Origin of the sequence: Mycetohabitans sp. B46 (genome assembly GCF_037389205.1) — a bacterium.
Taxonomy (GTDB): domain Bacteria; phylum Pseudomonadota; class Gammaproteobacteria; order Burkholderiales; family Burkholderiaceae; genus Mycetohabitans.
In genome coordinates this window covers 1-57671 of sequence record NZ_JADBGL010000012.1, presented here as the reverse complement: position 1 = coordinate 57671, position 57671 = coordinate 1, and the positions used below count along the sequence as shown (strand labels likewise).

Here is a 57671-nt window from a genome sequence, read left to right as displayed (position 1 = left end):
AGCTGGTTGCCGCAGCTCACACGGTAGATCAACTGCTGCGCTGGATCAGAAAACATCGCATGGGTGAGCGGTGGCACGGTCCGCGGCGCGTCCGGTCCGGATAGCTCGACCTGCCGTCCAATTGCGCTGGCCAGGTCGACCATCGAGCGGTCAACGACCCGCTCGGTGTATTCCCACGCGAGCCAGTACGCGATGAGTCCGCTCATCAACGCCAGCATTGACAATGGCGCCGCCAGCTTGCGCAGCAGCGAGCGACGCAGACTCTTGGCGGTGGTCACGAGTTTTGGCGGATTTCCTGAAGCAGGTAGCCGAAGCCGCGCACGGTCACAATTTCAACGCGGCAATGCTCGAGCTTCTTGCGTACGCGATGCACATAGACCTCGATCGCTGTGTCGCCGAGGTCACCGCCGAAGTGCGTCAGATGATCCTGCAACTGCGCCTTGCTGACCACGCGCCCGTGGCGCAACAGCAGCATCTCGAGTACCGCGAACTCGCGCGGCGACAACTCGAGCGGTTTGTCGTCGTTGAAGATGCGCCGATCGACGCCGGATAGCCGCAGTCCACCGAGGCTTACCTCCGGGCGCGGCATGTCGCCATGCGATCCGCTGCGGCGCATGATCGCACGGATCCGGGCTTCGAGTTCGGCCGGCTCGAACGGTTTGATCATGTAGTCGTCGGCGCCGCTGTTCAAGCCCTGCACGCGGTCGTTCAATTCGTCGCGGGCGGTCAGCACAATGACCGGCGTATGGCGATTCGTCTGCCTGAATCGCGCCAGCAACGTCATGCCGTCGATGCCCGGCAAACCGAGGTCGAGGATCACGAGTTCATGCCGGTTCTGCGTCAAGGCCTGTTCCGCAAAAATGCCGTCGTGGACCATGTCCACCGTGAAGCCCGCCTGCTCTAGGCTGCTCTGGATACCCCGTGCGATGGGGCGGTCATCTTCGATCAGGAGAAGTCGCATGGAAGTCGCTCAAGTACAATGGGTTGGACCGCCTGCTGGGGCGACAACGCCCCACGTTTTGCACAAGGGCCCGTGATGTCCAATATCTCGATTCACGAACTAGAAGCTGCAATCAACTACTGGCGTGCTCGCTCGCCGTCCACCGGCGATGAATTGCGCTTGGGCAACGAGGCGAGCGCGCTATCGAAACCTTATGCGCTTTTGATTGTAACGCGTCAGCACGCCATTCCGGAGGACGCGCTAGAGCCCGTGGCACGTCAGGCGTGGCAGGCTTACATACGGCTGAACGAGCGCTGACATGGATGAAAGGCAGGGCCCGCGCGAGCTTTCAACAGCATGACGCGCCGGTGATCGAATCGATGAAGCTGGCCAGTTCGACGTCGCGCAGGGTGATGCCGCCTGCTTCATGCGTGGCCAGCGTAATTTCGACCCGATTGTAGACATTGGACCATTCCGGGTGATGGTTCATTTCCTGCGCCTTGATCGCCACACGGGTCATGAAGCCGAACGCCGCGTTGAAGTCAGCGAACTGCAACTGGCGCCGAATCGCGTCGCGGCCGCTGACCGGCTGCCACGCGGGCAATGTCGAGCCGAGCTTTGCGCGCTCGTCGGTGCTGAGTTTTTGGATCATGTCGTCACTTGTTCCTGCAGTAGATCAACATAGGCATGCGGCACGAGGTCTGTGTCGGAGACGCCCAGCTTGCCGAAGATATCGAGTGCTTCCGCCTCACCGACCGCTTCCTCGTCATCCTGCGCGAGCACGACTTCAAGCTCGATAAAATCCCCCAGGCCGTCGACGCGATCCAGGTGGATCCGGGTGCGGCCGGCCAGGTAGACGGTGCGCTCCTTCGTGACGATGCCGCGCGTGCCCAGTGCCGCAGCCAGTAGCGCATGCGTGGCGTGCGGATTCGCGACCGGACAGCGCTGGTAGAACGACACTTTGGGGCCATCGCGGTCATCGCGCTGGTAGAAGATTAACTCGGCTGGCGTGCCATCCTCAAACTGCCGTAATTTCAGCCTGCCGCGCGGCACATCGTAGAAGTGATCCTGCTGGCGGTACACCAGCGGGGCATCGCCGCTGGCGAGCGCCGCCGCACGCGCGCGCAGCGCGTCGATGTTCGGAACCCGGGCCTTGATCTCGATGTTGCGTGCCATTGATTTCTCCACGACGATGGGTGGGGTAAATGGCCGAACGGCGCCTGCCGTTCGGCTGCTCATGCAGCTTAGCGTATCATCGTGTCATTGTGCCGTTGTTGTTCGACCAGCCGCAGCGCAGCAGCAATCGCCGGCTCGTGGCGACGTCAGCGAGTACGACTACATTATTGTGGGGACGGGCACGCCAAGCTGCGTGCTGGTGAACCGGCTCTCGGCGGATCCGGGCATCCGGTTGGGGGCGAGCAGACGAACCAGACATTACATGTTTTCAAGCGAAGACAAGGTTTCAGAAGAGTCGCTGGCGATTGCCATGCGAATCCATGATTTGCTGAACCGGCATGGTGTGGGCAAACGCCAGCACGCGGTGGAGATTCAGCGCATTCTCGGGCTGAGCTATTCGCAGGCCCACCGGAAAATGAAGGGGGCCAATCCGTGGACCATTGCGCAGGTCAAGGCGGTGGCGCAAGCGTATGGCGAATCGGCGGCGATGCTGCTCGAGGGCATCGACTCGAGCGAGCCGGTTGGCGCCATAGCCGCGAAGATGCAAGAAGCGGTGTTTTATGTTGGCGAGGCTGTCTATCGTTGCCTAGCCGAGATTGGAGAGCGGGCGCATGACGTGTCGGGGCTGGAGTTCGTGGCGCTCAAGGAGGGCAATCGATGGAAGGTGTTTCCACTCGAGTCGGCGCCTGGGGGCGACTATTTCGTGGTCGAGCAGATCTTGATACGCCCTCGAGGCGCGCCCGAGTCGAGTCCGGTCATTGCGATACTCGATGACGATGCGCTATTGACTGCCGAGATGTGCTCATATTTCCACTCTCATGGCTATGTTGCGCGGCCGTACAACACGGAGGCGACGTTTCGCGCGGCGCTTCGCGAGAACGTGTTCGACGGCTTCATTGTTGACTGGCTACTGGAAAGCGGCACGGCAGAGCAGACCATTCAATCGATCCGGCAGTCGCGTCACGGCGACGCGCCCATTTTGCTGCTGACCGGCAAGCTCGTGACGGGCGAGGCGAACGAGGACGATGTGGCGCGGGTGATCCAGCAATACGATGTGAAGCCCTTTGAGAAGCCGGCGCGACTGAACTGGGTGGCGGTGGAGCTGGCGCGGCGGCTCAAAGCGGGGGCGCCCGGCTAGGACCGCCCATAACGCGCGAGCTGCTGCGCTGCAAGCAGTGCCGGGAAAACCGCTTGCTGTGCAACGAGCACCGATTGGTTTCGCTTGCTGAGTGACTCAGTCACCTTCATCACGTGCATCGTCTTTATTGTCTGTGTGCTTTCATTCAGGCACGGCGTGGTGGGTGAAACTGTCCTCTGCGTGGCTGCCTCAGACGTTGCGGTTGAAACAGGGGTGTGTGGCGCATCACGGCAATGTAACGGGAAGGCACCCATTTTGAGCGTCATGCACCACTAGGGTAAATGCTAGTTGTTGCTGGGGAGGTGATTGTTTAATCTTCAAACCGTTCGACGCACCGGATTGACAGGTGGAGAACGAGGAGACAAGTGGCGCAAAGCGCCCGAAAAAGAAAGCGCTGTTGGATAAGTGTCCAACAGCGCTTTTTATTTGTGCTGTCGATTGATGTTTATCAGACAATTGCGTTGTCACCGATTGTATTTCAGCCTGATTTAAGTGGCCGCGTCACGCGGTGTGACAGTGGTGTGTGCCGGACACACGATCGGTACGGGTGCAGCGAGCGTAGGGAGAATCACAACATGGAGGAGAGCGGGATATCTGTCCGGCTTAAAGGTATGCGCCGATTCGCCGTCTCTTCTGCGTCATCGACGGATGATGCAATGTATGCTCGATATGCCGATTCGCCTGCTGAGTGCTGAGGAAACAACGCGTGGTTTTTCTGAAATAATAATAATTTAAATAAATAGTCGATTACGATCAACGGCTGCCCGACGCGGCCCGGTTGTCCGAATATTGAATTATTTACTCAACTATATCGGTCTGTATGCCATTGTCGCAATTGGACTCGTGGTGTTGACCGGCGTCGTCATCACGGCGCTGGCAGCGCATCGATAGATGTGTTCGGTGCTGGAGAATGCCACTACTCGGATCAGAGGGAGCCGGTTTCAGCTCGTTCCCGCGGCTCAAGGAGCGGCGCAAGCAAGCCACGGGCGCGTTGTCCGGCGCAGAGCGACGAATGTTGGCAGTGAGCCGTACGGTGATGGGCAAGCCCGATCTACCGGTGCTCGACGAGCCGAGCCAGGGATTGGCGCTGCTGATCGCGAAGAAGACTGGCATATCATCGGAGACCTGCGCAGGACTAGCGTGGCGACGTGGTTGCTTGAGCAACGCGCGCGCCGCATTGTAGACATTCGACTACGGTTACATAATAAAAACTGGTAACTTGATGCTGGAAGGCCCGGCAGCGTCACTTGCATTGAATCCGCGCGTGTTTGAGAGATCTGCATGTGATCAAGACATACCTAAGCCTTGCCAAGAAGGCTGCGGCGCCGCGTCTCCTTGCGGCCGGCCTCGCGGCTAGGGCTGGCGCGGCGATGATCCCGCACTTGTTTCACGTGAAACACGACGCTTTTTTGTGCATAAATCGTGCGGATCAATTCATCAGTGTAGCCGAGCCGCTATAATTCGCGGATTCTCTTATCTCTTTTACAGGGGCGTGCACGGTTGCTCGGCGCGTCATCATCATGCTTTACCCCACCGAATTTGATGTCATCGTGGTTGGCGGCGGACATGCCGGCACCGAAGCCGCGCTTGCTTCCGCCCGAATGGGCGCGAAGACGTTGCTGCTGACACATAACATCGAGACGCTTGGCCAGATGAGTTGCAACCCGTCGATTGGGGGCATTGGTAAAGGACATCTAGTCAAGGAGGTCGATGCTTTGGGTGGGGCAATGGCGGCTGCCACCGATGAAGCTGGAATCCAATTTCGTATTCTCAATTCGTCCAAAGGCCCTGCCGTTCGAGCAACGCGCGCGCAAGCTGACCGTATTTTGTATAAGGCAGCGATTCGACGTCGTCTGGAAAACCAATCGAACCTGTGGTTGTTCCAGCAATCCGTTGACGACCTGATCATTGAAGGCGACCGTGTAGCAGGTGCTGTCACGCAGGTCGGTATTCGCTTCCGGTCCCGTGCGGTTGTCTTGACTGCAGGCACGTTCCTGGACGGCAAAATTCATGTCGGCTTGAACAACTATACGGGCGGTCGCGCCGGTGATCCGGCCGCGGTGTCGTTATCAGCGCGTCTGAGAGAACTGAAGCTGCCACAGGGACGATTGAAGACCGGCACACCGCCTCGGATCGATGGCCGATCCATCGATTTCTCAAAGCTGGAAGCGCAACCGGGTGATCTGGATCCCATTCCGGTATTCTCGTTCCTGGGTCGTGTGGACCAGCACCCCCGGCAAGTGCCTTGTTGGGTTACACATACGAACGCGCGGACGCACGAAATCATTCGTAGTGGCCTGGATCGCTCACCGCTGTACACCGGCGTGATTGAAGGCGTAGGCCCCCGCTATTGCCCGTCGATCGAGGACAAGATTCATCGATTCGCCACCAAGGAATCTCATCAGATCTTTTTAGAGCCGGAAGGGCTGACGACAAACGAGTTCTATCCGAATGGTGTCTCGACCAGCTTGCCGTTCGACGTGCAACTGAACCTGATTCGCTCGATGAAAGGTCTCGAGCATGCCCATATCCTACGGCCGGGTTATGCAATCGAATATGATTATTTTGATCCACGGGCGCTGAAGGCATCGCTGGAGACGAAGGCGATCGCAGGATTGTTTTTTGCCGGACAAATCAACGGAACGACGGGGTATGAAGAAGCCGCTGCTCAGGGGCTACTGGCGGGCATCAATGCGGGGCGCTTTGTGCAGCAGCGCGATGCATGGGTGCCCCGTCGCGACCAGGCGTACTTGGGTGTGCTCGTCGACGATCTTGTGACGCGAGGCGTATCGGAGCCTTACCGGATGTTCACCAGCCGGGCTGAATACCGGTTGAGCCTGCGCGAAGACAATGCTGATATGCGGCTGACGGAAATCGGTCGGGAATTGGGTGTCGTGGATGACGTGCGCTGGGGGGCGTTCTCGCGTAAACGCGACGCTGTTTCACGTGAAACAGCTCGTTTGAAGTCGATATGGGTCAATCCCAAGACGTTGCCGGAGGAGGATGCGGTTGCGTTACTGGGCAAGCCGATCGACCATGAATACAGCTTAGCGGATTTGTTGCGCCGTCCTGGAGTGAGCTATGACAGCTTGATGGCACTGCAGGCTAGCCGTTATGCACCACCCGACGTATTGGTCGACGATCCGGGGTTACGTGAGCAAGTCAAATACCAGATCGAGATCGGGATCAAATATCAGGGCTATATCGCGCGACAAGCAGGCGAAATCGAGCGGAACGAAGCGCATGAGAATACCCGGCTGCCGGCGGACTTGGATTATGCGCAGGTCCGCGGATTGTCGTTCGAGGTCCGCCAAAAGCTGAATCATCATCGTCCTGAGACCATCGGCCAAGCGTCACGGATTTCCGGCGTGACACCCGCGGCCATTTCGCTGTTGATGGTTCATCTGAAGAAAGGTCTGGGTCGCTCGACACTGAAAAAAAGCGCAGTAGCGGCGAATAACCCTCTCACTGAACCGGAAGCCGTCGATGCCACAACGGACGCTTCCTCCACTCGATCTATCGCGCAATGATCCGTACCGGGAGTGGGGCAACTCGAAGCGCCCCAGAAAATTTTGCGGCGCAACGGCCTGAACTTGAACTATTGTTGCGTGGTGGTGCCACCGAGCTGGGCGTTCCGCTGTCGGAGGAACAGATCGGCGGATTGCTGGACTATGTTGGCTTGCTGGCGAAATGGAATGGAGTCTACAACCTGACGGCGATTCGCGAGCCACGCCAAATGGTGATCCAGCACCTGCTCGATTCGCTGGCGATTGTGCCGCATATCGCATCCCGTTCGCCAGCGTCGTTGCTTGATGTCGGTTCGGGCGGTGGTCTGCCAGGAATCGTGATCGCGCTCGCTATGCCGTCTTGCGACGTAGTGACCAACGATATCGTGCACAAGAAAACCGCATTCCAGCAGCAAGCCAAGGGATGCTTACGCTTGTCGAACCTTTCTATCGTGACCGGCCGCGTACAGACGTTGCGCGCCGAGATTGACGGGCGGGGACGATTCGATGCAATCGTATCGCGCGCGTTCGCGGAGTTGGCCGATTTTGTGACGCTCACTCGGCATCTGGTCACGCCAGGCGGCGCGTTATGGGCCATGAAGGGCGTGCGTCCGGATGAGGAGATCGCCCGGTTGCCGGCTGGCGCGACGGTGCGCCAGGTCATTCGTCTGGCTGTTCCGTCGCTCGATGCTGAGCGTCATCTTGTTGAAATAGCTGTGGAGTCTGAATGAGCGATGCTGACAACACCCTGGCCGAGTCGCGCGTGGTGAACGCGACAAGCCCCGCAGGCCAGCAAGGCGTGGCCAAGATCTTTTGTATCGCAAACCAGAAGGGCGGAGTTGGCAAGACCACGACGTCAGTTAACCTCGCCGCGAGCCTGGTGAGGCAGGGACAACGCGTGTTGCTGATCGATCTCGATCCACAAGGCAACGCGACGATGGGCAGTGGCGTGGATAAGGCCAATTGCGCTAACACTGTCTATGAGGTATTGGTCGATGGCGTGGCGATCGCCGATGCCTGCACCCGCGCGCCGACGTCGGGATACGACGTGTTGCCGGCAAATCGTGAGCTTGCAGGAGCCGAGGTCGAGCTTGTGAGCGCGCCGCAACGCGAGCGACGGCTCAAGGATGCGCTGGCCAAGGTCGCCGATGCTTACGACTTTGTGCTGATCGATTGTCCACCGGCACTATCGTTGCTGACCCTAAATGGCTTATGCGCGGCGCATGGTGTGATCATCCCGATGCAGTGCGAGTACTTCGCGCTCGAGGGATTGTCCGACCTGGTCAATACGATCAAGCACATTCATGCGAACTTGAATCGCGAGCTGACCGTGATCGGCCTGCTGCGGGTCATGTTCGATCCACGCATCACGCTGCAACAGCAGGTATCAGACCAATTGAAGCAGCATTTTGGCGACAAGGTATTCAATGCAGTGATTCCGCGCAATGTCCGGCTGGCCGAGGCACCCAGCTATGGGATGCCGGGTATCGTATTCGATGGTGCGTCACGGGGCGCCCAGGCATACCTGCAATTTGGTGCGGAAATGATTGAGCGCGTGCGTGCGCTTTAGGACCTGTTTGCGCAGGCACAGGTCGGGTGAAACAGGCGTCGCGGCGAAGTCGCGTCGCGAAGGACGATGATGAACGCAGCAGTCAAGAAGAAGGGATTGGGTCGGGGCCTCGATGCACTGCTCGGAGGCAGTGCCGACATTACCGAGGTCGTCAAGCAACAGGGTTTGCCGAGCGTGCTGCCGCTGGACCGGCTGCAACCCGGCAAATATCAGCCGCGCACGCGGATGGACGAAGGCGCATTACAGGAGCTTGCTGCGAGCATCCGCGCGCAGGGGTTGATGCAGCCGATTCTGGTGCGACCGGTAGCGGCGCAGCGCTACGAGATCATTGCCGGGGAACGGCGTTTTCGCGCGGCACGGCTCGCTGGCCTCGACGAGGTGCCGGTGCTAGTCAAGCAAGTCGCGGACGAAGCAGCGGCCGCGATGGCGCTGATCGAGAATATCCAGCGCGAGGATCTCAATCCGCTCGAGGAGGCGCAGGGCATCCAGCGGCTGCTCGACGAATTCAAGTTCACGCACGAGCAAGCGGCCGAATCGCTCGGACGCTCGCGTAGCGCGGTGTCGAACCTGCTGCGACTGCTCAATCTGGCGCAGCCGGTTCAGACCATGCTGCTGGCGGGCGATCTCGACATGGGACATGCCCGGGCATTGTTGGCCGTGGATGGCGCGACCCAGATCACGTTGGCGAACCAGGTGGTTAACCGTCGATTGTCGGTTCGTGAAACGGAGAAGCTGGTTGCGGCCATCGCCAAGGAGACCCCGCCATCGGCCAAGCGAGCGAGCCAGGAGCGCAGCCGTGACATTATGCGGCTCGAAGAGGAGGTGTCCGACCTGGTCGCGGCCACGGTCAGGATCAAGATGGGGCGGCGTGGTCGTGGGCAGCTGACCATCGACTTTGGTAGCCTCGATGCATTGGATGGCATCCTGGCACGCCTGCGTCGCGACGCGACTGCGTGATGTCGCCTCACGAAGCGCCGTCGCGCCTTGAGCAATGCAAGCAGGACGCCGGCTCCGCGCAGCCCGACGCTGTGCCACGCGGCGCGGGCGTCGCATATCGCCGGCTCCATCGCGTCATCGTGATGGTGTGCCACGGGCTTGCTAAGGAGCCCATACTGGCGACGCTGGTTACGGCGTTTGTGCTATTGCAGTGTGTTCACCCGCAGCCCTGGCGCACTATGCCGGCCCGGATCGATTGGCAAACCGTGATGACGTTGGCCGGTCTGCTGATGCTGACCAAAGCCGTCGAATATTCAGGATTTCTAACATGGGCGTCGCATCGCCTGGTGCGTCGCATCCGCAGTGAGCGTGGCCTTGCGTTGTGGCTCGTGCTGCTCGCTGCCGGCCTGTCAACGCTGCTCACCAATGACGTTGCGTTATTGGTGGTCGTTCCGCTCATGCTGTCGCTGCATACGCTCGTGCCGCTGCCCGTCGGCCGCCTGGTGATCCTCGTAGCTTTGGCGGTTAATGCCGGCTCCATCCTGACCCCGTTGGGCAACCCGCAGAACCTGTTCCTGTGGCAGCGCAGCGGCGAGTCGTTCGTTGCGTTCATCGTCGCGCTTGCGCCGTTGTGCGCCGCACTGATGGCCGTGCTGCTAGCGTTGACGCTGGTGACATGCCGCGCGCGACCATTGGACTTGTCACGCGATCCATTGCCGGGCACGCTCGACCGACCGTTATTCTGCGCTGCCGCGGTCTCGTTCGCCGGCTTCGTGGCGCTAGCCGACGCACATCATGCCGGAATCGGCCTTGCGTTGGTGGCACTGGGCTTGGGGGCGTGGCGGCGCGACATCGTGATGCGCATCGACTGGCTGTTGCTGCTGATCTTCGTGCTGATGTTTGTCGTGCTGCGCAGTGCCGCGTCGCTGCCGATCGTGCACCGACTGCTGGCGGGCGCCGACCTCGCGCGGCCGGGGTCGGCCTACCTTGCCGGCGCACTGGTGTCGCAGCTCATTAGCAATGTGCCGGCGGCGATCATACTCGCCGAGTACTCGCAGGATTGGCGCGCGCTCGCATTCGGCGTCAGCGTCGGCGGCTTTGGCATCGCAATCGGTTCGCTGGCGAACCTCATTGCGATGCGCCTGGTCGGCGCGCATGGCAACTGGTGGTACTTTCACGTGATTTCGCTGCCGTTTTACGTGCTTGCGTTGCTGCTGGGCAGGATGTTGTTGTAGCGCAGGCGTGCACCATGACGCATGCCCCGCGTCAGCGTGCAGTAAGGAAAACGCTAAGGCAAAGCGACACTGTACATCGCTGCACGCCGGGCCGGTGCGCTGGTGCCGGCGACAATAAAGCCTTGAATACGCTGCAACAATCGCTTACAATCGCCCGGATTTATCAGCTTGCCTATCCCGAAAGGCGCGTGTAAGCGTGGTGGGACTGCAGAGGATGTGTGATGACGACCGGCGTACCGGAAAACGAGCGTGATCCGGCCGTTGCGTCGGGTTCGGTGCCATCGCCTTGCAAGCCATCCAACCGGCCCGCCACTGCGCACAACGATCGGGACGACGAGCTGGAAGATAACGACATCGTTCCGCTCACCCGGGGCGAAGCCGAACGAATGTTCGGGCCGCAGGTGAGCCGTCCATCGCGCGTCACACCGATGAAGGTCGTGACAGCGCAAATGGTTGTATCCCTGGCAGCGGCGCTCGCGTGGTGGCTGTTTTCAAAGTCGCCGGGGCATGCTGCGCTGTCCGCGGTGTTGGGCGGGGCGATATGCTGGGTGCCGAGTGCGTTGTTCGCGGCACGCCTGAGGAGGAAGGGCAGCACCGAGAGCATTCTTGCCTGGGTGCTGGGCGAGGCGGTCAAGATCGCGTCGACGGTCGCGATGTTTGTTGTGACCGCGATGCTGTATCGGAACGTCCACTGGCTCGCGCTGCTTGTCACCTACCTCATTGCGCTGAAAACGTACTGGCTCGCGCTGGCATGGCGCTGAGCGGTGCGGTACCCGACGAAGCAAGTTTTCGATTTATTGGATTGACACGTCATGGCCGCTAGCGCAGGAACGCATCTGGATCCGTCCGAGTATATCCAGCACCACTTACAGAATTTCGCGACGAAGCACCAGACTTCGATCGTTGACTTCTCGATCATCAACCTCGACACGCTGTTTTGGTCGATCGCGATGGGGCTAGTCACGATCGTGTTACTGGCGATGGCTGCGCGTGCTGCAACGCCAGGGGTGCCGGGCCGGTTCCAATGCGCGATTGAAATGCTGGTCGAGATGGTCGAGGACCAGTCGAAGGCAATCGTCCATGGCAATCGCCGCTTTATCGCCCCGCTGGCGCTGACCGTGTTCATCTGGGTTGCGTTGATGAACTCGCTGGACTTTATTCCGGTCGATCTGCCGGGCCGCATCATCGAATGGATCGGCCTGTCGAGCACAATTTCACATCATCGGCTCGTGCCAACCGCCGACTTGAACGGCACGCTGGGTATCGCGATCGGCGTGCTCGTGCTGATGTTGTATTACAACGTGAAGATCAAGGGGCCCGGCGGCTTTGTACGCGAGCTGGTGTCGGCACCATTCGGCTCAAACCCGTTTCTTTGGTTGCCGAACTTGTTGCTCAACCTCATCGAGTTTCTCGCCAAGACCGTTTCGCTCGGCATGCGGTTGTTTGGGAACATGTACGCGGGCGAGCTGCTGTTCCTGCTGATCGCGCTGCTAGGTAGCATCTGGAGCTTTGGTGCGGACACCACGGTGCTCGGCTTTGTCGGTCACGTGCTCGCCGGCAGCATCTGGGCGATCTTCCACATCCTGATCGTGCTGTTGCAAGCCTTCATTTTCATGATGCTGACGCTGGTTTACCTCGGCCAGGCACATGATGCTCACTAAAGCGTCACCAGCTCAACAAGTTTAGATTTTCAGTTTTTGAGTCTTTTAAAAAGGAGTGATCATGCAAGCTTTCATCGCCAACATCCAGGGTCTGACCGCCATCGGTATCGGCATTATTATCGGCCTGGGTGCGATCGGTGCCTGCCTCGGTATCGCGTTGATGGGCGGCAAGTACATCGAAGCCTGCGCGCGTCAGCCGGAATTGATGAACCCGCTGCAGACCAAGATGTTTCTGCTTGCCGGTCTGATCGATGCGGCGTTCCTGATCGGCGTTGGTGTGGCTATGCTGTTTGCGTTTGCGAACCCACTGCTGTCGAAGCTCGCTGGCTAAGGTTTTCGGTTACCACGCGCCGCATGATGCGCGGCGTATTGTAGAAACGGGCGCGAGCTTCGCTAGGTCCTGCGAACGCGCCCGCTTTCAATTCCGGCAAAGCTATCGTTAAGGAAACACCGTGAATCTGAACGCAACTTTGATTGCGCAAATGGTCGTGTTCCTGATCCTCGCGTGGTTCACGATGAAGTTCGTGTGGCCACCGCTGATCAGCGCGCTCGACGAACGTGCGAAAAAGATCGCCGATGGGCTGGCCGCCGCCGACAAAGGCAAGACGGAACTCGAGGCGGCCCACAAGCGGATCGACCAGGAATTGGCAAACGCGCGCAACGAAGGACAGCAGCGCATTGCGGAGGCGGAAAAGCGTGCCCAGCTCATGGCCGACGAGATCAAGCGCAACGCACAGGCTGAAGCGGCGCGGATCATCGCGCAGGCGAAGGCCGAGGCCGAGCAACAAGTGGTCAAGGTCCGCGACGCATTGCGCGGCGATGTCGCCGCCTTGGCGCTCAAGGGTGCTGAGCAGATCTTGAAGCGCGAAATCGACCAGAACGCGCACGTCGAGCTGCTGAATCAACTGAAAGCCGAGCTCTGATCATGGCCGAACTAGCAACCATCGCCCGTCCGTACGCCGAGGCGCTGTTTGGCGTAGCGTCGACCGATCGTGCCGCCGATCTGGCCACCTGGTCCGCCCTGGTGCAGGAGTTGGCGCAGGTTGCGCGTCTTCCCGAGGTGCTGTCGATTGTATCGAGCCCGAAGGTGGGCCGCCAGCAGGTCGTCGATCTGCTACTTGCCGCGCTGAAGTCGTCGGTAAAGGACTCGCCTGCCGCGAAGAACTTTGTGCAGATGCTGGTGGAGAACCACCGGGTTCAGTTGCTGCCCGAAATCGCTGCCCAGTTCGATGCATTGAAGAATGCCCAGGAAGGTGCAGCCGACGTGACCATCGAGAGTGCGTTTGCGCTGGATGAGCAGTCGCTTGCCGATCTGGTCGCGGCGCTCGAGCGCAAGTTCCAGCGCAAGCTAAAGCCGACGGTGAAGCTTGAGCCTGCACTGATCGGCGGCGTGCGGGTGACGGTCGGCGACGAAGTGCTTGATACCTCGGTCCGCGCGCGGCTCGCGGCGATGCAAACGGCGTTGACCGCATAACCGCATTGCGACTCGCCAGCGTCACGCCAACGCGACGCGCAACAGAATTGAACATCAGGAGCGATTATGCAACTCAACCCCTCTGAAATCAGCGAGCTGATCAAGAGCCGGATCCAGGGACTGGAGGCCGACGCTGACGTTCGCAATCAGGGAACTGTGGTCTCTGTGACCGACGGTATCGTCCGCATCCACGGCCTGTCGGACGTGATGCAAGGCGAAATGCTGGAGTTTCCGGGCAACACGTTCGGCTTGGCGCTGAATCTGGAGCGCGACTCGGTCGGCGCGGTGATTCTCGGTGAATTCGAGCACATTTCCGAAGGCGACACGGTTAAGACGACGGGCCGCATCCTCGAGGTGCCGGTTGGTCCGGAGCTGATCGGCCGCGTCGTCGATGCGTTGGGCAACCCGATCGATGGCAAGGGTCCGATCAACGCGAAGACCACCGATGCGATCGAAAAAATCGCGCCGGGCGTGATCTGGCGCAAGTCGGTGTCCGAGCCGGTGCAAACCGGCCTAAAGTCGATCGATTCGATGGTGCCGATTGGCCGTGGCCAGCGCGAGCTGATCATCGGCGACCGTCAGACCGGCAAGACCGCCGTGGCCGTTGACGCGATCATCAACCAGAAGGGCAAGAACCTGACGTGTATTTACGTCGCGATCGGCCAGAAGGCGTCGTCGATCATGAACGTCGTGCGTAAGCTCGAAGAGCATGGCGCGATGGATTACACGATCGTTGTGGCTGCCTCGGCATCCGATTCCGCTGCGATGCAATTTATCGCGCCGTACGCCGGCTGCACGATGGGCGAATACTTCCGCGATCGCGGCCAGGACGCGCTGATCATCTATGACGACTTGACCAAGCAAGCGTGGGCGTACCGCCAGATCTCGCTGCTGCTGCGTCGTCCGCCAGGCCGCGAGGCCTATCCCGGCGATGTGTTCTATCTGCACTCGCGTCTGCTCGAGCGGGCGGCTCGCGTGTCCGAAGAATATGTCGAGAAATTTACGAACGGCGAAGTAAAGGGCAAGAGCGGCTCGCTGACCGCGTTGCCGGTGATCGAGACGCAGGCCGGTGACGTAACGGCGTTCGTGCCGACCAACGTCATCTCGATTACCGATGGCCAGATCTTCCTGGAAACTGATTTGTTCAACGCTGGTATTCGTCCCGCGATCAACGCCGGTATCTCGGTGTCGCGGGTCGGTGGCGCGGCGCAGACGAAGGTGATCAAGAAGCTGTCCGGCGGCATCCGTACTGACTTGGCGCAGTACCGCGAGCTGGCGGCGTTCGCACAGTTTGCGTCGGACCTGGACGAAGCGACCCGCAAGCAACTCGAGCGTGGCCGTCGCGTGACGGAACTGCTCAAGCAGCCGCAGTATCAGCCGCTACAGGTTTGGGAGCTGGCGGTTGCGCTGTTTGCCGCGAACAACGGCTACCTGGACGACCTGGAAGTGAAGGACGTGCTGCCGTTCGAAAAGGGCCTGGGCGAGTTCCTAAAGACCAGCCATGCCGCGCTGATCAAGCGTATCGAAGACAACAAGGACTTAGCGAAGGACGATGAAGCCGCGTTGCATACGGCGATCAAGGACTTCAAAAAGTCCGGCGCTTACTAATTTCGGGAACGCGGACAGCATGCGGCCTACATCGTGCGCCGTCACGACGGGCCGCGCCGCTTCGGACAAGGAGTAAGCAATGGCTGGCATGAAGGAAATCCGCGGCAAGATCAAGAGCGTGCAGAACACGCGCAAGATCACCAAGGCGATGGAAATGGTAGCCGCGTCGAAGATGCGACGCGCGCAGGAGCGCATGCGCACGGCCCGTCCGTACGCCGACAAGGTTCGCGATATTGCCGCGCATATGAGCGGGGCGAACCCGGAGTATCGTCACCCGTTCATGGTGAAGAACGCCGGCGCGAAGACGGCGGGCGTTATCGTGGTGACCACCGACAAGGGCTTGTGCGGCGGCATGAATACGAACGTGCTGCGTGCGCTGGTGCAAAAGTTCAAGGACCTCGACGCACAGGGCATCAAGACCGAGTCAACCGCAATCGGCAGCAAGGGCCTTGCTTTTTTGAACCGCTTCGGCGGCAAGGTCGTGTCGCAGGTCACGCATTTGGGTGATACCCCGCACCTGGAGAAGTTGATCGGCGCGATCAAGGTCCAGCTCGATCGGTATTCGCAAGGCGAGTTGTCGGCGGTTTACCTGGCTTACACACGTTTCGTCAATACGATGAAGCAGGAACCGGTGATCGAGCAACTGCTGCCGTTGACCGACGAACGCTTCGAGAAGCGTGCGGATGAAGGCCCGACGCCGAAGTCGTCATGGGACTACATCTATGAGCCCGATGCGCAAACGGTGGTCGATGATCTGCTGGTGCGCTATGTGGAAGCGCTGGTGTACCAAGCCGTGGCCGAGAACATGGCCTCCGAGCAATCGGCACGGATGGTGGCGATGAAGGCGGCATCTGACAACGCGAAGACGGTGATCAACGACCTGCAGCTCGTCTACAACAAGAGCCGCCAGGCAGCGATCACGAAAGAGCTGTCGGAGATCGTCGGCGGTGCGGCGGCGGTCTGAGCCACGCCTGGACGAAGCCCGGAACCACGCGCCGCGCGCGGGGAAAGAATCAAGTATCTAAAGGAAATGCGATGAGTACTACTGCTTTGGTAGAAGGCAAGATCGTACAGTGCATCGGCGCCGTTATCGACGTGGAGTTCCCGCGCGAGCAAATGCCGAAGATCTACGACGCACTGATTCTGGAAGGCAGCGATCTGACGCTCGAAGTCCAGCAGCAACTCGGCGACGGCGTCGTGCGCACGATCTGCTTGGGATCGTCCGAAGGCTTGCGCCGTGGGCTGACGGTGAAGAACACGGGCAATCCGATCACCGTGCCGGTCGGCACGCCGACGCTTGGCCGGATCATGGACGTGCTTGGCCGGCCGATCGATGAAGCGGGCCCGATCTCGCACGAGAACACGCGCTCGATCCATCAGAAGGCCCCGGCGTTCGACGAACTGTCGCCATCGACGGAGCTGCTTGAAACGGGCATCAAGGTGATCGACCTGATTTGCCCGTTTGCAAAAGGCGGGAAGGTGGGTTTGTTCGGCGGCGCTGGCGTGGGCAAGACCGTGAACATGATGGAGTTGATCAACAATATCGCGAAGGAGCACGGCGGTTACTCCGTGTTCGCCGGTGTGGGTGAGCGGACCCGTGAAGGGAACGACTTCTATCATGAAATGAAGGACTCGAACGTCCTGGACAAGGTCGCGCTGGTGTACGGCCAGATGAACGAGCCGCCGGGCAACCGCCTGCGTGTGGCGTTGACGGGCCTGACGATGGCCGAGCACTTCCGTGACGAAGGCCGTGACGTGCTGTTCTTCGTCGACAACATCTACCGGTTTACGCTGGCGGGTACGGAAGTGTCGGCACTGCTGGGCCGGATGCCGTCCGCAGTAGGCTACCAGCCGACGCTCGCCGAGGAAATGGGCAAGCTGCAGGAGCGCATCACGTCGACGAAGACCGGTTCGATCACATCGGTGCAGGCCGTGTACGTTCCGGCGGATGACTTGACCGATCCGTCGCCGGCGACCACGTTCGGCCACTTGGATGCCACCGTCGTGCTCTCGCGTGACATCGCGTCGCTCGGTATCTATCCGGCGGTCGACCCGCTCGACTCAACGTCGCGCCAGATCGACCCGAACGTGATTGGCGCGGAACACTACACGATCACGCGTAGCGTGCAGCAGACGCTGCAACGCTTTAAGGAACTGCGCGACATCATCGCGATTCTCGGAATGGACGAATTGTCGCCGGAAGATAAGCTCACGGTGGCCCGTGCGCGTAAGATCCAGCGCTTCCTGTCGCAGCCGTTCCACGTGGCAGAAGTGTTCACGGGCTCGCCCGGCAAGTACGTGCCACTGAAGGAAACGATTCGCGGCTTCAAGATGATCGTCGAGGGTGAGTGCGATCATCTGCCGGAGCAAGCGTTCTACATGGTGGGTACGATCGACGAAGCCTTCGAGAAAGCAAAGAAGATCTAATCGGTCGGGTGTTCGTAGCGGGGGGGCGTGCTCTTTTTGAGGGTGCCGGGAGAGTCAGAACTGGCCGTGCCTACCCCAGCGATTCACGCTCAACCAGGAGTCGATATGGCAACCATCAAAGTAGACGTCGTCAGTGCCGAGGAAAGTATTTTCTCGGGACACGCGAGATTCGTCGCGCTGCCGGGTGAAGCGGGTGAATTGGGCATCTTGCCCGGCCACACGCCACTCATCACGCGTATCCGCCCGGGCTCCGTGCGTATCGAGGACGAGAATGGCGACGAGCAGTTCGTGTTCGTTGCCGGTGGCATTCTCGAAGTGCAGCCCGGCGCGGTGACGGTGCTCGCGGACACCGCGATCCGTGGCGCAGAACTGGACGAGGCGAAGGCCGAGCAGGCGCGCAAGCGTGCCGAAGAGGCCTTGCAGAACACCGACTCGAACCTCGAGTACGCTACGGCACAAGCCGAACTGGCCTATGCCACGGCTCAGCTTGCGGCCATCGCGCAACTGCGTCGTCGGCGCGGACAGCATTGATCCGGACGTGGCTGCGGCAAGTTCGCGGCTGCGCCAGTCTGAACAACCCACATCGCTCGATGTGGGTTTTTTTTCGTCTTTTTGAGCGTTGCGGTTGCGTCCGGGTTCAATCGATGCTCAATGTGATACGCCACGGTCACACGATGCGATTGAAGGCTTCCCAATACGTCAACGTCACCCTGAATGACTCAGCGGATGAAACCGGAGACGATAACGACCACTACACCTGCCTTGCCACCGGCGCAAATCGAGCCGAAGGATGGCTTGTCCTACGTTCGTGGCCGTACCGATGTTCCACTGTCCGGGGCGACGGTGAGCGAGTTCCTTGGGCAGACTGCGCAACGCTTCGCTGACCGTCTGGCCGTTGTGTTCCGGGAGCAGGGCGTGCGTTGGACGTGGCGGGCATTCTCCCAGGAGGTCGACGCGCTGGCTGCCGGGTTTGCGTCGCTGGGCATCGGTAAGGGGGACCGGGTTGGCATTTGGTCGCCGAACCGCGTCGAATGGCTGGTTACGCAGTTTGCAACCGCGCGCATCGGCGCGATCCTCGTCAACATCAACCCCGCCTATCGGCTGGCCGAACTCGACTATGCGTTGAACAAGGTCGGCTGCCGCGCGATTGTGGCCGCCGAGCAATTCAAGATGTCGCGGTATCTCGAGATGCTGCAGACGCTCGCACCGGAACTTGGGCAGCACGCGCCGGGGGCACTGCAGGCGGCGCGCCTGCCCGAACTGCGCCACGTGATCAGGATGGGCGCCGGCCAGACGCCGGGCATGCTTCGCTACGACGATCTGGTGCAGCAAGGCCGCAGCCGCCTGGACATGGCACACCCCGCTGCGATAAGCGGCACGCTCGACGCGCATGACCCGATCAACATCCAGTTCACTAGCGGCACCACCGGCAACCCAAAGGGCGCGACGTTGACCCATTACAACATCGTCAATAACGCGCGCTTCATCGCGATGTCGATGCGTTTAACCGAGCAGGACCGGTTGTGCATCCCGGTGCCGCTGTATCACTGTTTCGGCATGGTGCTCGCGGTGCTCGCCTGTGTGTCCACCGGTGCGGCGATGGTATTCCCGGGGGAAGGATTCGATCCGGCGGCCACGCTTGCCGCCGTGTCGGACGAGCGATGTACGGCGCTGCACGGCGTGCCGACGATGTTCATTGCCGAGCTCGACCACCCCGATTTCGAGCAATATGATTTGAGCTGGCTGCGCACCGGCATCATGGCTGGCTCGCCGTGTCCAATTGAAACGATGAAGCGAGTTGTCGCACGCATGCACCTGGGCGAGATCACGATTGCGTATGGGATGACCGAGACGAGCCCTGTCTCATTCCAGAGTGCGACGTCGGACCCGCTCGAAAAGCGCACCACGACAGTTGGCCGGATTCAGCCGCACCTGGCGGCGAAGATCATCGATGCGCCGGGCGATATTGTGCCGGTCGGGCAGACCGGTGAGCTTTGCACTAAAGGCTATTCGGTGATGCAGGGCTATTGGGGCGACGACGACAAGACGCGCGAGTCGATCATCGACGGCTGGATGCATACGGGCGACCTGGCGACCCTGGACGCGCAGGGGTATTGCAATATCGTAGGGCGGCTCAAGGACATGGTGATCCGTGGTGGCGAGAACATTTATCCGCGAGAGATCGAGGAATGGTTGTTTCGACATCCAAAGATACAGTCGGTGCAGGTCTTCGGGGTGCCGGACACGAAATATGGCGAGGAACTGTGCGCCTGGATCGTGTTGCGGCCCGGCGAGACGGCGACCGCGGAGGACATCCGGGACTTTTGCCACGGCCAGATCGCTCACTACAAAATCCCGAAATACGTCCGATTCGTGTCGGACTTGCCGATGACGGTAACGGGCAAGGTGCAAAAATTCGTGATGCGCGCCAAGATGATCGACGAATTGAAGCTATCGTCGAACAAGATCGCGTAGGCAGCCAGTGCGAGAAAAAAAGCGGGCTCGGAGCCCGCTAAAAACCACACGCTACGGGGTTAGCGCGAGGAGACCATGGATGGCGTTGCGTTACTGCATTCGACGCGGCTCCAACAAGGACGCCTCTGCGCAGGAGTTCGCGCAGTGCCGCGGCCGGCCTTCACGCGTCGCATCCGCTCATACGACACATTAGGCCCCATCCGTGCTGGAAACCAATGGAAGCATTCTGGGCGAAACCCGTCGCCTGTGGGGTAACAAAGTGTTTCAGGTTGTAACTTCCTTCCGTCTGCCATTTGCAAGTGATTTATTTCCGTAGTCTTTTCCTTTTAAGTAAATTATTTAGGCCGTAGGTACCCGAGGGTGTGGGCAACCGTCGCTGCGCGCTTGCATTGCGGCCTTGTGTTACGGTCGTTTACATTTTTCCACAAGCACCGCATGAACGGATCAAGCGGGTCAAACCGTTCACTACGTCTCCTTGGGACGGCGGGACCGGCATCGGAACCCGCCAAAGTCCTAACGTGCCGCATGTGTGCGCGGCGCACTAACGCACCGGAGCACCGAAACGCCGAAACACCGAAACACCGAAACACCGAAACACCGAAACGCCGAGGCCCATGCATCATAGGCGAGCCGGCGCCCATTGCACGAATCGCCGATGTATGGTGCGCGTCCGTTAAAATGGTGCTTTTCCTGGGCAGAGCGCACCGTGCCTCACAATCTCGCCAACGACACTTTCCTGCGCGCGCTGCGGCGCGAACCGACCGAGTACACGCCGATCTGGTTGATGCGCCAGGCGGGCCGCTATCTGCCCGAGTACAACGCCACGCGCGCCCGTGCAGGCAGCTTCCTCGGTTTGGCCAAGCAGCCCGACTACGCAACCGAAGTGACGCTGCAGCCACTCGATCGCTACGCGCTCGATGCGGCAATCCTATTTTCGGACATCCTGACGATCCCCGATGCGATGGGGCTGGGACTCGAATTCACGCCCGGCGAGGGCCCACGCTTTGCCCGCCCGGTCCGCACCGAGGCCGACGTCGCCCGGCTCGCTGTGCCCGGCATCGATGCGACGTTGCGCTACGTGACCGATGCGGTCGCGCAGATCCGTCGCGCGTTGGTGGGCGCCGATGGCCGTCAGCGCGTGCCGCTGATCGGCTTCTCCGGGTCGCCGTGGACGCTGGCGTGCTACATGGTCGAGGGCGGTGGCAGTGACGATTTCCGTACCGTGAAGTCGATGCTGTATGCCCGGCCCGATCTGATGCACCGGATCCTGGAGATCAATGCGCGCGCGGTCGCCGATTATCTGAATGCACAGATTGATGCCGGCGTGCAAGCGGTGATGATTTTCGATACCTGGGGCGGTGTGCTGGCCGATCGCATTTACCAGTCGTTTTCACTGCAGTACATGTCCCAGGTCGTCGCGGCGCTCAAGCGCGAACATGACGGTGAGCATGTCCCCGTGATTGCCTTTACCAAGGGCGGCGGGCAGTGGCTTGAGGGGATTGCCGCGAGCGGCGTCGATGCGGTGGGCTTGGACTGGACCGTCGATCTGGCGCGGGCGCGGGCGCGAGTGGGCGGCCGGGTTGCCTTGCAGGGCAATCTTGACCCGAGCGTGTTGTTTGCCCCGCCCGAGGTGATTCGCGCGCAGGTCCGGCAGGTGTTGGACGCCTACGGCAATCACCCAGGGCACGTATTCAACCTCGGGCATGGCATTTCGCAATTCACGCCAGTGCAGGCGGTCACCGAACTGGTCGACGAAGTACACCAGTACAGCCGCGCAATGCGCGCCGGCACATGATCGCCGGCCGTTGCTGCAATGCCATAGCGTGGACCCGAGTCGTCAGGGGCCTGGACTTGCGCAAACTGCGGTAATTGCGACTTGTCAACACCTGCTGACGGCCACTTATACACATTTTTTCGCCACTTTTGTCGCAGCGTGGATTTTGGCGTAGCACAGTAGCATCACGCGCAAATTGTTTGTCTAAACCATTGATTTTTAAAAGAGATCGAATCAGGCCGACGCAATGCCCGATCTCGGTGAAATGCGCGCCGCTTGGCCGTTCCGTGGGGGCGGCTGCAGGTTTTTGCACAAAGTTATCCACAAGGCGCCGAGCGATCATAAATTTTTATGATGAATCCATGGTTTAGCGGTGGTTGCGATGTTTTACTTTAACTTTACGCCGCCTTGTCTTTCCGCTCGGTGACGCTTTGCCGCGCTGGCTCGGACCGCCGTGGCTGCGCCGACACACGACCCATGCAACCGACGCTTTTTCGTTACGTTCGAGTCGCGCTGGACCATCCGCTTTCGGCACTGTACGACTACCGCTGGACTCTGCCGTCGCAGCCGCTGCCCGGCATGCTCGTGCAAGTGCCATTTGGCCGCCGGCAGACAGTGGGACTGGTCATCGAGGTCGCGGATGCGACTGACGTGCCAGCGGATCGATTGCGAGACGTCCAAAGCGCGTGCATCGATTGTCCGCCGCTAAACGCAGACTGGCTTCAATTGATCACGTTCGCGGCGGATTACTATCAGCGCGGCCGCGGCGAAGTGGCGTTGCCAGCGTTGCCGCAGGCGTTGCGCGATGCGGCCCGTTGGCCGCGGCTGTTCGCGCGCGAGCCGCTCTATCGGCTGACGACGGCCGGACGCGACAGGCTGCCCGACGCATTGCCGGCCCGCGCGACGGCGTTGCGACGGCTCGCCCAGGCATTGTTGCGGGCGGACACGCTGGGCGCCGACGATGCCCGCGCGATCCATCCGAAGGCCGTTGCGACGCTCGAGCAGTGGCAGGGGCACGGATGGGTCCACGTGCAATGGCGCGGCGCCGTCGAGGCACTGGGACTGAGCGGCACGACGCAGCCGCCGGAGCGGGCCGGGCACGATGTATCGTCGCGGCTGGACCGGTGTGCGGTGCCCAAGCTCAATGCTGAACAGCGGGCGGCGGTCGAGGCGATCGACGCCGCCCGCGGCTTCGCGCCGTTCGTATTGCATGGCGTGACCGGCAGTGGCAAAACCGAGGTGTACCTGCACGGCTTGGCTGCCTTGTTCGCCCGCCGGCCCGATGCGCAGGCGCTGGTGATGGTGCCGGAGATCAACCTGACGCCGCAATTCGAAGCGGTGTTCCGGGCGCGTTTTTCGCATTGGCCGGCCACCGCCTTAGTGACCTTGCACAGTGGTCTGGCGGATGGCGAGCGCGCGCGCAATTGGCTGACGGCGCACGCCGCCGGTGCGCGGATCGTACTGGGTACGCGGATGGCGGTGCTCGCGTCGTTGCCGCGGCTGGCGCTGATTATCGTTGATGAAGAACATGAGCCCGCCTACAAGCAGCAAGAAGGGCTGCGCTACTCCGCACGGGATCTGGCGGTGTGGCGGGCTAAGCAGTTGAGCATCCCCGTCGTGCTCGGCTCGGCTACGCCGTCGCTCGAAACATGGTGGCACGCGTGCCAGCGTCGTTACACGACGTTGGCGTTGTCGCGGCGCGCGGTAGCGGACGCGGCGCTGCCCAAGGTCCGGCTCATCGACATGGAGGCGGAGAAACAGGCGGGCCGCCATCGCGCGGACGGGTTGTCGATGCCGCTCGTGAAAGCGTTGCAGGAGCGCGTGGCGCGCGGCGAACAAAGCCTGGTGTTCCTGAATCGCCGGGGCTACGCGCCGGTGCTGGCCTGCGACGCGTGTGGCTGGGTCGCAGGCTGCCCGCGCTGCAGCGCATATGTCGTGCTGCACAAGCCCGAGCAGCGCATGCGATGCCATCACTGCGGCGGGGAAAGCCGCATTCCGCGGGCATGCCCGGCGTGTGGCAACGTCGATCTGGCGCCGTTCGGCCGTGGTACGCAACGTATCGAGGAGGTGCTTGGTGCAGCGGTGCCCGGTGCGCGAGTATTGCGTATCGATGCGGATAGCACGCGGCGCAAGGGCAGTGCACAGGCGTTGTTGTCCGGGGTGCACGCCGGCGATGTCGATATCCTGGTTGGCACGCAGATGATCGCAAAGGGACATGACTTTCAACGAGTCACGCTGGTCGGCGTGCTGAATGCGGACGCCGCGTTGTTCTCGCATGATTTTCGCGCGGGGGAACGGCTGTTCGCGCAATTGATGCAAGTGTCGGGTCGGGCCGGGCGGGGCGGCACCCACGGCGAGGTGCTCATCCAAACCGGGCATGCGCGGCACGCGTTATATGCGGCGCTGGTGCGCCACGATTACGTGGGCTTTGCCGAGACGACACTGGCCGAGCGGCGCGACGCGCATCTGCCGCCCTTTGTTTTCCAGGCATTGCTGCGCGCCGAAGCGCGCGGCTTGGACGATGCGCTGCGGTTTCTCAATGAGGCCGCCGCGATACTCGACGCGGTACCCGGCGCCGAGTGCGTGACGCGCTATGATCCGGTGCCGCTGACCATCGTCAAGGTGATGCACGTACACCGTGCACAGCTGCTGCTCGAAAGTGCTTCGCGTGCCGCGCTGCAGCGGACGCTGCGCGCCTGGGTGCCGCGGTTGCGCGAACTCAAGGGGGCGCTGCGCTGGAATGTGGAAGTCGATCCGCTGGATATCTGAGCGCGTATGGCTTGACGCCCTATCTTTCGAACATCACGTCCATCCGTACGGTGCAGGGCTGGCTATATCTGGCGATCGTATTGGATTTTACTGCCGCAAAGTGGTGGGTAGGTCGATGGCGCCCACCCTGTTAGGCTAGCCATGTCGGCTTTCACCATGGCGCTGCCGCAGCGCCGGCCGCCGGGGCGGCCCCGCATTCAGACCGTGGCAGTCAGTACGCAAGCGATGAATACCAGGCATTGTTTGGAACTTTAGGCGCCGACTGGCCCTATTTGTGCTGAAGGCAGGACACTCCGACGGGGTGGGAGGTAACTGTGACGATTCGGACGCTGACCGTGTTGTTGCGTTACGTGGGAATACCGGTTGCTCTTCCAAAAGAAATGTTTAGGGAGAGCGAGCATGGAGCCCCGTCAGGATCAAAATATCGGCTGTCTCGGTGAACCTGATCGGTGGGTTCATTCCGCCTGCATACTTTGCTCTAATGGCTGCGGTCTGGAAATCGCTGTCAAGGACGAGCGCATCGTGGGTGTTCGCGGGAAGCTAGACCATCCGGTGAATTTTGGGCACCTTGGCCCCAAGGGCAAGCATGCCTGGGTGGCGAACGACAGTCCCCGACGCGGGCGGCAACCGATGATCCGGCGTGCTAAGGGGGCGCCTCTAGAGCCGGTGAGTTGGGACGAGGCGCTAGACTTCTTTATGCAAAAGTTCCAAGATGCGCGGCAACAGAGCCATGAGAATCTTGCGTGCTACAATTCCGGACAGTTGACCTTGGAGGAGTTCTATACCCTGGGTAAGCTTTGGCGAGGCGGCCTGCAGTCGTCAAACATCGATGGCAACACGCGGCTGTGCACAGCGACTTCGGCTACTGGGCTGATGGCCAATTTTGGCGCCGATGGTCCTGCTGCTTCCTACGTCGACATTGATGAGGCAGAACTCCTATGCCTCTATGGCCACAATGTTGCCGAGGCTCAAACGGTGTTGTGGGAGCGGATGCTAGCGGCAAAACAACGCAACCAGGGCCGTATCATTGTAGTGGATCCGCGCAAGAGTCCGACTGTGCGTCAGGGAGCGGACCTCCATTTACAGATCCGGATTGGTACCAACGTGGCGCTGATGAACGGGCTGATCCACCTACTAATTCGGAACGGCGCGGTTAACCTCGATTTTGTGCGCAAGCACACGGTTGGTTTCGAGCCGATGCAGTCGGTCGTGGCCGAATATTCGCCGGAACGCGTGGCCGACATCTGTGGTATTGAGATCGCCGCGCTGGAGGCGGCGGCGCAATGGATAGGCAGTACAGATCGCATGGTTTCTACCGTGCTGCAGGGGTTTTATCAGGCTGTGGAGGCGACCGCATCGTCTTCACTGGTCAACAGCGTGCACCTGCTGCGCGGTGCCATCGGCAAGCGCGGCGCAGGCCCTTTGTTAATGGCGGGACAACCCTCTGCCATGTCGAACCGGGAAGCGGGGGCGGATGGCTCCTACCCCGGCTATCGCAATCCCCACAACCTCGCCCATATGCGGGAGCTGGCCGAACGCTGGAACCTCGACCCCGTCACGTTCCACCCTGAGGTACCGAAAGACATCGTCACGATGCTCGAAACCGCCGAGCGCGGGGAGATTGAATTCCTGTGGGTGATCGGCACTAATCCTATTGTCAGTTTGCCTGACCAGAATCGTACGCGGCGTATCCTGGAGCAGTTGTTCGTGGTCGTACAGGACCCTTTTGTCGACGCTGACACGGTTGCTTTGGCCGACATTTACTTTCCCGTGGCCATGTGGGGCGAAAAGACTGGCTGCGTGACAAATGCTGACCGCACCGTCAATCTATTATGCAAGGCCGTCGAGCCGCCAGGGCAGGCCCGCACCGACCTCGAAATCTTCGTCGAGGTCGCACACCGTCTCGGCTTCAAGGATCGGGACGGTCAACCGCTAATCGGCTACCGGGAGCCACCAGAGGCGTTTGACGAGTGGCGCCGCGTGTCCAAGGGCCGGCCGTGCGATTACTCCGGAATGACCTACGAGCTGTTGCTAAAGAAGGGCGGCGTGCGCTGGCCCTGCAACGAACAGCACCCGGAGGGCTGCGAGCGGCTATACGAAGATCTGCATTTTTGGACCGGGATTGACGACTGTGAAAGCTACGGCGCCGATTTTCTAACCGGCAGCAAGCACACGCGCGCGGAATACGAGGCCATCGATCCCAATGGCCGCGCCTTCCTGCGGCCAGCGCAATGGCGCCGGCCGCCCAATCCGCCAAGCGAGGCCTACCCCTTCGTCCTGTCGACGGGGCGTGTTGTCTACCATTTCCACACGCGAACCAAGACCGAACGTTCTGAAGCGCTGCATCGGCGTGTGCCAAATGCCTATGTCGAAATCCATCCCGATGATGCGCAACGGCTGGGCATTAACCTGGGAGATTGGGTGGAGGTGTCGTCGATGCGCGGGCGATGGGAAGGGCCGGCGATGGTCGTCGACACGGTGCGGCCCGGAGAGTTGTTTATTCCCTTCCATTTCGGCAAAGGCCATCAAGCGGCCAATCAGCACACGACCTATGCTCGCGATCCTGTCAGCCAACAGCCGCAGTTTAAGTCTTCTCCAGTGCAGTTGAAGTGGCTGAGCCTTGCGGAACCGGAGCCCTGGCTGGTCGAGCATCGGAATGACTTGCAGGGCAAGAAGGCGAAGCCGTATGCTGCCAGAGATATTCGGTGAGCGACTCTCGTGCTATCGCATGAATGCAATAGAGCCCGCGGTCGTCAGTTTCAGAAAAAAGCGCCCCATCACTGACTGATTTCGGTAACGACTGATGCGTAGCCCTTGCTTGCACAGCGTCTGGATCACACGTCGGCTGCCATAGTTCACGTCGCTGGCTCAGGCCAAAAAAGGCCGACACTTGACCTGTCCGAAGACGTTGGGCTACTACAGCACGCCGCAGTTTGACTGGGCCGGATCGCGCGGCAGCACCAACGGCACCTGCAAGAAGCGATCGGAGCGGAAAGCCCGAAATCGAAACGGAAAGGCCGAGCCGAAAGACAGGGACGAGCGGCACCGTCAACGCAGTAGCCGGCTGCGTGCTGCCAGCGCACGTGTACGATAGCTACTGGGCGGATTCCGGCCAATGCGTTCCCCGGTGACGGGCGAGCGCCGCAGCGGCGTGTCCGCCAGCGAGCCGATGCGGGTGTAGGGCAATTGTGCCGATTGCCGGTACCGCGACGCCGACGCAAAAAGTCTCGAGCACACCATGGCAGGTTTCTCCGTATTCCGTTCTTGCTTCGGTCCTGGCGTGGCCGATAGCCGCCGACACCGGCCCGACGATTGACTCGTGCCGCCGCGCGACGGGTGCGATGCGCTTGCCCCGTCTCTTGCTGCGTCCTCCCTCTTGATAACGGCGCACTGCCCCGCTCCGATGACTAGGGAAAACACCGACGCCCAGCCGCTTGATTTCGTTGCGGGCGAAACTTCTTAAGCCCTTGTAAATAAACAATTTATGGCGGCGTAACCGTCAGCCGGAAAAGATTGCACCTTTTTAATGTACGCAGTACGATCAGCCAGATTTTTTTCGAGTGGTCCGGCGGCGGCGCCGATAAAGGAATCATGGCTAGTACCACCCTTGGCGTTAAGGTCGACGATTTGCTGCGGACCCGACTCAAAGAAGCGGCCCTGCGTCTGGAGCGCACGCCGCACTGGCTGATCAAGCAGGCAATTTTCGCGTACCTAGAGAAAATCGAGCACGGTACGCTGCCCCCCGAGTTGTCGCTGTCTCATGAGGTAGCCGATGTCGGCGAGTCGGGCAGCGAACCGAACGACGACGCGCCACACCCGTTCCTGGAACTTGCGCAGAACGTGCAACCGCAGTCGGTACTGCGTGCGGCGATCACCGCGGCCTATCGGCGTCCGGAGCCAGAGTGTGTGCCGTTCCTCATTAAGCAGGCGCGGCTGGCGCCGCCGCTGGCCAGCGACGTGCAGGGACTCGCCACGCGCTTGGTTGACGCGCTGCGCGCCAAGCGTACCGGCGGTGGCGTCGAAGGTTTGATCCATGCGTTCTCGCTGTCGAGCCAGGAAGGCGTCGCGCTGATGTGTCTGGCCGAGGCGCTGCTGCGGATTCCAGACCGGGCCACGCGCGATGCGCTGATCCGTGACAAGATCAGCCAGGGCGACTGGAAGTCGCACATCGGCCATGCCTCGTCACTGTTCGTCAACGCCGCGACATGGGGCCTGATGATCACGGGCAAGCTGGTTGCGATCAACAGCGAGGCGGGCCTGTCGCGCGCACTCATGCGGATGATCGGCAAGGGCGGCGAGCCGTTGATCCGCAAGGGCGTGGATAGGGCAATCCGGTTGATGGGCGAGCAATTCGTCACCGGCGAGACGATTTCCGAGGCGCTGGCGAACAGCCGGAAATACGAGGCGCGCGGCTTCCGCTATTCGTATGACATGCTCGGCGAGGCGGCAACGACCGAGGAAGACGCTCAGCACTACTATGCATTGTACGAGCAGGCAATCCACGCGATTAGCAAGGCCGCCAGCGGTCGCGGCATCTACGACGGACCGGGGATCTCGATCAAGCTGTCGGCGTTGCATGCGCGATACTCGCGTGCGCAGTACGAGCGCGTAATGAGCGAGTTGCTGCCGCGGGTACGAGCGCTGGCGCGCCTAGCGCGCCGCTACGACATCGGCCTGAACATCGATGCGGAGGAAGCGGACCGGCTAGAGATCTCGCTGGATTTGCTCGAGGCATTGTGCTTTGATCCGGAGCTGGCCGGCTGGAACGGCATTGGCTTTGTCGTGCAGGCGTACCAGAAGCGCTGTCCGTTCGTGATTGACTATTTGATTGATCTGGCCCGCCGTAGCCGACATCGCTTGATGGTGCGGCTGGTCAAGGGCGCGTACTGGGACAGCGAGATCAAGCGGGCGCAGGTGGAGGGGCTCGAAGGCTACCCTGTCTACACCCGCAAAATCTACACCGACGTGTCCTATCTCGCGTGTGCAAAGAAACTGCTGGGCGTGCCCGATGCGGTGTACCCTCAATTCGCCACGCACAACGCCCACACGTTGTCGGCGATCTACCATTTGGCAGGCCAGAACTATTATCCGGGCCAGTACGAATTCCAGTGCCTGCACGGGATGGGTGAACCGCTGTACGAGGAAGTGACCGGTCGCAACAAGCTCAATCGTCCATGCCGCGTGTACGCACCGGTCGGCACCCATGAGACACTGCTCGCGTACCTAGTGCGCCGACTGCTGGAGAACGGTGCGAACACATCGTTCGTGAACCGGATTGCCGATGAGTCGGTGCCGGTGGCCGAGCTGGTGGCGGATCCTGTCGACGAGGCATCGCGGATCGTGCCACTTGGTGCGCCGCATCCCAAGATCCCGTTGCCGCGCGCGCTGTATGGCAGCGAACGGGCCAACTCAATGGGGCTGGACCTGTCCAATGAGCATCGCCTCGCATCACTGTCGTCGACATTACTTGCGAGCACTAACGTGATGTGGCATGCCGCGCCGACGTCGCCGCCCGGCGAGGTGGTGAGCGGCACGCCGCGTGAGGTGCGCAACCCGGCCGATCATCGCGACGTGGTCGGCACGGTGATGGACGCGACAGCAGAGCACGTGCAAGCCGCGCTCGCTCATGCGCTCGCCACCGCGCCGATCTGGCAGGCCACGCCCGTGCAGGCGCGCGCCGACTGTCTAGCCCACGCCGCCGACCTGCTTGAAGCGCAGAGCCATACGCTGATGGGGCTGGTGGTGCGCGAAGCGGGCAAGTCGCTGCCGAATGCAATTGCCGAGATCCGCGAGGCGATTGATTTCCTGCGCTACTACTCGAGCCAGATCCGCGGCGAGTTTTCCAACGACACGCACTATCCGCTCGGGCCGATCGTCTGTATCAGTCCATGGAACTTTCCGCTAGCGATCTTCATGGGCCAGGTCGCGGCGGCACTGGCCGCCGGCAATACGGTGCTGGCAAAACCCGCCGAGCAGACGCCGCTGATTGCCGCGCAGGCGGTGCGCATCCTGCACGAGGCTGGCGTTCCAACTGGCGCCGTGCAATTGCTGCCCGGCGACGGGGAGACGGTGGGTGCTGCGCTGGTCGCCGATCCGCGTATCCGTGGCGTGATGTTCACCGGCTCCACCGAGGTCGCACGCCTCATCAACCGTACGCTATCTGAACGGCTGGATCCAGACGGTAAGCCGATTCCGCTGATCGCCGAGACCGGCGGCCAGAATGCGATGATCGTCGATTCGTCGGCGCTGGCCGAGCAGGTCGTCGCGGACGTGCTGCAGTCGGCGTTCGACTCAGCCGGCCAGCGTTGTTCGGCGCTACGCGTGCTGTGCCTGCAGGATGACGTGGCGCAGCGCACGTTGCAGATGCTAATCGGCGCCATGCGCGAATTGTCGATTGGCAATCCAGATCGTTTATCCACCGATGTCGGCCCGGTCATCGATGCCGAAGCCAAGCGCGGCATCGAAGCGCATATCGCGGCGATGCGCGATAAGGGTCGCAAGGTGTTCCAATTGCCGCTGCCGCCCGGCTGTCAGCAGGGCACGTTCGTGCCGCCGACACTGATTGAGATCGACAGCATCGATGAGCTGGCGCGCGAGGTATTCGGGCCGGTGCTGCATGTGGTGCGCTACCGCCGCCATGCGCTGGAATCGCTGCTAGAGGCCATCCATGCGACCGGCTATGGGCTGACACTGGGGATCCACACGCGGCTCGACGAGACGATTGGCTACGTCATCAAACGCGCGCGTGTGGGCAATATCTATGTGAACCGCAACGTGATCGGCGCGGTGGTCGGTGTGCAGCCGTTTGGCGGAGAAGGGCTCTCGGGTACGGGGCCGAAGGCGGGCGGACCGCTGTACCTGCAGCGGCTGCTGGCCAAGCGTCCCAATGGCATACCCGCGTCGTTGGCCAGATCGCTGAGCAAGAAGAGGCCGGCCGACGGCGGACCGGCGGCGCTCACGGCGTATCGCGACTGGTTGATCGGCGAGCGCGATGCCCAGCTCGCTGCCCGTTGCGATGGCTACTTGAGCCAGGTGCTCGCCGGCGCCTCGGCCGCGCTGTCGGGCCCGACCGGGGAACGCAACACCTATGGGCTCAGCGCACGTGGCACGGTATTATGCATCGCGTCGACGGCCAGCGGCGCACGCGCACAGCTGGCGGCGGTGCTGGCCACCGGCAACCGCGCGCTGTTCATCGGCGCGAGCGGCGAGCAACTGGTTGGTGCGCTGCCGGCCGCGTTGCGCAGCCACGCAGCGGTGAGCCGCGACGGCGACCTCGGCGTCGAGTATGATGCTGTGCTGTTCGAGGGCGACAGCGATGCGCTACGATCGCTGGTACGGCAGATCGCCGCGCGCGGCGGCCCGATTGTCAGCGTGCAGAGCGTGGCGGCCGGCGCGTTCGACGAGGGTGCCTGCGGCGACGACTATGCGCTTGAGCGGTTGTTGACTGAGCGCTCGGTGAGCGTCAACACGGCCGCCGCGGGCGGTAATGCCAGTTTGATGACAATCGGCTGAACACCATTTGGTCGCTTGGCACGAAGCGAGGCGGGGCACGGCGGACTCCGGGCGGCGCCTCACCCTTAAAGCCAACAGGAGATGTCTCGATGGAGCACATGATGAAAAAGCTGACGGGCGCGACGTTGTTCGCCGTCTTGTCGGTCGCGGGGAGCGTAGCGCAAGCGCAGCAAGCAGAGCAGGTGAAGGTGGGCTTTGCCGCACCGATGACCGGCGCCCAAGCACACTATGGCAAGGACATGCAGAACGGCATTGTGCTTGCGATCGAGGACTTCAACGCGACCAAGCCGGTGATCGGCGGCAAGCCGGTGCAAATCGTGCTGGATACCGGCGATGACCAGGCCGACCCGCGTACCGGCACGACCGTTGCGCAAAAGCTCGTCGACGACGGTATCAAAGGCATGCTCGGCCATTTCAATTCGGGGACGACGATACCTGCATCGCGCATCTATGCGAACGCCGGGATTGCGCAGATCGCGATGGCAACCGCGGCGGAATACACGCAACAGGGCTATAAAACGACGTTCCGGATGATGACTTCCGATACGCAGCAAGGCTCGGTGGCTGGCACGTTCGCGGCGAAGACGCTGAAACTCAAGAAGGTTGTGATTATCGATGACCGAACTGCGTATGGCCAGGGCCTGGCTGATCAGTTCGAGAAGGCCGCGAAGGCCTCGGGCGCGAAAATTCTTGGCCGCGAGTACACGAACGACAAAGCGATCGACTTTAAGGCGATCCTGACCAAGGTGAAGTCGATGACGCCAGAGCTGGTCTACTACGGCGGCGCGGACGCGCAAGCCGGCCCGATGGCCAAGCAAATGAAGGCGCTGGGCATCAAGGCGCCGCTAATGGCCGGCGAAATGGTCAAGACCGACACGTTCCTGAAGCTCGCGGGTGACGCCGCCAACGGCACGATTGCGTCACTGGCGGGCCTGCCGCTGGAAGAAATGCCAGGTGGCAAGGACTACGTCGCGAAGTACAAGAAGCGTTTTGGCGAAGAGGTACAGACCTATTCGCCGTATGCGTACGATGGCGCGATGGCCCTGTTCGAAGCGATGAAAAAGGCCAACTCGACCGATCCGGCGAAGTACCTGCCGGCGCTGGCGAGGACTGATATGTCGGGCGTCACGGCTAAGCACGTCGCGTATGACGCGAAGGGCGACATAAAGCACGGTGGCATTACGCTGTACAAGGTCGTCAACGGCCAATGGACCCCGCTGCAAAGCGTGGGCGGTAAGTAAGTCTCAGCCGAGCGCTCGTGCGTAAATGACTCGGGTGGGCGGGTCGAACTTGCCGTGGCGCGATTTATCCGCGTACCGTCAGCACTCGACGATGTTCACGGCGAGGCCGCCGCGGGACGTCTCCTTGTACTTCGTTTTCATGTCGGCGCCGGTCTCGCGCATCGTCTTGATTACCGAATCGAGCGACACGTAGTGCGAGCCGTCGCCGCGCAGCGCCATCCGCGCGGCATTGACGGCCTTGACCGATGCCATCGCATTGCGCTCGATGCAGGGGATTTGCACCATGCCGCCCACCGGGTCGCAGGTCAATCCCAGGTTGTGCTCCATGCCGATCTCTGCTGCATTCTCGACTTGCGCGGGCGTGGCCCCCATGACCGCAGCCAGCGCGCCGGCCGCCATCGAGCAGGCGACCCCGACCTCGCCCTGGCAACCGACCTCGGCACCGGAGATCGATGCATTGAGCTTGTACAGGATGCCGATCGCGCCGGCGGTCAACAGAAAATCGATGACGCCCGCGTCGTTTGCACCAGGCACGAACCGCGTGTAGTAATGCAGCACGGCTGGGATGATGCCGGCTGCGCCGTTCGTTGGCGCTGTCACCACGCGGGCCCCGGCTGCGTTTTCCTCGTTGACCGCGATCGCGTACAAATTGATCCAATCCACCATCGACAGCGGATCGCGCAATGCCATCTCGGGCTTGCCCGACAGGTCGCGATACAACTGCGGCGCCCGCCGGCGCACCTGGAACGGGCCCGGCAGGTTGCCGTCCGCAGCAGGATTGCCGATGCCACAACCGCGCGCGACGCATGACTGCATCACATGCCAGATACGCAGCAGATCGGCACGGATCGCGTCGTCGCTGCGCCATACCCGCTCGTTCTCGAACATCAGTTGCGCGATGGTGCACCCAGTCTGTGTACATCGCTGCAACAGCTCGCTGCCGGTTGAGAACGGGTGTGGTAGCTGCTCGTGTGCATGGAGCACGCGTGTGTTGGACGCACCGGCCGTGACCACGAAGCCGCCTCCCACGGACAGATAGGTCGACTCGCGCAGCACGCTGCCGGTGGCGTCGAGCGCCCGCAGCTTTAGGCCGTTCGGATGCTCGGGCAACGCCTGCCGGTAGAACACGATGTGCTCTTTCGGCAGGAACGGGACCGGATGCGTGCCGAGCAGTGCAAGCGTGCGCGACGAGGTGACGTGTTCGAGCTTGTCTGCGATCGTCTCGGCCTGCACGGTGTCCGGCGCCTCGCCAAGCAGGCCGAGCATGACGCCACGGTCGGTGCCATGGCCCTTGCCGGTCGCGCCGAGCGAGCCATAGAGTTCGACCTTGACCGATGCAGTGGCCGACAGCAAGTGGTCGCGCTGCAGGCCTTGCGCGAACAGTAGTGCGGCGCGCATCGGGCCGACCGTGTGCGAGCTTGACGGGCCAATGCCAATCTTGAACAAGTCGAGTACGCTGACGGCCATGGCGACTCCAGAAGTGTCACGCCACGCCCGCGGTCGGACCAGCGGGGTAGGCGGTTGCAATATCGATGTTGCGCTCGCGTCGTTTTATCGCTCACTCGAGCGCGCGGGCAGCGGCAGACATACGGCGAGCCACGGCGGTGGCACGGGCGCCAGGTGCAGTGCCACGGGCTGGTACCGCCCATTTAGCCGCGCGGCGAGATGAAACAGCTCTGTCGCGCGGCTAGGGTCCCACGCGCCACTGAAGCCGCGCAATCCGGCGGCGCGGCGTGTTTCATCGAACGGCACGCGGCTGTGGACGAACTCCTGATGGCTTGTGCGGCCGAGTGCATATGGGACGAGCCAATCGAGCGCGCGCTCCAGCGTTGCACCGTAGGCGCTGCGCTCGCGCAGCCAGTTGCGGTTGTGCCGGCGCGCGGCCAGCGCGGCCATCACCAACGGCTGCAAATCATAGGTCACGTAGTGCAGCGCGTCGCGCTCGTCAAAATCCCGTGTTGTGCTATCTAGGGCGATGTTGGTGCCGACCTGTTCGACGAACAACCGCTGCGCGGCATCGATCAACTTGCGATCATCCAGCGTGAACGCGGCCATCGCGATCAGCTTGACGCGATGGCTCTGCCAGTTGTTCGCGAACGTATGCTGGAGCGGCCGGGGCTGGCTGTCGATGCGCTCGACATAGCCGCTCGCCAGTCTGCGCAGGAATGCGATCGTCGCGTTGCGCGTCTTGACCGGCAGTGCGCTGGCGGTCAGGTCATACGCGAGAATCAAGCCATCCAGTTTCGTCTCGTCGATCGGATTGAAGCTTGGCTGGTAAGTCGTGACCCAGGCGTCGAGCAGGCGCGCGACATAACGCAAAAAGCGCTGGTCGCCGGTTGCGCGCCACGCGAGCGCGGCGTTGCGCATCCAATCAAAATCCTGTTTTGCTTCAGCACTACGGTCATGGATGCCTTGATGCGGCAGCGTACCCTCAGTATGCAACCGGGCGACCGCGCGCGGCGCATCGTTCAGCCGTGCGAACGCGTCCTGCACCAGTGCCCGCTCGCCAGGGTCAGCGTCGGTTCGTTCGCCGCTTTGCAGCGCGGGGGCCGCGCAGAAGTTCATGGCCGCGTGCGCCGGGGTCGTGCTGGACCACCCGAGCAGACCCGCCAGCATGGCCACCAAGATTGCCGTGCAATGGACCGCGGCGCGCGTGCCGGTGCGCATCGGCACTGGCCCGGCTGCAGTCGCCGAGCCTCGTACCGCAGCGCAGCGGCGTGTTGGATCGGGTCGGAACGTGTCCATCATTTGGGACTCCACTTTCGGCTTCGGCCAAATCGAAATGTTAGCCTTTCTTCGCGGAGATCTCACGCAAACGATACGGTTCCGTACGTTGCACTGCTATTGCACCGCGGATTTGTCACGGCGCTTTTGTGGCAGCATACTTTGGTCGGTGACATGCAGTATTGTCACCGACCCGCTGCGTAGTTATCCATCAGCACTTCGCGTACTACGTCATCGTACGGCTGCTTCGCGCCATCGCGCAGAACCGAAGGCGCACTCCGTTGCATGGCCATGCTGGACGAGGGCGCAAGCTGCCACTTTTTACCGTGGATTAAAATGCCATATTTATCTGACAGCGTGGATCCGTTCGACGCTAGCATGGCAGTGCCACGCTACACATAGTCGGAGACCGGCACGCACGAGCAAAACAGATTGCGATCGCCGTACGCGTTGTCGGCGCGGCCCACGGGCGGCCAGTACTTGTCAGTCACCAGCGATGGGACCGGATACGCAGCCTGCTCGCGTCCGTAGGCATGAGGCCATGTATCAGCGCCAATGACCGCGGCCGTATGCGGTGCATGCTTGAGTGGGTTGTCGTCTCGATCAGCGTGGCCTTGCTCGATCGCGCGAATTTCATCGCGGATCGCGATCATCGCGTCGATAAAACGGTCCAGCTCCGCTTTCGATTCCGACTCGGTCGGCTCGATCATCAACGTACCGGGCACCGGGAAGCTCATCGTCGGTGCGTGGAAACCGTAGTCAATCAGCCGCTTGGCGACGTCGTCAACGGTCACGCCGCTTGCGTCCTTGATCGGCCGCAAGTCCAGGATGCATTCATGTGCAACCAGCCCGCCGGCCCCTGAATACAGCACCGGGTAGTGTGGCGCGAGGCGCTTGGCGATGTAGTTTGCGTTCAGGATCGCCGTCTCGGTCGCCGACTTGAGGCCGCACGCACCCATCATCGCAATGTACATCCACGAAATCGGCAGGATGGCGGCTGAACCGTACGGCGCCGACGAGACCGCGCCGATCCCGTCCGGATTGCCGGCTGGCGTCGCCGCGCCTTCGCGCACGTAGCCGATCGAGCGCTGGTTCGGCAGGAAGCGCGCCAGGTGGGCGGCCACCGCGACGGGGCCGACGCCTGGGCCGCCGCCGCCGTGCGGGATGCAAAAGGTCTTGTGCAGGTTCAGGTGCGACACGTCGCCGCCGAATTGACCCGGAGCGCTCAGGCCCACCATCGCGTTCATGTTCGCGCCGTCAACATACACCTGGCCCCCATGCGCGTGGACAATCTCGCCAATCTCTCGCACGTTTTGCTCGAACACGCCATGCGTGGACGGGTACGTGATCATGATCGCCGCCAGCTTATCTGCATGGCGCGCGGCCTGGGCCTTCAGGTCCTCGACGTCGACATTGCCCTGCGCATCGCACGCGACGACCACGACTTGCATGCCGGCCATCTGGGCGGATGCCGGATTGGTGCCGTGCGCGGAAGCCGGGATCAAGCAAACGTTGCGATGGCCTTCGCCGCGCGCCGCGTGGTACGCGTGGATGATCAGCAATCCGGCGTACTCGCCCTGTGAGCCGGCATTCGGTTGCAGTGATACCGCGGCATAGCCGGTGCACGCCACCAGCATCTGCTCGAGTTGCTCGATCATCTTGCGATAGCCGACGGTTTGCGACGCGGGCGCAAACGGATGAATCTGCGCGAACTCAGGCCACGTGACGGGCAGCATCTCCGACGTGGCATTCAGTTTCATCGTGCACGAACCGAGCGGGATCATCGCGCGATCCAGTGCAAGGTCCTTGTCGGCGAGCTGGCGCAGGTAGCGCAGCATTTCCGTCTCGGAGTGGTGGCGGTTGAACACCGGATGTGTCAGGTACGCACTGCGACGCAGCAATGCGGCAGGCAGCGCGTCTTCGACGCTGGCGTCCAGCGCGCTGATGTCCAACGTCGGCGCGCCGGCTTGCGCGGGCACGGTGCCCGGCTGCACACCAGCGAGTGCGGGCGTCGTGCCGGCTGTTTCGGCGAACAGCGCAAGCAAATCAGCCAGGTCCGAACGCGTCGTCGTCTCATCGACCGACACGCCCACGCGTGCGCCGTCGATCCGGCGCAGGTTGATTCGCCGCGCGCGCGCCGCTTCGTGCAGCGCTTCGGTGCGCGTGCCTGACTCGATCGTCAGCGTGTCGAAGAACGTGTTATTGGCGAGCGTGTAGCCGAACTGCCGCACGCCGGCCGCCAAAATCGCCGCGATGCGGTGCACGCGCTCGGCGATCTGCCGCAGGCCTCGCGGACCGTGGTAGACCGCGTACATGCTGGCCATGATGGCCAGCAATGCCTGCGCGGTGCACACGTTCGAGGTCGCCTTTTCGCGACGGATATGTTGCTCACGGGTTTGCAATGCCAGCCGCAACGCGGGCTGACCTTGTGCATCGACGCTCACGCCGACGAGCCGCCCCGGCATCTGCCGCTTGAACGCATCACGCACGGCAAGATACGCGGCGTGCGGGCCGCCGAACGCGAGCGGCACGCCAAAGCGCTGCGAAGTGCCCACCGCAACATCCGCGCCCCATTCGCCAGGCGGCGTCAACAGCGTGAGCGCCAACAGATCGGCGGCGGCCACCACGTGCGCGCCGGCCTCATGGATCGCGGCAGCCAGGTCGCGATAGTCACGCACGTCGCCGTTGACGCCCGGATACTGCAGCAACACGCCGAACGCGCCGGCTTGCGCCGCCGCCGCGGCAGGGCCGACCCGCATGTCGATGCCCACCGGTTGTGCGCGCGTGCGGATCACCTCAATCGTCTGCGGTAGCACGTCGTCGGCCACGTAGAACACATTCGAGCGCGACTTGCCCACGCGCTGCAGCAGCGTCATGGCCTCGGCCGCCGCCGTGCCTTCGTCGAGCAGCGACGCATTGGCGGTGTCCAGCCCAGTCAGGTCGATCACCATCTGCTGGAAATTGAGCAGCGCCTCAAGCCGGCCTTGCGAGATTTCAGGTTGGTACGGTGTATAGGCGGTGTACCAGGCCGGGTTCTCGAGCACGTTGCGCAGGATCACCGCGGGCGTATGTGTGCCATAGTAGCCCTGGCCGATGTAGCTGCGGAACACTTCATTTTGGCACGCCAGTTCGCGCAGTCGCGCGAGCGCTTCGGCCTCGCTGCGCGGCGCGGTGAATTCGCCAAGGGGCAGGCTGTCACGACGCCGGATGCTCGGCGGAATCACCGCGTCGATCAGCGCGTCGCGGTGATCGAAGCCGAGCACCGCCAGCATCTGCCGTTGATCGTCGGCGCTAGGCCCGATGTGACGTTCGGCGAAAGCGTCGTGTCGTTCAAGCTCGGCGAGCGTGGGACGGTGGGCGCGATTCATCAGGTGATCCGGGTGCTCTGGCTTCATATCAAAATCCTGTCGGTCCACGCCGCCGCGACGCGCGGGGTCGGCGTGGACCCGTTGGGGTCAATCAGGCGCCGATCGCCTGGCCATACGCGGCCGCGTCGAGCAATGCGTCCATCGCGGCGGCGTCCGCGGGCTTGATACGGAACAACCAGGACTCGTACGGCGCGCCGTTGACCTGGTCCGGCGCACTGGTCAGCGCGTCATTGGACTCGACGATCTCGCCGGCAACCGGCGCATAGATGTCGGAGGCCGCCTTGACTGACTCGATCACGGCGATCGCGTCGCCGGCCTCGACCTGCTTGCCGGCTTCCGGAAGTTCGAGGAACACGACGTCGCCCAGTGCTTCCTGCGCGTGGTCGGTGATGCCGACGGTGAGCGTGCCGTCGTCTTCCTTGCGAATCCACTCATGGGATTCGGTGTATTTGAGTTCGGCCGGGATGGTCATGAGTGGCTCCTAATCATGCGTGGCTGCTAATATCGTTGAGGTCGTGAATCGGTGTGCTCTGGTGCAGCGCGGGCGAACAGCGCTCGGCGGTGGCGGTGCGCCGCCGTCAGACGAGTGGCTTGCCGTGGCGCACGAACGGCAGTTTAACCACCCGCGCGGGCAACGCCTTGTCGCGGATCACGACCTGGACTGTGTCGCCGGCCGACACGGCCGTCGGCACGCGCGCCAATGCGATGGATTGCTGCAACGATGGCGAGAACGTGCCACTGGTGACTTCGCCGTCGCCGTGCGCGGTGCGCACCTTCTGGTGCGCGCGCAGGATGCCCGCCGGCTTGCCCTGCGGGTCCTTGTCCAGCACCAGGCCCACGAACGCTGTGCGCTGACTTTGCGCGCGCAGCGCCGCGCTGCCAACGAAATCCCGCTCACCTGACGAATCGACGGTCCAAGCGAGGCCGGCGTCAAGCGGCGACACGTTTTCGTCCATGTCCTGCCCGTACAGATTCATGCCGGCCTCTAGCCGCAGCGTATCGCGTGCGCCTAGGCCGCATGGCTTAACGCCTTGCGCGGCCAGTGCCTGCCACAACGCTTGCACGTGCGCGGCCTCGACAATAAGCTCGAAGCCGTCCTCGCCGGTATAGCCGGTGCGCGCGACCATCAGTGCACCGAACGGCGTGCCGTCCACGCGCACGGCGTTAAAGGGCTTGAGCGCTTCACCCGGCTGTTGCACCGCTGGCACGGCCTGTCCGACCTTCATCCGCGCATTCGGGCCTTGCACGGCGAGGATCGCTAGGTCCCGGCGCGGCGTCAGCGTGACGCCGACATTGCCTTCCGCGTTGAGTTGGCTGAGCCAGCCGATGTCCTTGTCCGCGGTACCGGCGTTGACCACGACGCGGAACGCATCGTCGGCGAAGTAGTACACGATCAAATCGTCGACCACCCCGCCGCTTGCGTTCAACATGCACGAGTACAGTGCCCGGCCCGGCGTTTGCAGCTTATCGACATTGTTGGCCAATGCCATGCGCAAGAGCGCCCGTGCGCCAGCGCCGGCGATATCCACGACGCACATGTGCGATACATCGAACATGCCGGCGTCGCTGCGCACCGCGCGGTGCTCGTCAATCTGAGAGCCATAGTTCACTGGCATGTCCCAGCCGCCAAAGTCAACCATGCGTGCATGGAGCGCACGATGAACCGCGTTGAGCGGGGTGGTCTTGAGTTGAGTCATGAAAGCTCTCGGTAGCGCGAACACAAAAAAGGCGCACGAGCATCCGGACAGCGGTGGATGCATGCATGACCCCTCTGTCCTCGGTACCTGAGAGATTGCGCTGCGCGGCTTGCCTGCCACGCATCGGCGCGCGCCCCTTCGGTGGGTAGCCTGCGCCGCTGCGTTGGCACGCGCACGGCTGCTACTACCGCTCTCCAGAGTGCGGTGCCGACTGGTTGGCGCATACGTGCCGACGGGCGGCGCGGCGCGCGACGACGAGTCGGCGGTCCGGCGCGCACGGTCCTTTTGCCTGAGAGTTTGTGGGTTGCCCCTTCGGCGGCACCGGCTTGTGATCCGTCGCACAAAGCCGGCACGCTCTCCCGGCGCGCGTGGCGATTGTGCGCGACGCACGCCGCTGTGTCAATCAGCCTAATTGCGCCACCACGTCATCAACACGGTCATCACGGCCGGGCCGATGAGCCATCCAACAAGCCGAAGGCTGGCGCGCTGCCGAGGATACCCAGGCCGCATCATGGGCGCTGACCGGCAGCGGCGCATGGAACATCTGGCCGGCATAACCCTATCCAATCAGACCGACACGAAGCTGCGGCATGGCCTCCCCTCTTTGCTTCAATGCTGACGTGATGCGCGGCATGACGTGAAGGTGTTCAGCCTGGCTGTTTCTGCAGCAGCGCCTTCAGGCTCGCCAGTCGGTCTTTGGGCGTCATCGGCGCTTCGTCCGGCGTCGGCGGTGGCGCATCGTCCAGACGCATTTCCGCAATGAAGCGGGACGGCTCGCACACGATCGTCTCCCTCGCGCGCTTTCGCTTCTTGCAATAGTTCAGATGCAGGCTGCGCTGTGCGCGCGTGATTGCGACATACATCAGGCGGCGCTCCTCCTCGATCCGCGCGTCGTCGATCGGCTCGTCATCGGCGCCACCGCGGTGCGGAAGAATGCCTTCCTCAACGCCCACCAAAAACACGTGTGGATACTCGAGGCCCTTCGACGCATGAACGGTGGACAGGCGTACCGCGTCCGGGTCCTCGTCCTTGCCATCGAGCATCGACATCAGCGCGACGGTCTGGATTAAACCCAGCAGGTTCTTGCCGGTATCGGCCAGTGCGTCCGCATTATCGTAGCCGTATGCGTGTTGTTCGTCATCGTCGTCGGCGTCCTCGCCGCGCGGCGCGCCAGATCCACCGAGCGTGGCGTCGCGCTCCGGTTTTGTGCCCTTCTTCTTGAGCCATTCGAGGAACTCGAGCACGTTTGTCCACTTGGTCTGCGCCTGGCGCTCGTCGAATGCGTCATACAGGTACGCTTCGTAATGGATGGCTTCCATTAGATCATCTAGCAGCGTCGTTGCCGGGTCGGTGCCAGCCCGCGCCGCGATGCGCTGAATAAAATCGCAGAACATCCGCAGCGGCTCGACCTGACGCGGCGACAGCCGCGCCTCGATGCCGCCCATATAGACTGCCTCGAACAGCGACACCTTCGCCTGGCCGGCAAACGAACCCAGCGCCTCCAGCGTCGTGTTACCCACGCCGCGGCGCGGTGTGGTGATCGCGCGGATGAACGCCGGATCGTCGTCGTGATTAGCGATCAGCCGGAGATAGGCGCAGATGTCCTTGATTTCGGCGCGATCGAAGAACGACTGTCCGCCGGACAGCACGTACGGGATACGCTCGCGGCGCAGCACCTGCTCGAAGATCCGGGCTTGGAAGTTGCCCCGATACAGGATCGCATAATCGCGGAACTGCGCGCGGCGTTCGAACTTGTGCGCCGATAGGCGGAACACCACCGATTCCGCCTCGTGCTCCTCGTCATTGCATGGCGTCACGGTAATCGTGTCACCCATGCCATGCTCGGACCACAGCTTCTTCTCGAACAATTTCGGGTTTTGTGCGATCACGCTGTTCGCGGCGTTTAGGATGCGCACCGTCGAGCGGTAGTTTTGCTCGAGTTTAATGACCTTTAGACGGGGGAAGTCCACTTGCAATTGCGCAAGGTTCTCCAATGTCGCGCCGCGCCAGCCGTAGATCGCCTGGTCATCGTCGCCGACTGCCGTGAACGCCGCGCGAGAGCCGGCGAGCAGCTTTAGCAACGCGTACTGGCATGTGTTGGTGTCCTGGTACTCGTCCACCAACAGGTAGCGCAGCCGGTTCTGCCATTTGTCACGCACCGGCTCATTGTCGCGGAACAATTCCGTGGGCAGCCGGATCAAGTCGTCGAAGTCCACCGCCTGATACGCATGCAGCGTCGCCGCGTAATGGCGGAACACGATCGCCGCCTGCATCTCGTCCTCGTTCTGCGCGAGCACACTGGCTTGCTCCGGCGTGACCATACCGTTTTTCCACAGCGAGATGATCGACTGAATCCTGCGAATCAGTCCTTTATCCGTCGTGCCGACCTGCTCCTGGATCATGGCGAAGCAATCGTCCGCGTCCATGATCGAGAATTGCGGCTTTAAGCCGACATGTGCCGCTTCCTGACGCAGGATCTGCACGCCCAGCGAATGAAATGTGCATACCGTCAGCTGATTGACGGGCACTTTGCGGCCGGCCTTGCCAGGCGTCGTCAGCGTTTTGCCCTCGAGCAGCTTGCCGACCCGTTCGCGCATTTCGGCTGCCGCCTTGTTCGTGAAGGTGACCGCTGCAATGTGACGTGGCTCAAAGCCTTTTGCCTCGATCAGATGGGCGATCTTCTGCGTGATGACACGCGTCTTGCCACTGCCGGCGCCGGCGAGCACGAGGCAGGGGCCGTCGAGATAGGTGACGGCGGCACTTTGCGCGGGATTCAGGCCATACATGGGGCGTAGCGGAGAGCGACGACGCGCGTTGCACGGATGCGTCGCGTCGAACGATGTGGTTCGCTGGGACCGGGGATGCTAACACAGCGACGCGGGCAGCCGACGCGCCGCGTGGGACCCGCGGCCCGCGCACGGGTCGGATTGCGCCGCTCATTGCCGATTCGGCTACTTGGCTGCGCCTACCATATAGTCGACGGCCGCCTTCACGTCGGCATCGGAAGCATTCGAGCCGCCCTTGGGCGGCATCGCGCCTTTGCCGTGCAGCGCGTAGTGGTAGACAGTGTCCATCGACTCCTTTAGCCGTGGTGCCCAGGCCGCCTTGTCACCGAGCTTCGGTGCGCCGGCTATGCCAGCGGCATGGCACGCTTGGCAGACCTGCTGGTATAGCGCCTTGCCGGCTTGCGCGGCGTCCGCGCTCGCGGACGTGGCGGTGCTGTCGGGCGGCGGTGCGGAAGGAATCGCTGCGATTGCGGCTGCGGCGGCTTGCGCGCTGCTGCTACTGGTCACCGCTGTGGATGGCGTCGCAGTGGCCGAGGCTGGCGCCGCGGCCAATGTGTCGGACGCGCGTTGGCCTTGGTCTGGGCGGACCTCCACGCGGGCGACGGGTGCGATACGGCGGGAAACCTGCTCGTCCGACAAACCGTCGGTGCCGGCACCGGTGCGAGTGGCGTTGTCCACATAATTGACGAGCAACGCAATGACGATGACCGGGAGCGCAAAACTGGCAATGACCAGCGCGATGAGCTGCTTCGGATTTTTGATCGGGGCTTCGTGTGCTTCGCTCATGCTGTCTCGTCTCTCTAATAATGGATTCGGTAAAGCGTGGTGGCGAACGATAGGACCTACCAGAACGGCTGCCGGTAACAACTGTCGATCGATTATAGACGCAAAGAAACGGGGTGTGACGGTGCTTCGCGCGCGCTTAAGCGTGCGTTTACCAAGAATCAGTGCAGGACCGCAATGGCCGGGTAGGCATTCCCGCGCTTCGAATAGACGACGCAGTTGAGATGCGTTATACTTTTGGACTGTTTTGGCGTCCGCCTTCCTCGGATGCCCTTCAATACGATGCGCCCGTAGCTCAATGGATAGAGTACTGCCCTCCGAAGGCAGGGGTTGCTGGTTCGATCCCAGCCGGGCGCGCCAAGTTTCTATAAAAATCAAAGAGTTAGCGCGATCTTGCGCACAAACTATGTGTCGAAAAAGCCCGGAATGGCCTAATTTCGGACTCGCAGTGCCCCTAAATGTGTACCTAATTTACCGGCCTACTCGTTACGCGCAGCCAAGCAGCGCCCTATTGTACCGCTGCCGCCCGGTGTGTCTAACACGCCGAGATACTTAAATGTGTAGAAATACCCGCCGGTTGCGTCGGTGTTCGTCCGCGGGCTGACGGCTTCTCCAAAGTAAAGTGGCGCAAACCTATTTCCACGCTTGCCGCTGACTTCGTGTCTCATTTACACCGGACTTCCATGCACGCAGCGCAGCTTTGTCTGCATTGCAGCGGTCTAGCTGCTCGCGTTCGTCTATGAGGGCTTGCGCGAGGTCTCCAATAGCTTTTCCGGCGGGGCGCGGCGCGTGCGCGCAGTCTTCCAACAGGGTATATGGAGGCATCAAGAAAATAATAGAGGAAGCCGGAGCCTGATGTGCCGTACAACCGGCTAAGAGCAGCAGGGCAATTAGGCTACCACGCATCGCGAGAGTCTCCGTAGATTGCATCCCATACTGCGTCGGGAACGATAGTGCGTGCTGTGGCCGGTCTGGTGACAAGTGCTACCGACAGGCGAGACGAACACGACGCCCGGTTGGCTGCAGCCGCTTTTTGTGCGTTGCTTGTACGTCAAACGCCTCAGTGACCGCTGAGGCGGCGGCAAGCTCAGCGACAAGTCCGGCGTCGCGGATGGCGACAAAGTGCGCGCAAACTCCATATTGACGATATACGTATGGCCGCAATCGGGGTTATCGCACTGGTAGGTCACTTCGCGAAACGTCAGCGACATTTCACGGCTGCTGCGCGTCTTGGCGCGTGTATGCGCCGCGCGGGGAGCGGCGCGGGCTGAATCGGACGATAGGTCACCCGATGCCAAGTATTTGAGCGCGGTGGCGGAACTTGGCGTTGACCTGCTCTATGTATTGAAGGGCACAAGACAGGCTTCTGACGAAGCTGGCGAAGCAGCGACGGGCAGCGAATTCGACACCGAAGAGCATGAGTTGATTGAAAGCTACCAAGCCCTCAATGAAGCGGGCAAGGCAGCATTACACGCGTTTTTGTCGACTTGCTTCAATTCGAGTGCGATGCTCGTGTCTGCCGTTCCGCGTCGCGCTAAATGTCTAGCAGAGCATCGGCGCGCAGCGTTCGATCAGCGCACTGCCGAGAACATCGAGCGTGCCGTCGCACAAATCAAGCGGTTGCGCGCCGAGCGTGCTGCAAAAGCAAAAAAATCGAATAAGTGATATCGCGCGCGACGCGGCCATGCGTTGTCGCTTGGGCTCGGGGCCGGCCATTGCCCCTCAGTAGCAACTCAGTAGCAACTCAGTAGCAACTCAGTAGCAACTCAGTAGCAACTCAGTAGCAACTCAGTAGCAACTCAGTAGCAAACAGTATTGTCGCTTCTTTTTCGCTTCCGTATCTATCTGTCGCGTTGACCTGCCCCCGGCAAACAGGGCCGGCCGGAGTTTAGTAAAGTTCGTTTTCGGAGAAGAAGACGAACATGAAGAAGCGCTTTACGGAAGAACAGATCATCGGTTTTCTGAAGGAAGCCGAGGCCGGCAGGCCGGTCAAAGAGTTGTGCAGGCAATACGGGTTCAGTGACGCGTCGTTCTACACGTGGCGCGCGAAGTTTGGCGGCATGCAGGTGTCAGAAGCGCGCCGGCTCAAGGAGCTGGAAACCGAGAACGCGCGGCTGAAGAAGCTGCTGGCCGAGGCGATGCTCGATATGCAAGCGTTAAAGGTTGTCGTCAAGGGAAAGCCCTGAGCCCGCAAGCCAAGCGCGAAGCAGTCGCGGCGATTCGCAAGAAGGTGAATATCTCCGAGCGCCGCGCCTGCCGGCTTGTCGGGCTTTCTCGCAGCGTGTTGCATTACGAAGCGAAGCTGGACCACGAGAATGATGTGTTGAGGGCTCGCCTGGTGGAACTGGCGCACGAGCGTCGGCGGTTCGGTTATCGGCGATTACACGCGATGATGGAGCGCGAGGGTATCCAGGCGAACCATAAGCGCGTGCATCGCCTTTATCGTGAAGCGGGGCTTGCCGTACGGCGCCGTCGACGGCGCCACGGCGTCATGATTGAGCGCGAGCAGTTGGCGTTGCCAAGCGGACCAAACCAGGTGTGGTCAATCGATTTTGTGATGGACGCGCTGTCCAATGGGCGGCGTCTGAAGTGCCTGACCATCGTGGACGATTTCACCAAAGAGGCCGTGGATATCGTGGTGGACTACGGCATGTGCGGCTTGTATGTCGCGCGAGTGTTGGAGCGCGCCGCGCGTTTCCGAGGCTATCCAAAAGCACTGCGAACGGACCAGGGACCGGAATTTACGGGCCGGGCGCTTGATCAATGGGCGTATGCTAACGGGGTGAGCTTAAAATTGATTCAGCCGGGCAAGCCGACGCAGAATGCTTACATCGAATCGTTCAACGGCAAGTTCCGCGATGAATGCCTTAACGAACACTGGTTCACGAGTCTCGCGCACGCTCGCGCGCTTATTGCCGCGTGGCGCCAGGACTACAACGAGCAACGGCCGCACAGCGCACTGAATTACCTTTCGCCCGCACAGTTTGCGGCGAAATATCGGGCAACAGCGGATGCTCCTGCCGCTTTCCAGGAGCTGGTTTAAAAGGACTTTGCTAGAAGCCGGCTGGCCCTAACCAAGGGGGCAGGTCAGCGTCTAGCCGTTCACCGTGACGAGACTGAATAAGGAGCGTCTACCGTTCCGCTCCGCTGTGCCTAATTCAGCGAGTCGAGGGGCGTCTATTTCGAGGCGTTGCTTCGTGCAAGGCGGCCCTATTTGTAGACGCTAGTTTGCGCTCCGGCGCTGTCAACGCGATTTTGCTTGAATGAGTGTGACGACGTGTGCCGCGCCGCTCGCGCCGAAATTGATGACGCGATGAAGTCGGTCGGACTCGTCCTAGAGGCCGCGCTTGAAGCAATGGAGCATTTACAGAATGTGCGCGATGCCTTGACGCCGTGCGGCAACGCGCCGGGCGCGACTTGCGTGGGTGGCTGCACGCGACCCCACGCCAGCGGTCAGCCTAAATAAACATAGGCGATACACTGAACTACTGCGATATGCGAAGGGGCTCGCTCCCTCATGGTGGCATATAGGCCGATAGCTATATAGACCAATAGTCATATAGGCCGATAGTCGTATAGACCGATAGGCATATAGGTCGATAGGCTAATACCCAAACGATTGATTGCGTCGCCTCACGCTAGCAAGGTACCCGCGTAGCGCACATCGCGCATCACGGTGTGGCGCCGGCGACCGTACCGCATGGATCGTTATGTGAGTGGGGGATGGGCCGCTGCAGTCCATTGACGCGGCGCCTATCTGTGTTGCCACGGTTATGGCCGGTCTTTGCGCGCGTGCGCACGAGGCTACACGGCTGCTTGACCACTGCGCACCTCCAGCTCAAGCGCTGATGTGAATCCCGTCTCACCGATCGTATGCGTCACTTGCTTGATGTGCGTGATCGTGTGCGCGACGGTGCCTTGAGGGTCGCCGGCAGAAATAAGCAGCCGCTTGACATCGAACAGAGCACCCAGATGGTCTAACGTTCTAACGTGGTGCCGGTCGCATACGCGAGCAGCAGACTGCGCGCTGCATCGTTCACACGCTGGCGTAGCACCAGTTCCCGGTACGCGCTTTCTTGCACTCGGACTCGAGCGCGAGCGTCGCGGCGACCTGCATCAGGCGACACATCTCGTTGGCATCCATGTCGCCTATGTTGCCGGGTACGCGAGCGGCGCGCACGTGTTCGCCTGTGTCGTAGCTGCCCACACAGCCGGTGCATTATGCGATAGCTCGATCATCGATCAGGCAATGTGGCTTCGCCGTGCTTTATCGCTTGGCCATGCGTGGCTGACTGAAAGCTGCCGGGTTCATTCAACGCGATATCGCGGTCTGGGAAAAAACCTATCGCGCGCATCCACCGAATACGGACGTCACGGTCTGTCCATTCCTACTGCTTTGGGTGATTGTAGGGCGGTGGGACAAAACCTGGGGCCTCCACTAAGCGTCCCGATTCGCACATCAGCAAGGTCATGCAACCCGTGTTGCAAAGCAAGCTTAAGCTACGCAGCTTGTTTTCAGTGAGCCATCAGCGTCGATCGATCACCACGCCTAGAAAAAGGTTCATGGCTTCAATGTATGTATGTATCCATCCGACTGGTGCAACAAGCCGGCAGCGCGAACAACCCACCGCCTAGCCAAAACAAGCGCCTGTACCACCGGTGTCAAGGACACTTATGATGCGAACACCACAGCCTGCCTTCCATACCGTCGCCGTTAAGATGGCTCATATCTAAGCCATGACTCTTGCCACCACGGCACACTGTCCAGAATGCGGGTACGCGCCGCCTCGGAAAATTGATTGGCTTCCATAAAGCGGATGACCTCACGCCTGGCAAATCGCCATTGGTGATGCAGGTAATACGGCGGTATTCCGGTGAGTAAGCTCGATAATGCCGCCTCCCCCCGGCCATTGAACAAACTCAACACTTGCAGCCACACCCGCTGTGACTGCGCCTTATCCAGGTAATGGGTGCTTGACAGCAGTCCGTGCGCCACCTTCTCATGCTGCGCCTCCGGCACACGCGCTAAATGGCGCTCAAATAAGGCCAACTCTTGTGTACGTTGCTCGGGCGGCAACATGTCGAGGCCTGCAGGCAGATGGCGCAATGCGAGGCCCCACTGATCGTCCGGTAGCGATAAGGCCAGGTCGCGCATTTGCGCGTAACGGATAAGCCGCTCCGCTTCGGGCAAAACCCTTGCGTTGACCGCTAGCGAGCCGACTGCATTGCCTTGATAAGACGAAGGAAGGCGCAAGGCATGGTCGCGCAAGACCGCATGCAGCGTGGACAGGCTCGGGTTTGCTCTATCAAAATGCCGCAGTAGACCGGACAAGCTCGGGATCAGCTCTGCTTGCTCGGCCACGCTCAACGACGGCAGCCGCGCCAGAAGTACCTGATAACGCTCGATGAGCTTCAGCGAGCCGGATGGGAGAGACCACAGCGCGATCGCCAATTCCCTCCAGACGTTGCCTTGCCCGGGGCCGCGCTGTTCGGCCAACGCGTGAGCGAAGTCGAATGCTTCAGCACGCTGGAGCCCAAGCCATTCATCAAGCGTGCATAACATCGCCTTTTGTATTCGCACGCCGTCCTTCGGAATGCGCTGCGCGGCCGCGTACACGCGCTTGAAGGCTTCGCTTTGCTCGTCCCACGGCAACACTTTCAACCGCTGGCGCAGCGCCTCAAGCGGTTCGACGTGCTGCGCCGGATCTTTCAGCACGCTGTCCATCTCTTCCAGAATGCGGTTGATCGACTCAAGGCTCGTGACCTGATTGGCTCGTTGCCAGTAACGGTAGACTAGGCGCCGACTTTGCATCGTATGATACGTACGACGATCGACTGCTGAAAAATTGCTCACCTCTTGCACGGGCACGTAGTCACCGATTCGCTCAATCAGTTCGGGCGGCAGATCTTGGTATGTTGTTGGCCTGCTGGCCGACGTGTTAATCAACGCACCGCTGGCCGACGGCTGTCGTGGCGGCGCTGACGCGGCGGGTTGTGGGCACGATTCCAACGCGCAGATGTAGGCCCGGTAGTCGTTCAAAGCGGCATTCAGATCAAAGTCCATCGGCAGGCTGGGCAAAAGATTAGACGCACGCAACGTGAAGCGATGCTGCGCCATAGCGTAGCTGAAAGCAGGTAAATAAACACGATCATGAGCCACAATCATTAAATTTTTAGCGCATAACGCGTTGTCGATTAGGGCATTAGGTCAAGCTGCGATGGAGCATAGTCGCCGGCGTACTGAGCAGGCGCGACAGATTGACTGTCAGCACCGCAGGCGCCACGCGCCGCAATTCACTGCCGCAGCAGACCAATCCGCTAGATGCATTTGCCAAGCGGACCCGCCAGCACATGGGAGGTAGCTAGGCTCTGTCACGCGAGTGACAGCAAAGCAACGCTTTCAGTGCGTTAGAGTCGTCCAATCCAGCGCAATAGGGGCTGGCCTTCAAAATGGCGTACTCCTCCCCTTGGGCATATGCATATGCCATTATCCGCCGCATAGCAACCTGGGAAGATGACGCCTCATGCAGTTGTACTGGGAGAGTGCGCCAAACCGGAAAGCTAATGTGTGCCCGCTAGAATGCATAGCACGCCATGCGCTCGGTTACCGACATACATGGCCAGCAACCGCTCGCGAATCAGCGCTCGCTCGGCGTTGGACAAGGCGAGCAGCGCGCATGCCGGATATCGATAGTATGGTCCACGTTGCGCAACGCCGCTCGGCGTGCGGCCGGTCACAGTCGGGCAAGTAATGCGCCGGCCCATTGTTCAAATGGCGGTAGATACCATACAAATTTTGTTATGACTTAGCAGCTAGGGTGCTTCGTATGCGCGTGGATGCCGCGGGCCAAGTTACTGGATCTGTATCGGATAATCGCGGAACGAATCATAATTTTGATCGTTTAGCATCTCATTGTACGTAGCTTCGTCAAACCGGTTACGCTCGAAAAAGGCCTTGATTTCGGCTCTCGCGTCCTCCCATCGCTGCTGATTTAATTTCAGCCCAATTATGTGTATACGATGGATCACTTTCACGATGCCGGGTCCATTGCTGCCATCGAGCAAACGCATTGCGCGCTGCCATACCTGTTTTGATAGTGCGTCGTTCAACTGCGGTGTTTCTTCAAGCAGCCCGAGCGTCGCTAATGCGCGCTGCGCAGGCGGCACGCGCTGCAGGGTGGGTTCGAGCAGCGAAAGCTCATACGCATGCTGATCTGGTGGTATCACCCGTACTAAAGCACCCGGCAGGTAGCGTAACGCGCTACCTAGTTGATGATCTGGCAGTGACTGCGTCAAATGCCGCAGATGAGCGAAGTACACTGGCCTTTGTGCCTCTGGCAGCATCGATACTCGATTGGCTAGTGCGCCGATCGGCGCGCCCCGATGCGACGCTGGCAGGCGTTGCATCCATTGGAACAGTGTTTCGTACAATTCAAGGATCGTCGCGCTCGCAAGATCATAACGATAAGCAAAATAGTCGAATGACGAGCCCGATAAAGAGAATGCGGCTAGCACTTCGGCTAATACCGTTATCAGTTCCGCCTGTTCAGACGGGTTTAACGCAGGGAGCTGGTTTAGAAAAGCCCGATATTTGCTTTCAATCTGCGATGCGTCAAGCCACATTGGTGGTATACGACCGTAGTATGGCAGCATCGATGCAACGGCGCCCCAGGTGCTCCCTTGTTCGGGAGAGCGTCGCTTGGCGTCTGCATATACGAACTTATACAGATTGTGCTGGTACTGAAGTGGCGTCCCAAGTATGCTCCGAATCATGTCTTTTTGTACCTGCAAGCCTTGCTTTGGCAAGCGGCCCGCGGCTTGAAAAATCGCTTTGAATACCTCGGGCTTCACTTCATACTGTCCTTTTGCCCGTTGCCATAGCGTCTGAAGCAGCTCAGCGCGCACGGGTTCGGCGCGAATACGCTCAATTTCGGCCAACAACTGTTGTACCGCCGCTCGATTGTGTATCCCCGTCCCTATGGGGTCCACCGGGCCGATATGGGAAATGCGTTTGCGACAAAGCCAGACTAGTCGCCTTTCTTGCAGTGCGTGATAGGTCTGGCTGTTCACCATTGACAGATTGCCGATGTCGTTGGCCGGCATCTGGTCGGCCACTTGTTGGACAATTTCGGCTGGCAGGTCGTGGAATGCCGTGGGCCGGCTGGTCAACGTGTTAGCCAAGGTACTGCTTGACGGTGACGCGGCGGGTTGCGGGCATGCGTCCAACGCGCAGATGTAGGCCTGCTGATGGTTTAAAGCAGCATTGAGATCGAAGTCCATTTACAAGTCCAGCAAGAGGTTAGACACACGCAGCGCAAAGCGATGCTGCGCCGGAAGGTAGCTGACAGCGCGCGGATAAATATAATCATGAGCCGCAATTGCTAGATTTTAGGCGGATAACGCGTTGTCGATTAGGACCTTAGGCCAAGCTATGACGGCGTACAGCCGTTGGCGTGCCGAGCAGGAGTAGCGGGTTGGCCAGCTAGGGGGCATGGTATGCAAAAGCAGCCAATTATCGACATATAGGGGCCAGCAGTCGCTCACCTATATGAGCTAGCAGTCGCTCGCGAATCAACCTTTGATCGACGCCGGTAAAGCCGATTTAATGTCAGTGTTGCTGTTAGTGATTGGTGGGATAGTTGTCGGTGGTTGCTGGTGGGAGCTCAGCCACGCCAACCGCCGCATGCACTTCGGGACGAATCCGTAGCATCAACTTACCCGATGCCGGCTTTTGTGGATCACGACCCGCCTTCGCACAATCCTCGAGATAATGATCAATGGCCTCATGAAAAGCCGCAGTTAACTCGTTAACTGTCTCGCCGTGGAAGCTGATGCGGTCTGCGACGCCCAGTACACGGCCCACAAAGATTTCGTCGCGCGGATCAAACTCGACCCGCGCTAAATATCCTTTGTACGCCATTGCGTTCATCATGGTTTGACTCCCCATTGTGTTAACCACTCTCGCAGCTCTTCCACCTGATATTTTTTCGCTTCCTTGCCTGGATGCGGCCAGTGCAGATATTGACGGCTGCCGTTCAATTCGAAGGCCACCCGCAAGCCAGCCCCTTCTCTGACTTCCCCGCCCAGCGCAATAACCAGTGATTGGATATCAGCGAATACGATACTGCCAGGCGTTGGCTTTTGGAAGATCGCTTCTAGCGTCTTGACGTGCTTAGCCTTCATTGAGATGCGATAGCAAAAAATGATAGCATGTGCAACGGCTGGATGGCCTCGAAAGCACTATGTTGAAAACGGCCACTGAGCTGCACGGCGTTTGAGGCGCTTGCGTAGCGTTAGCTATGAAACTTGTTAGGGACGGCGTGTGCCTGTCCTAGCAGCTTGACTGTCGCGGTCGTGGGGAAGCCACAGCAAGCTGGCGCGGGAGAAAAGTAGCCGACGGCCGAAACGGGTGCGCTTCCAGCCAGTAGCCGACTCAGACGCCGCGAGATTGCTGTCCGAATGCCGGCAAACCGGTGTAGCCATTATGGCTGGATACTTGCTAGTTTAAAAAGCTTGGCAATTAAGATTCCACAGGCAATCCGCAGTTACGTTACCAAGCTCTGGACAAACGTATAATGATTAACGGACAGACATCAGGGTGTAGCTAAAGTGCACCTTGAAAAGACTGGAATAGCGGTAATCGGACTTGAATAGAGTCGGTTTTGCAGTACGCGAGTTATGCAAAACGTCGATCTATAAAGATAGGCCGGCCGCCGGGAGAACTCCGAAGGCAGGGGTTGCGGGTTCGATCCCAGCCGGGCGCGCCAAGCGAGATAAGGCTTCCAGCGGTTTCGCTACTTCATCGATTTTCCCACTACAGTGAAATTACAATTAGCCGGTGACGGCCAGCGGCGTTTCGGTTGTCGTTGACGATGTTTTCTGCGGTAACCCGATGATTGGCGTCACTGGCGCGCTAACATATTAAATGTACACCCATTTAAATGGGTGTACTGCACTCCAATACGGGCTGCTGAGTGGTGCGTTTGCCACTTTTGTATCGCTCACAATCAAAAGCAGCGAGCGGGCGCGTCATTTTGGATCACGTATGTCCGCATTATCGGACACTGTCACCTTGGGCATAATAAAAGCCCTAACCAGACAATAAATCCCTGCCAACCCCACCAGTACGTAAATAATACGGGTCAGCGTCGATCCGACGCCGAGTAGTGCCGCGACAAGATCAAACTGAAACAACCCGACTAGCCCCCAGTTCAGCGTGCCAATGATGACAAGCGCACCGGCAATCCAGTCGAGTAGGTTGGAACGCGCGCCACAGATGGTCATGATAGTCATAGCGATCTCCTCAAGAAAAGGCAATGAAAGGGAGCACCTTCTATTGCGCAACGAGCGTGCCTGCACGAACTCCTAGGCTGGCGCGTCGGTTTCTTTGCGGCCTTGCGGTTCTGCTGGCGTGTCAGTCGATAGGGTGCCATAGCGATGTCCACGCTGGGCGAGGGCAGGGGTCGCGCTTTAGCATCGAGCCAATCAATGCCTGTGACCGACCGTGCCGGATCAGCGACAAGCGCTCCCAGCAGTCTAACAAAACGACGTTGATGCGCCGCTAACTCATCGTCGTGTATGAGCCAAAAGACAGGCTGTCTGTCAAATGGCATTACATTGACCGTCGATCTGAACAGAGATTGACCGGCTATCAGTTCAAGATTGCGCCGTAACGCTTCACTGGTGTAGCACTGTCTCCGCACCACGTGCTATACACGTGCTCGACGCGTTGTGCGAGCAGGTAGCGGCTGAATCCGTCCATCATCCTATGCCGCGCGTGCAGCGTCGTTTGGCCGAACCCACCACGGACCCAGCGAAAAGACGCCCTGCCTCACGACGCTAACCCGTGCCATGGCGAAAAATCAGAAACCTTGATGCCCTTGAGCGACGAAGTGGCCACCTGTTAAACGATCCGAAAGCAGCAAGCGAAGTTCACTAAAACAGTGTAGCTACGTCCCCACGTCAGACCTAAATAAGGTCAAACAGCTGGATACGGGCCCATTCGTCGGTGCGCTCCGGTAAGGTGACGCATTGGTCTGCTCGTGTCTGGCGCCACGCATGGGAGCCGGCAGCGCATTTTCTTGACGAAGATTAAAGTGTGCCACCCGCGTTTGCCGCACACTGCCATTTTGGGCGCGCTGCCGCCATCGTCGAGAGGTTCAACCGTGCTTGTGCAAAATGTCGTATGCAAACGCCTCAGGATCAAAGGTAGGACACTGTTGCCGATCGTACAGGGAGGCATGGGCGTGGGCGTGTCTGCGCATCGTCTGGCGGGAACCGTCGCGTCGCTCGGTGCGGTAGGCACGATCTCGAGTGTGGATTTGCGTCGCCATCATCCGGATTTGATGGAGCAAAGCCGGCGTTCGCGCGATCGGCAACTGATCGACTCGCTGAATCTGGAAGCACTGCGCCGGGAAGTGGTGGCCGCATTGCAGCTAGCCTCGGGCAATGGCCTGGTTGCGGTCAACGTGATGCGCGCGGTGTCCTCATATGCATCGTACGTCACGCAGGCATGTCAAAGCGGCGCGGGCGCGGTCGTGGTGGGCGCGGGCCTACCGCTGGACTTGCCGGAGCTGACCGCTGACTTCCCGAACGTGGCGTTGATCCCGATCCTGTCGGATGCGCGCGGTATCGGCTTGGTGCTGAAAAAGTGGATGCGCAGGAACCGTCTGCCGGACGCCATTGTGATCGAGCACCCCCGTTATGCAGCCGGGCATCTCGGCGCGCCAACGCTCGACGGGCTGGACCATCCGAACTATGCGTTCCAGCAGGTGCTGGAAGGCGCGCGCGAGTGGTTTAAGACGCTTGGGTTGGAGGCGGAGAACATCCCGTTGATTGTCGCGGGGGGAATTCACCGTCATGAGCAGGTCCGGCATCTGCTCGACCTCGGCGCCAGCGCTGTGCAACTGGGAACCGCATTCGCGGTGACGGAAGAAGGCGACGCGCATCCGAATTTCAAAAAGGTGCTGGCCGAGGCGAAGCCAGAGGACATCGTGACGTTCATGAGCGTGGCCGGCTTGCCTGCGCGGGCCGTGCGCACGCCGTGGCTGGCCAGCTACCTCGAGAAGGAACAGAAGCTGCAGCGGGCCGCCAAGCCGCGGCGCTGCACGGTCGGATTCGACTGTCTGCAGCAGTGCGGGCTGCGCGATGGCATTGGCAAGCATGGGCAGTTTTGCATTGATATGAGGCTGGCTCATGCGCTCTCAGGTGACGTCGAGCGCGGGTTGTTCTTTCGCGGCTCGGAAACATTGCCGTTCGGCCACGCAATCCGTCCGGTGCGCGAGTTGCTCGACTATCTGCTGGGCGGCGCGACTCAGGCGTGCTCCGGCGACCGAGGATGCCATCCTTTCGGCGCCGGCACGACGGTTCACCCGAACGAATGCCTAGCGGGCACACACCATTGAGGCCTTCATTGAGCAGCGCACGCAAAGACCGGCCGACGCAGTAGCTAGAGAGCATGTCCAAGTCGTGGATAGGCAAGTCCGCGTTGCGGTACGCGTGCCCGATGACCTGCGAATAGACAAGGGTACGCCTGCCGTTGGCACCGGTCTATTCGCGACCGTGGCCGATGTGCGATTCGCTGGAACGACGTCCCGCGCCACACGGGCGCCGGTGAGCCGTTTCTGCCATCGCACGCGCTTGCCGAGCATCGCCGCGCCAGGTCCTGACTGCAGCCGGCATGGCTCGAACCGTTCGACGACGAGACGATCGTCGTCACGCATCGCGGTGCGCATCGGCAGTCGATCCATCCGCGCTACGATGGCAATCGGGCGAATGCGGCTTTTATTTCGGACCTTACGTCGCTACGTCGCTGTTCGATCGGATGGACCGGTGGATACACGGACACGTGCCGATTCGTTCGACCATAGAG

At 61.0% G+C, this 57671-nt stretch carries 42 protein-coding genes, 1 tRNA gene, 3 pseudogenes and 2 riboswitches (1 of these 48 running past the window's edge); of the genes and pseudogenes, 27 read left to right on the top strand and 19 right to left on the bottom strand.

From position 1 onward, the window contains the following. Both IHE30_RS12710 and IHE30_RS12705 read right to left on the bottom strand, forming a co-directional pair. On the bottom strand, positions 1 to 218 hold the start of the coding sequence (locus IHE30_RS12710) for a sensor histidine kinase (RefSeq protein WP_337691131.1). It extends 1270 nt beyond the left edge of the window; 218 of the gene's 1488 nt are visible here — the first part of the coding sequence; the start codon lies at positions 216 to 218; its stop codon lies beyond the left edge, outside the window. Positions 219 to 274: 56 nt separating this feature from the next. Next, positions 275 to 961: a response regulator transcription factor gene (locus tag IHE30_RS12705; protein WP_337691075.1), complete on the bottom strand. Its 687-nt coding sequence runs from the start codon at positions 959 to 961 to the stop codon at positions 275 to 277. Positions 962 to 1036: 75 nt separating this feature from the next. On the opposite strand from IHE30_RS12705, the gene IHE30_RS12700 reads away from it, so the two are divergent. Next, on the top strand, positions 1037 to 1258 hold the full coding sequence (locus tag IHE30_RS12700; RefSeq protein WP_337691074.1) for a DUF3717 domain-containing protein: 222 nt from the start codon (positions 1037 to 1039) through the stop codon (positions 1256 to 1258). Positions 1259 to 1289: 31 nt separating this feature from the next. On the opposite strand, the gene IHE30_RS12695 is transcribed toward IHE30_RS12700, so the two are convergent. Continuing rightward, positions 1290 to 1592 (bottom strand): 4a-hydroxytetrahydrobiopterin dehydratase, encoded by a 303-nt coding sequence (locus IHE30_RS12695; protein WP_337691073.1) that lies wholly within the window; start codon positions 1590 to 1592, stop codon positions 1290 to 1292. Next, complete coding sequence (locus IHE30_RS12690) at positions 1589 to 2116, bottom strand: class IV adenylate cyclase (protein ID WP_337691072.1); 528 nt, start codon at positions 2114 to 2116, stop codon at positions 1589 to 1591. Before IHE30_RS12690 ends, IHE30_RS12695 begins: the two co-directional genes overlap by 4 nt. 262 nt (positions 2117 to 2378) lie before the next feature. Here IHE30_RS12690 and IHE30_RS12685 point away from each other — a divergent pair, with 262 nt between their 5' ends. From IHE30_RS12685 to IHE30_RS12580, 22 genes and pseudogenes are all read left to right on the top strand, one after another. Beyond that, positions 2379 to 3254 carry a helix-turn-helix domain-containing protein gene (locus IHE30_RS12685; RefSeq protein ID WP_337691069.1) on the top strand — a complete coding sequence of 292 codons (876 nt, stop codon included), beginning with the start codon at positions 2379 to 2381 and terminating at the stop codon, positions 3252 to 3254. Between the two features lie 923 nt (positions 3255 to 4177). Beyond that, positions 4178 to 4527, top strand: a pseudogene (locus IHE30_RS12680) (ABC transporter ATP-binding protein); the annotation flags it as partial. 247 nt (positions 4528 to 4774) lie between these two features. Further along, positions 4775 to 6784: a tRNA uridine-5-carboxymethylaminomethyl(34) synthesis enzyme MnmG gene (mnmG, locus tag IHE30_RS12675; protein WP_337691068.1), complete on the top strand. Its 2010-nt coding sequence runs from the start codon at positions 4775 to 4777 to the stop codon at positions 6782 to 6784. After that, positions 6781 to 7491, top strand: a complete 711-nt coding sequence (gene rsmG, locus IHE30_RS12670) for a 16S rRNA (guanine(527)-N(7))-methyltransferase RsmG (RefSeq protein ID WP_337691066.1) — start codon at positions 6781 to 6783, stop codon at positions 7489 to 7491. The genes mnmG and rsmG overlap by 4 nt, the downstream gene beginning before the upstream one ends. A 68-nt stretch (positions 7492 to 7559) precedes the next feature. After that, on the top strand, positions 7560 to 8330 hold the full coding sequence (locus IHE30_RS12665; RefSeq protein ID WP_337691130.1) for a ParA family protein: 771 nt from the start codon (positions 7560 to 7562) through the stop codon (positions 8328 to 8330). A 69-nt stretch (positions 8331 to 8399) separates the two neighbouring features. Continuing rightward, positions 8400 to 9287 (top strand): ParB/RepB/Spo0J family partition protein, encoded by an 888-nt coding sequence (locus IHE30_RS12660; RefSeq protein ID WP_337691064.1) that lies wholly within the window; start codon positions 8400 to 8402, stop codon positions 9285 to 9287. Between the two features lie 122 nt (positions 9288 to 9409). Next, positions 9410 to 10501, top strand: coding sequence for an SLC13 family permease (locus IHE30_RS12655; RefSeq protein WP_337691129.1), 1092 nt, complete (start codon positions 9410 to 9412; stop codon positions 10499 to 10501). A 221-nt stretch (positions 10502 to 10722) separates the two neighbouring features. Further along, positions 10723 to 11262, top strand: a complete 540-nt coding sequence (locus tag IHE30_RS12650; protein ID WP_443193669.1) for an ATP synthase subunit I — start codon at positions 10723 to 10725, stop codon at positions 11260 to 11262. A gap of 51 nt (positions 11263 to 11313) precedes the next feature. Beyond that, positions 11314 to 12162, top strand: coding sequence for a F0F1 ATP synthase subunit A (gene atpB, locus IHE30_RS12645; protein WP_337691061.1), 849 nt, complete (start codon positions 11314 to 11316; stop codon positions 12160 to 12162). A gap of 61 nt (positions 12163 to 12223) precedes the next feature. Next, positions 12224 to 12493, top strand: coding sequence for a F0F1 ATP synthase subunit C (atpE, locus tag IHE30_RS12640; protein WP_041752938.1), 270 nt, complete (start codon positions 12224 to 12226; stop codon positions 12491 to 12493). Between the two features lie 121 nt (positions 12494 to 12614). After that, positions 12615 to 13085 (top strand): F0F1 ATP synthase subunit B, encoded by a 471-nt coding sequence (locus IHE30_RS12635; protein ID WP_337691059.1) that lies wholly within the window; start codon positions 12615 to 12617, stop codon positions 13083 to 13085. Positions 13086 to 13087: 2 nt separating this feature from the next. Further along, positions 13088 to 13636, top strand: coding sequence for a F0F1 ATP synthase subunit delta (locus IHE30_RS12630; RefSeq protein WP_337691058.1), 549 nt, complete (start codon positions 13088 to 13090; stop codon positions 13634 to 13636). Positions 13637 to 13702: 66 nt separating this feature from the next. Then, entirely contained in the window at positions 13703 to 15244 is a 1542-nt protein-coding gene (gene atpA, locus IHE30_RS12625; protein ID WP_337691056.1) for a F0F1 ATP synthase subunit alpha, read from the top strand. A gap of 79 nt (positions 15245 to 15323) precedes the next feature. Continuing rightward, positions 15324 to 16208, top strand: coding sequence for a F0F1 ATP synthase subunit gamma (atpG, locus tag IHE30_RS12620; RefSeq protein WP_337691055.1), 885 nt, complete (start codon positions 15324 to 15326; stop codon positions 16206 to 16208). A gap of 71 nt (positions 16209 to 16279) precedes the next feature. Further along, positions 16280 to 17671 (top strand): F0F1 ATP synthase subunit beta, encoded by a 1392-nt coding sequence (gene atpD, locus IHE30_RS12615; RefSeq protein WP_337691053.1) that lies wholly within the window; start codon positions 16280 to 16282, stop codon positions 17669 to 17671. Between the two features lie 105 nt (positions 17672 to 17776). Further along, a complete protein-coding gene (locus IHE30_RS12610) occupies positions 17777 to 18202 on the top strand; it encodes a F0F1 ATP synthase subunit epsilon (RefSeq protein WP_041752940.1) in 426 nt (141 codons plus the stop codon). Positions 18203 to 18397: 195 nt separating this feature from the next. Next, positions 18398 to 20146, top strand: coding sequence for an AMP-binding protein (locus tag IHE30_RS12605; RefSeq protein WP_337691051.1), 1749 nt, complete (start codon positions 18398 to 18400; stop codon positions 20144 to 20146). 706 nt (positions 20147 to 20852) lie between these two features. Beyond that, on the top strand, positions 20853 to 21941 hold the full coding sequence (gene hemE, locus IHE30_RS12600) for a uroporphyrinogen decarboxylase (protein WP_337691047.1): 1089 nt from the start codon (positions 20853 to 20855) through the stop codon (positions 21939 to 21941). A 456-nt stretch (positions 21942 to 22397) separates the two neighbouring features. Beyond that, entirely contained in the window at positions 22398 to 24689 is a 2292-nt protein-coding gene (locus tag IHE30_RS12595; protein ID WP_337691046.1) for a primosomal protein N', read from the top strand. Positions 24690 to 25088: 399 nt separating this feature from the next. Continuing rightward, positions 25089 to 27398, top strand: coding sequence for a molybdopterin oxidoreductase family protein (locus IHE30_RS12590; RefSeq protein WP_337691044.1), 2310 nt, complete (start codon positions 25089 to 25091; stop codon positions 27396 to 27398). 882 nt (positions 27399 to 28280) lie between these two features. After that, positions 28281 to 32201, top strand: coding sequence for a trifunctional transcriptional regulator/proline dehydrogenase/L-glutamate gamma-semialdehyde dehydrogenase (putA, locus tag IHE30_RS12585; RefSeq protein ID WP_337691043.1), 3921 nt, complete (start codon positions 28281 to 28283; stop codon positions 32199 to 32201). Positions 32202 to 32290: 89 nt separating this feature from the next. After that, positions 32291 to 33442, top strand: a complete 1152-nt coding sequence (locus IHE30_RS12580; RefSeq protein ID WP_337691041.1) for a branched-chain amino acid ABC transporter substrate-binding protein — start codon at positions 32291 to 32293, stop codon at positions 33440 to 33442. A 78-nt stretch (positions 33443 to 33520) separates the two neighbouring features. On the opposite strand, the gene IHE30_RS12575 is transcribed toward IHE30_RS12580, so the two are convergent. From IHE30_RS12575 to IHE30_RS12545, 7 genes are all read right to left on the bottom strand, one after another. Continuing rightward, positions 33521 to 34909, bottom strand: coding sequence for an L-serine ammonia-lyase (locus IHE30_RS12575; RefSeq protein WP_337691039.1), 1389 nt, complete (start codon positions 34907 to 34909; stop codon positions 33521 to 33523). An 84-nt stretch (positions 34910 to 34993) separates the two neighbouring features. Continuing rightward, positions 34994 to 36109, bottom strand: a complete 1116-nt coding sequence (locus tag IHE30_RS12570) for an alginate lyase family protein (RefSeq protein WP_443193670.1) — start codon at positions 36107 to 36109, stop codon at positions 34994 to 34996. A 449-nt stretch (positions 36110 to 36558) separates the two neighbouring features. Then, positions 36559 to 39561: an aminomethyl-transferring glycine dehydrogenase gene (gene gcvP / locus IHE30_RS12565; RefSeq protein WP_337691038.1), complete on the bottom strand. Its 3003-nt coding sequence runs from the start codon at positions 39559 to 39561 to the stop codon at positions 36559 to 36561. Positions 39562 to 39625: 64 nt separating this feature from the next. Further along, positions 39626 to 40006, bottom strand: coding sequence for a glycine cleavage system protein GcvH (gene gcvH / locus IHE30_RS12560; protein WP_337691037.1), 381 nt, complete (start codon positions 40004 to 40006; stop codon positions 39626 to 39628). A gap of 106 nt (positions 40007 to 40112) precedes the next feature. Beyond that, a complete protein-coding gene (gene gcvT / locus IHE30_RS12555) occupies positions 40113 to 41231 on the bottom strand; it encodes a glycine cleavage system aminomethyltransferase GcvT (protein WP_337691036.1) in 1119 nt (372 codons plus the stop codon). 64 nt (positions 41232 to 41295) lie between these two features. After that, positions 41296 to 41439, bottom strand: a riboswitch (glycine riboswitch). A gap of 60 nt (positions 41440 to 41499) precedes the next feature. Then, a riboswitch (glycine riboswitch) is annotated at positions 41500 to 41603 on the bottom strand. Between the two features lie 275 nt (positions 41604 to 41878). Next, positions 41879 to 44017 (bottom strand): UvrD-helicase domain-containing protein, encoded by a 2139-nt coding sequence (locus tag IHE30_RS12550; protein WP_337691035.1) that lies wholly within the window; start codon positions 44015 to 44017, stop codon positions 41879 to 41881. A gap of 165 nt (positions 44018 to 44182) precedes the next feature. Next, positions 44183 to 44803, bottom strand: coding sequence for a c-type cytochrome (locus IHE30_RS12545; protein ID WP_337691034.1), 621 nt, complete (start codon positions 44801 to 44803; stop codon positions 44183 to 44185). Between the two features lie 281 nt (positions 44804 to 45084). Between IHE30_RS12545 and IHE30_RS12540 the strand changes: the two genes are divergently transcribed. Then, positions 45085 to 45160, top strand: a tRNA-Arg gene (locus tag IHE30_RS12540). Between the two features lie 273 nt (positions 45161 to 45433). Here the strand turns inward: IHE30_RS12540 and lysC are convergent. Then, entirely contained in the window at positions 45434 to 45706 is a 273-nt protein-coding gene (lysC, locus tag IHE30_RS15235) for an Rz1-like lysis system protein LysC (protein WP_443193667.1), read from the bottom strand. 173 nt (positions 45707 to 45879) lie between these two features. After that, a pseudogene (locus IHE30_RS12535) lies at positions 45880 to 46011 on the bottom strand (ogr/Delta-like zinc finger family protein); the annotation flags it as partial. Between the two features lie 19 nt (positions 46012 to 46030). Here IHE30_RS12535 and IHE30_RS12530 point away from each other — a divergent pair. Then, positions 46031 to 46465 (top strand): transcriptional regulator, encoded by a 435-nt coding sequence (locus tag IHE30_RS12530; RefSeq protein WP_337691033.1) that lies wholly within the window; start codon positions 46031 to 46033, stop codon positions 46463 to 46465. Between the two features lie 257 nt (positions 46466 to 46722). Beyond that, positions 46723 to 47843, top strand: a protein-coding gene (locus tag IHE30_RS12525) for an IS3 family transposase (protein WP_337688634.1) whose coding sequence is annotated in 2 segments (ribosomal slippage) — positions 46723 to 46981 and positions 46981 to 47843 — 1122 coding nt in all. Because the reading frame shifts where the segments join, the coding sequence is not laid out codon by codon here. A gap of 866 nt (positions 47844 to 48709) precedes the next feature. Here IHE30_RS12525 and IHE30_RS15230 read toward each other — a convergent pair. The 6 genes and pseudogenes from IHE30_RS15230 to IHE30_RS12495 form a co-directional block, all read right to left on the bottom strand. Then, positions 48710 to 48953: pseudogene (locus IHE30_RS15230) on the bottom strand (hypothetical protein); the annotation flags it as partial. Positions 48954 to 49514: 561 nt separating this feature from the next. Then, positions 49515 to 50918, bottom strand: coding sequence for a hypothetical protein (locus tag IHE30_RS12515; RefSeq protein WP_337691030.1), 1404 nt, complete (start codon positions 50916 to 50918; stop codon positions 49515 to 49517). A 734-nt stretch (positions 50919 to 51652) separates the two neighbouring features. Next, a complete protein-coding gene (locus IHE30_RS12510) occupies positions 51653 to 52903 on the bottom strand; it encodes an F-box domain-containing protein (protein WP_337691029.1) in 1251 nt (416 codons plus the stop codon). 517 nt (positions 52904 to 53420) lie between these two features. Continuing rightward, positions 53421 to 53732 carry a type II toxin-antitoxin system HicB family antitoxin gene (locus IHE30_RS12505; RefSeq protein ID WP_337691027.1) on the bottom strand — a complete coding sequence of 104 codons (312 nt, stop codon included), beginning with the start codon at positions 53730 to 53732 and terminating at the stop codon, positions 53421 to 53423. After that, positions 53729 to 53983 (bottom strand): type II toxin-antitoxin system HicA family toxin, encoded by a 255-nt coding sequence (locus IHE30_RS12500; RefSeq protein ID WP_337691025.1) that lies wholly within the window; start codon positions 53981 to 53983, stop codon positions 53729 to 53731. Before IHE30_RS12500 ends, IHE30_RS12505 begins: the two co-directional genes overlap by 4 nt. Before the next feature lie 846 nt (positions 53984 to 54829). After that, the gene (locus IHE30_RS12495; RefSeq protein WP_337691024.1) at positions 54830 to 55093 is read right to left on the bottom strand and encodes a DUF378 domain-containing protein; all 264 of its coding nucleotides are present in this window, start codon (positions 55091 to 55093) and stop codon (positions 54830 to 54832) included. A gap of 947 nt (positions 55094 to 56040) precedes the next feature. On the opposite strand from IHE30_RS12495, the gene IHE30_RS12490 reads away from it, so the two are divergent. Then, a complete protein-coding gene (locus IHE30_RS12490; RefSeq protein ID WP_337691125.1) occupies positions 56041 to 57204 on the top strand; it encodes an NAD(P)H-dependent flavin oxidoreductase in 1164 nt (387 codons plus the stop codon). Positions 57205 to 57671: the final 467 nt, after the last annotated feature.

Bases quoted from the DNA above. Each gene is read 5' to 3' on its own strand.
- IHE30_RS12705 (WP_337691075.1), bottom strand. From the start codon at position 961: ATGCGACTTCTCCTGATCGAAGATGACCGCCCCATCGCACGGGGTATC.
- IHE30_RS12700 (WP_337691074.1), top strand. From the start codon at position 1,037: ATGTCCAATATCTCGATTCACGAACTAGAAGCTGCAATCAACTACTGG.
- IHE30_RS12695 (WP_337691073.1), bottom strand. From the start codon at position 1,592: ATGATCCAAAAACTCAGCACCGACGAGCGCGCAAAGCTCGGCTCGACA.
- IHE30_RS12690 (WP_337691072.1), bottom strand. From the start codon at position 2,116: ATGGCACGCAACATCGAGATCAAGGCCCGGGTTCCGAACATCGACGCG.
- IHE30_RS12685 (WP_337691069.1), top strand. From the start codon at position 2,379: ATGTTTTCAAGCGAAGACAAGGTTTCAGAAGAGTCGCTGGCGATTGCC.
- mnmG (WP_337691068.1), top strand. From the start codon at position 4,775: ATGCTTTACCCCACCGAATTTGATGTCATCGTGGTTGGCGGCGGACAT.
- rsmG (WP_337691066.1), top strand. From the start codon at position 6,781: ATGATCCGTACCGGGAGTGGGGCAACTCGAAGCGCCCCAGAAAATTTT.
- IHE30_RS12660 (WP_337691064.1), top strand. From the start codon at position 8,400: ATGAACGCAGCAGTCAAGAAGAAGGGATTGGGTCGGGGCCTCGATGCA.
- IHE30_RS12655 (WP_337691129.1), top strand. From the start codon at position 9,410: ATGGTGTGCCACGGGCTTGCTAAGGAGCCCATACTGGCGACGCTGGTT.
- IHE30_RS12650 (WP_443193669.1), top strand. From the start codon at position 10,723: ATGACGACCGGCGTACCGGAAAACGAGCGTGATCCGGCCGTTGCGTCG.
- atpB (WP_337691061.1), top strand. From the start codon at position 11,314: ATGGCCGCTAGCGCAGGAACGCATCTGGATCCGTCCGAGTATATCCAG.
- atpE (WP_041752938.1), top strand. From the start codon at position 12,224: ATGCAAGCTTTCATCGCCAACATCCAGGGTCTGACCGCCATCGGTATC.
- IHE30_RS12630 (WP_337691058.1), top strand. From the start codon at position 13,088: ATGGCCGAACTAGCAACCATCGCCCGTCCGTACGCCGAGGCGCTGTTT.
- atpA (WP_337691056.1), top strand. From the start codon at position 13,703: ATGCAACTCAACCCCTCTGAAATCAGCGAGCTGATCAAGAGCCGGATC.
- atpG (WP_337691055.1), top strand. From the start codon at position 15,324: ATGGCTGGCATGAAGGAAATCCGCGGCAAGATCAAGAGCGTGCAGAAC.
- atpD (WP_337691053.1), top strand. From the start codon at position 16,280: ATGAGTACTACTGCTTTGGTAGAAGGCAAGATCGTACAGTGCATCGGC.
- IHE30_RS12610 (WP_041752940.1), top strand. From the start codon at position 17,777: ATGGCAACCATCAAAGTAGACGTCGTCAGTGCCGAGGAAAGTATTTTC.
- IHE30_RS12605 (WP_337691051.1), top strand. From the start codon at position 18,398: ATGAAACCGGAGACGATAACGACCACTACACCTGCCTTGCCACCGGCG.
- IHE30_RS12595 (WP_337691046.1), top strand. From the start codon at position 22,398: ATGCAACCGACGCTTTTTCGTTACGTTCGAGTCGCGCTGGACCATCCG.
- IHE30_RS12590 (WP_337691044.1), top strand. From the start codon at position 25,089: ATGGAGCCCCGTCAGGATCAAAATATCGGCTGTCTCGGTGAACCTGAT.
- putA (WP_337691043.1), top strand. From the start codon at position 28,281: ATGGCTAGTACCACCCTTGGCGTTAAGGTCGACGATTTGCTGCGGACC.
- IHE30_RS12580 (WP_337691041.1), top strand. From the start codon at position 32,291: ATGGAGCACATGATGAAAAAGCTGACGGGCGCGACGTTGTTCGCCGTC.
- IHE30_RS12575 (WP_337691039.1), bottom strand. From the start codon at position 34,909: ATGGCCGTCAGCGTACTCGACTTGTTCAAGATTGGCATTGGCCCGTCA.
- IHE30_RS12570 (WP_443193670.1), bottom strand. From the start codon at position 36,109: ATGCGCACCGGCACGCGCGCCGCGGTCCATTGCACGGCAATCTTGGTG.
- gcvP (WP_337691038.1), bottom strand. From the start codon at position 39,561: ATGAAGCCAGAGCACCCGGATCACCTGATGAATCGCGCCCACCGTCCC.
- gcvH (WP_337691037.1), bottom strand. From the start codon at position 40,006: ATGACCATCCCGGCCGAACTCAAATACACCGAATCCCATGAGTGGATT.
- gcvT (WP_337691036.1), bottom strand. From the start codon at position 41,231: ATGACTCAACTCAAGACCACCCCGCTCAACGCGGTTCATCGTGCGCTC.
- IHE30_RS12550 (WP_337691035.1), bottom strand. From the start codon at position 44,017: ATGTATGGCCTGAATCCCGCGCAAAGTGCCGCCGTCACCTATCTCGAC.
- IHE30_RS12545 (WP_337691034.1), bottom strand. From the start codon at position 44,803: ATGAGCGAAGCACACGAAGCCCCGATCAAAAATCCGAAGCAGCTCATC.
- lysC (WP_443193667.1), bottom strand. From the start codon at position 45,706: ATGCGTGGTAGCCTAATTGCCCTGCTGCTCTTAGCCGGTTGTACGGCA.
- IHE30_RS12515 (WP_337691030.1), bottom strand. From the start codon at position 50,918: ATGGCGCAGCATCGCTTCACGTTGCGTGCGTCTAATCTTTTGCCCAGC.
- IHE30_RS12510 (WP_337691029.1), bottom strand. From the start codon at position 52,903: ATGCCGGCCAACGACATCGGCAATCTGTCAATGGTGAACAGCCAGACC.
- IHE30_RS12505 (WP_337691027.1), bottom strand. From the start codon at position 53,732: ATGATGAACGCAATGGCGTACAAAGGATATTTAGCGCGGGTCGAGTTT.
- IHE30_RS12500 (WP_337691025.1), bottom strand. From the start codon at position 53,983: ATGAAGGCTAAGCACGTCAAGACGCTAGAAGCGATCTTCCAAAAGCCA.
- IHE30_RS12495 (WP_337691024.1), bottom strand. From the start codon at position 55,093: ATGACTATCATGACCATCTGTGGCGCGCGTTCCAACCTACTCGACTGG.
- IHE30_RS12490 (WP_337691125.1), top strand. From the start codon at position 56,041: ATGGGCGTGGGCGTGTCTGCGCATCGTCTGGCGGGAACCGTCGCGTCG.